This window comes from Caldimonas manganoxidans ATCC BAA-369 (assembly GCF_000381125.1).
Lineage (GTDB): Bacteria > Pseudomonadota > Gammaproteobacteria > Burkholderiales > Burkholderiaceae_C > Caldimonas > Caldimonas manganoxidans.
The window spans coordinates 1-57671 of sequence record NZ_KB905937.1; the positions used below are offsets into that span (position 1 = coordinate 1).

At 67.2% G+C, this 57671-nt stretch carries 47 protein-coding genes, 1 pseudogene and 1 CRISPR repeat array (1 of these 49 running past the window's edge); of the genes and pseudogenes, 22 read left to right on the forward strand and 26 right to left on the reverse strand.

The features are described from left to right. A partial coding sequence (locus tag F615_RS0106815) for a T6SS immunity protein Tli4 family protein (RefSeq protein ID WP_019560426.1) occupies positions 1-400 on the forward strand: 400 nt, incomplete at its 5' end. A gap of 108 nt (positions 401-508) precedes the next feature. After that, positions 509-6096: a CRISPR direct-repeat array (repeat unit 28 nt; unit sequence GGTCGATCCCCGCTCGCGCGGGGCAGCC). A 50-nt stretch (positions 6097-6146) separates the two neighbouring features. Here F615_RS0106815 and cas2e read toward each other — a convergent pair. From cas2e to F615_RS0106855, 8 genes are read right to left on the reverse strand one after another with little or no spacing between them, the layout of a single operon-like run. After that, on the reverse strand, positions 6147-6449 hold the full coding sequence (gene cas2e / locus F615_RS0106820; RefSeq protein WP_019560427.1) for a type I-E CRISPR-associated endoribonuclease Cas2e: 303 nt from the start codon (positions 6447-6449) through the stop codon (positions 6147-6149). Continuing rightward, complete coding sequence (gene cas1e, locus F615_RS0106825) at positions 6421-7320, reverse strand: type I-E CRISPR-associated endonuclease Cas1e (RefSeq protein WP_019560428.1); 900 nt, start codon at positions 7318-7320, stop codon at positions 6421-6423. The genes cas2e and cas1e overlap by 29 nt, the downstream gene beginning before the upstream one ends. After that, positions 7317-8015 (reverse strand): type I-E CRISPR-associated protein Cas6/Cse3/CasE, encoded by a 699-nt coding sequence (locus F615_RS0106830; RefSeq protein ID WP_019560429.1) that lies wholly within the window; start codon positions 8013-8015, stop codon positions 7317-7319. The genes cas1e and F615_RS0106830 overlap by 4 nt, the downstream gene beginning before the upstream one ends. Then, on the reverse strand, positions 8012-8725 hold the full coding sequence (gene cas5e, locus F615_RS0106835) for a type I-E CRISPR-associated protein Cas5/CasD (protein WP_019560430.1): 714 nt from the start codon (positions 8723-8725) through the stop codon (positions 8012-8014). Before cas5e ends, F615_RS0106830 begins: the two co-directional genes overlap by 4 nt. An 11-nt stretch (positions 8726-8736) precedes the next feature. Then, positions 8737-9879 (reverse strand): type I-E CRISPR-associated protein Cas7/Cse4/CasC, encoded by a 1143-nt coding sequence (gene cas7e, locus F615_RS0106840; RefSeq protein WP_019560431.1) that lies wholly within the window; start codon positions 9877-9879, stop codon positions 8737-8739. Between the two features lie 5 nt (positions 9880-9884). Then, positions 9885-10415, reverse strand: a complete 531-nt coding sequence (gene casB / locus F615_RS0106845; protein WP_019560432.1) for a type I-E CRISPR-associated protein Cse2/CasB — start codon at positions 10413-10415, stop codon at positions 9885-9887. After that, positions 10412-12019, reverse strand: coding sequence for a type I-E CRISPR-associated protein Cse1/CasA (gene casA, locus F615_RS0106850; protein WP_019560433.1), 1608 nt, complete (start codon positions 12017-12019; stop codon positions 10412-10414). Before casA ends, casB begins: the two co-directional genes overlap by 4 nt. Continuing rightward, on the reverse strand, positions 12012-14552 hold the full coding sequence (locus F615_RS0106855; protein WP_083932415.1) for a CRISPR-associated helicase/endonuclease Cas3: 2541 nt from the start codon (positions 14550-14552) through the stop codon (positions 12012-12014). Before F615_RS0106855 ends, casA begins: the two co-directional genes overlap by 8 nt. 189 nt (positions 14553-14741) lie before the next feature. On the opposite strand from F615_RS0106855, the gene F615_RS0106860 reads away from it, so the two are divergent. After that, positions 14742-15566, forward strand: coding sequence for a phosphodiesterase (locus F615_RS0106860; protein ID WP_019560435.1), 825 nt, complete (start codon positions 14742-14744; stop codon positions 15564-15566). An 89-nt stretch (positions 15567-15655) separates the two neighbouring features. Here F615_RS0106860 and F615_RS0106865 read toward each other — a convergent pair whose 3' ends face one another. Next, on the reverse strand, positions 15656-16876 hold the full coding sequence (locus tag F615_RS0106865; protein ID WP_019560436.1) for a class I SAM-dependent methyltransferase: 1221 nt from the start codon (positions 16874-16876) through the stop codon (positions 15656-15658). Between the two features lie 67 nt (positions 16877-16943). Beyond that, positions 16944-17366, reverse strand: a complete 423-nt coding sequence (locus tag F615_RS0106870; RefSeq protein ID WP_019560437.1) for an SWIB/MDM2 domain-containing protein — start codon at positions 17364-17366, stop codon at positions 16944-16946. Between the two features lie 312 nt (positions 17367-17678). Between F615_RS0106870 and F615_RS0106875 the strand changes: the two genes are divergently transcribed. Next, the gene (locus tag F615_RS0106875; RefSeq protein ID WP_019560438.1) at positions 17679-18257 is read left to right on the forward strand and encodes a DJ-1/PfpI family protein; all 579 of its coding nucleotides are present in this window, start codon (positions 17679-17681) and stop codon (positions 18255-18257) included. Between the two features lie 70 nt (positions 18258-18327). Then, positions 18328-18693: a ribbon-helix-helix domain-containing protein gene (locus F615_RS0106880; protein WP_019560439.1), complete on the forward strand. Its 366-nt coding sequence runs from the start codon at positions 18328-18330 to the stop codon at positions 18691-18693. A 16-nt stretch (positions 18694-18709) separates the two neighbouring features. Here the strand turns inward: F615_RS0106880 and F615_RS0106885 are convergent, their stop codons facing one another. The 4 genes from F615_RS0106885 to F615_RS0106900 all read right to left on the reverse strand — a co-directional run bounded on the left by F615_RS0106885 (position 18710) and on the right by F615_RS0106900 (position 24026). Then, the gene (locus tag F615_RS0106885; protein ID WP_019560440.1) at positions 18710-19810 is read right to left on the reverse strand and encodes an alpha-hydroxy acid oxidase; all 1101 of its coding nucleotides are present in this window, start codon (positions 19808-19810) and stop codon (positions 18710-18712) included. Then, on the reverse strand, positions 19807-20490 hold the full coding sequence (locus F615_RS0106890) for a Fe2+-dependent dioxygenase (RefSeq protein ID WP_019560441.1): 684 nt from the start codon (positions 20488-20490) through the stop codon (positions 19807-19809). Before F615_RS0106890 ends, F615_RS0106885 begins: the two co-directional genes overlap by 4 nt. A 92-nt stretch (positions 20491-20582) precedes the next feature. After that, a complete protein-coding gene (locus tag F615_RS0106895) occupies positions 20583-22835 on the reverse strand; it encodes a TonB-dependent receptor (RefSeq protein ID WP_019560442.1) in 2253 nt (750 codons plus the stop codon). 225 nt (positions 22836-23060) lie between these two features. After that, complete coding sequence (locus tag F615_RS0106900; protein ID WP_019560443.1) at positions 23061-24026, reverse strand: TerC family protein; 966 nt, start codon at positions 24024-24026, stop codon at positions 23061-23063. A gap of 253 nt (positions 24027-24279) precedes the next feature. Between F615_RS0106900 and F615_RS0106905 the strand changes: the two genes are divergently transcribed. Both F615_RS0106905 and F615_RS0106910 read left to right on the forward strand, forming a co-directional pair. After that, positions 24280-24741, forward strand: a complete 462-nt coding sequence (locus F615_RS0106905; protein ID WP_232301051.1) for a hypothetical protein — start codon at positions 24280-24282, stop codon at positions 24739-24741. 63 nt (positions 24742-24804) lie between these two features. Next, the gene (locus tag F615_RS0106910) at positions 24805-25161 is read left to right on the forward strand and encodes a phage holin family protein (RefSeq protein WP_026330101.1); all 357 of its coding nucleotides are present in this window, start codon (positions 24805-24807) and stop codon (positions 25159-25161) included. A 22-nt stretch (positions 25162-25183) separates the two neighbouring features. Here F615_RS0106910 and F615_RS19375 read toward each other — a convergent pair whose 3' ends face one another. Beyond that, on the reverse strand, positions 25184-27547 hold the full coding sequence (locus tag F615_RS19375) for a PAS domain S-box protein (RefSeq protein ID WP_019560446.1): 2364 nt from the start codon (positions 27545-27547) through the stop codon (positions 25184-25186). 397 nt (positions 27548-27944) lie between these two features. Between F615_RS19375 and F615_RS0106920 the strand changes: the two genes are divergently transcribed. Further along, positions 27945-28937: a tripartite tricarboxylate transporter substrate binding protein gene (locus tag F615_RS0106920; RefSeq protein WP_019560447.1), complete on the forward strand. Its 993-nt coding sequence runs from the start codon at positions 27945-27947 to the stop codon at positions 28935-28937. Between the two features lie 7 nt (positions 28938-28944). On the opposite strand, the gene F615_RS0106925 is transcribed toward F615_RS0106920, so the two are convergent. Both F615_RS0106925 and F615_RS0106930 read right to left on the reverse strand, forming a co-directional pair. Next, entirely contained in the window at positions 28945-29550 is a 606-nt protein-coding gene (locus F615_RS0106925) for a 2-hydroxychromene-2-carboxylate isomerase (RefSeq protein WP_019560448.1), read from the reverse strand. A gap of 89 nt (positions 29551-29639) precedes the next feature. Continuing rightward, positions 29640-30362: a lipase secretion chaperone gene (locus F615_RS0106930; protein ID WP_026330102.1), complete on the reverse strand. Its 723-nt coding sequence runs from the start codon at positions 30360-30362 to the stop codon at positions 29640-29642. A 240-nt stretch (positions 30363-30602) separates the two neighbouring features. Here F615_RS0106930 and F615_RS0106935 point away from each other — a divergent pair, with 240 nt between their 5' ends. Next, entirely contained in the window at positions 30603-31481 is an 879-nt protein-coding gene (locus F615_RS0106935) for an alpha/beta hydrolase family protein (protein ID WP_019560450.1), read from the forward strand. Positions 31482-31488: 7 nt separating this feature from the next. Here the strand turns inward: F615_RS0106935 and uvrA are convergent, their stop codons facing one another. Continuing rightward, entirely contained in the window at positions 31489-34401 is a 2913-nt protein-coding gene (uvrA, locus tag F615_RS0106940; RefSeq protein ID WP_019560451.1) for an excinuclease ABC subunit UvrA, read from the reverse strand. Between the two features lie 103 nt (positions 34402-34504). Here uvrA and F615_RS0106945 point away from each other — a divergent pair, with 103 nt between their 5' ends. Next, positions 34505-34939, forward strand: coding sequence for an Ig-like domain-containing protein (locus F615_RS0106945; protein WP_019560452.1), 435 nt, complete (start codon positions 34505-34507; stop codon positions 34937-34939). On the opposite strand, the gene F615_RS0106950 is transcribed toward F615_RS0106945, so the two are convergent. The 4 genes from F615_RS0106950 to recQ all read right to left on the reverse strand — a co-directional run bounded on the left by F615_RS0106950 (position 34923) and on the right by recQ (position 39701). Beyond that, positions 34923-35828, reverse strand: coding sequence for a 2-dehydropantoate 2-reductase (locus tag F615_RS0106950; RefSeq protein ID WP_019560453.1), 906 nt, complete (start codon positions 35826-35828; stop codon positions 34923-34925). The two genes, F615_RS0106945 and F615_RS0106950, sit on opposite strands and share 17 nt — an antisense overlap. Before the next feature lie 163 nt (positions 35829-35991). Beyond that, positions 35992-36351 (reverse strand): SorU family sulfite dehydrogenase c-type cytochrome subunit, encoded by a 360-nt coding sequence (sorU, locus tag F615_RS0106955; RefSeq protein ID WP_051090202.1) that lies wholly within the window; start codon positions 36349-36351, stop codon positions 35992-35994. A 97-nt stretch (positions 36352-36448) separates the two neighbouring features. Beyond that, positions 36449-37660, reverse strand: a complete 1212-nt coding sequence (gene sorT, locus F615_RS0106960) for a SorT family sulfite dehydrogenase catalytic subunit (protein ID WP_019560455.1) — start codon at positions 37658-37660, stop codon at positions 36449-36451. A gap of 196 nt (positions 37661-37856) precedes the next feature. Continuing rightward, the gene (recQ, locus tag F615_RS0106965) at positions 37857-39701 is read right to left on the reverse strand and encodes a DNA helicase RecQ (protein WP_245558340.1); all 1845 of its coding nucleotides are present in this window, start codon (positions 39699-39701) and stop codon (positions 37857-37859) included. 107 nt (positions 39702-39808) lie between these two features. On the opposite strand from recQ, the gene F615_RS0106970 reads away from it, so the two are divergent. Next, positions 39809-41038 (forward strand): MFS transporter, encoded by a 1230-nt coding sequence (locus F615_RS0106970; protein ID WP_019560457.1) that lies wholly within the window; start codon positions 39809-39811, stop codon positions 41036-41038. A 21-nt stretch (positions 41039-41059) separates the two neighbouring features. Here F615_RS0106970 and F615_RS0106975 read toward each other — a convergent pair whose 3' ends face one another. Continuing rightward, complete coding sequence (locus F615_RS0106975) at positions 41060-42388, reverse strand: chloride channel protein (RefSeq protein WP_019560458.1); 1329 nt, start codon at positions 42386-42388, stop codon at positions 41060-41062. Between the two features lie 102 nt (positions 42389-42490). Between F615_RS0106975 and ssb the strand changes: the two genes are divergently transcribed. The 8 genes from ssb to F615_RS0107015 all read left to right on the forward strand — a co-directional run bounded on the left by ssb (position 42491) and on the right by F615_RS0107015 (position 49027). Then, positions 42491-42958: a single-stranded DNA-binding protein gene (ssb, locus tag F615_RS0106980; RefSeq protein ID WP_019560459.1), complete on the forward strand. Its 468-nt coding sequence runs from the start codon at positions 42491-42493 to the stop codon at positions 42956-42958. A gap of 166 nt (positions 42959-43124) precedes the next feature. Next, complete coding sequence (locus F615_RS0106985) at positions 43125-43469, forward strand: ArsR/SmtB family transcription factor (RefSeq protein WP_019560460.1); 345 nt, start codon at positions 43125-43127, stop codon at positions 43467-43469. After that, on the forward strand, positions 43469-44872 hold the full coding sequence (gene soxC, locus F615_RS0106990; RefSeq protein ID WP_019560461.1) for a sulfite dehydrogenase: 1404 nt from the start codon (positions 43469-43471) through the stop codon (positions 44870-44872). The genes F615_RS0106985 and soxC overlap by 1 nt, the downstream gene beginning before the upstream one ends. Continuing rightward, positions 44856-45935: a c-type cytochrome gene (locus tag F615_RS0106995; protein WP_019560462.1), complete on the forward strand. Its 1080-nt coding sequence runs from the start codon at positions 44856-44858 to the stop codon at positions 45933-45935. The genes soxC and F615_RS0106995 overlap by 17 nt, the downstream gene beginning before the upstream one ends. 32 nt (positions 45936-45967) lie before the next feature. After that, on the forward strand, positions 45968-46432 hold the full coding sequence (soxY, locus tag F615_RS0107000) for a thiosulfate oxidation carrier protein SoxY (protein ID WP_026330105.1): 465 nt from the start codon (positions 45968-45970) through the stop codon (positions 46430-46432). Between the two features lie 40 nt (positions 46433-46472). Beyond that, positions 46473-46784: a thiosulfate oxidation carrier complex protein SoxZ gene (gene soxZ / locus F615_RS0107005; protein ID WP_019560464.1), complete on the forward strand. Its 312-nt coding sequence runs from the start codon at positions 46473-46475 to the stop codon at positions 46782-46784. Positions 46785-46806: 22 nt separating this feature from the next. Continuing rightward, positions 46807-48546, forward strand: a complete 1740-nt coding sequence (soxB, locus tag F615_RS0107010) for a thiosulfohydrolase SoxB (RefSeq protein ID WP_019560465.1) — start codon at positions 46807-46809, stop codon at positions 48544-48546. 121 nt (positions 48547-48667) lie between these two features. Continuing rightward, on the forward strand, positions 48668-49027 hold the full coding sequence (locus F615_RS0107015) for an ArsR/SmtB family transcription factor (protein WP_019560466.1): 360 nt from the start codon (positions 48668-48670) through the stop codon (positions 49025-49027). A 24-nt stretch (positions 49028-49051) separates the two neighbouring features. Here F615_RS0107015 and F615_RS0107020 read toward each other — a convergent pair whose 3' ends face one another. From F615_RS0107020 to F615_RS0107030, 3 genes are read right to left on the reverse strand one after another with little or no spacing between them, the layout of a single operon-like run. Then, positions 49052-51514, reverse strand: coding sequence for a putative bifunctional diguanylate cyclase/phosphodiesterase (locus F615_RS0107020; protein WP_019560467.1), 2463 nt, complete (start codon positions 51512-51514; stop codon positions 49052-49054). Further along, the gene (locus tag F615_RS0107025; protein ID WP_019560468.1) at positions 51511-52113 is read right to left on the reverse strand and encodes a methylamine utilization protein; all 603 of its coding nucleotides are present in this window, start codon (positions 52111-52113) and stop codon (positions 51511-51513) included. Before F615_RS0107025 ends, F615_RS0107020 begins: the two co-directional genes overlap by 4 nt. 14 nt (positions 52114-52127) lie before the next feature. Continuing rightward, positions 52128-53036 (reverse strand): DUF4394 domain-containing protein, encoded by a 909-nt coding sequence (locus F615_RS0107030; protein ID WP_083932417.1) that lies wholly within the window; start codon positions 53034-53036, stop codon positions 52128-52130. Positions 53037-53295: 259 nt separating this feature from the next. Here F615_RS0107030 and F615_RS0107035 point away from each other — a divergent pair, with 259 nt between their 5' ends. The 4 genes and pseudogenes from F615_RS0107035 to F615_RS20270 form a co-directional block, all read left to right on the forward strand. Then, complete coding sequence (locus tag F615_RS0107035) at positions 53296-55068, forward strand: N-acetylglutaminylglutamine amidotransferase (protein ID WP_019560470.1); 1773 nt, start codon at positions 53296-53298, stop codon at positions 55066-55068. Positions 55069-55088: 20 nt separating this feature from the next. Continuing rightward, positions 55089-56849, forward strand: a complete 1761-nt coding sequence (gene ngg / locus F615_RS0107040) for an N-acetylglutaminylglutamine synthetase (RefSeq protein WP_019560471.1) — start codon at positions 55089-55091, stop codon at positions 56847-56849. A gap of 181 nt (positions 56850-57030) precedes the next feature. Next, positions 57031-57192, forward strand: a pseudogene (locus F615_RS20725) (osmoprotectant NAGGN system M42 family peptidase); the annotation flags it as partial. A 55-nt stretch (positions 57193-57247) separates the two neighbouring features. After that, positions 57248-57671 carry the 5' portion of a zinc-binding metallopeptidase family protein gene (locus F615_RS20270; protein WP_245558341.1) on the forward strand. The gene runs 137 nt beyond the window's last position, so the window shows 424 of its 561 coding nt (coding positions 1-424); the start codon lies at positions 57248-57250; its stop codon lies off the right edge, out of view.

Genomic DNA, 57671 nt, shown 5'->3' on the forward strand with positions numbered 1-57671 from the left:
CGTGTACCGTCGGCTGCGGGGTCGGCGTGAGGAGGAGATTCCCAGCGAGCCTGGGGATTGCTTTGCGCACGGCTTTTGGATGGGAGCGCAGGCCGAAGCGGCGGAGTTTTCTGTGAACTACCACCTCATGGGGGCGCCGGATGTGTATATCAACCTGTTTAGTGTCAGTGGCGATGAAGGCGTTGCTCGCCCGGAGACCGGGCTGATGCAACGACGCAAGGAGATTGAGCGCCAAACGCGCATGGCGGGCATCAAGCTCTTGAGGTTCGCTCCGCGCACGATTGGTGGGCATGCTTATGAAGAATCCATCGGGCGTGAACCTGCCGAAGTATCTTCGGCTCGGGTTGCTGGGCATACGGCCATCATCGAGTCTGTCCGGAATTTTGTGTGCGAGGCATAGCATGACCACAAGGAGCATGTATGCCAAGCAGGAAGACGACGAAGGCGGCTGCGGCTGCCGTGGCGGCGATGCCGTCGATCCCCAAGAGGACACGACGTTCGAGGAAGAGGTCGATCCCCGCTCGCGCGGGGCAGCCGACGCCGGTCGTACACTCAGGCGCGCGAGCTGGGGTCGATCCCCGCTCGCGCGGGGCAGCCATGCACGCCATCGCGGCAGCGCTATCGCAGCGCGGTCGATCCCCGCTCGCGCGGGGCAGCCCTGGACATGGGGGATCGAGAAATCGCGCCTCCGGGTCGATCCCCGCTCGCGCGGGGCAGCCAGTCGCTGTCTTCGCCGTACTCGTCGATCCATGGGTCGATCCCCGCTCGCGCGGGGCAGCCTTGTAGAACTGAAAAGCAGTTGCAGGCATGTCAGGTCGATCCCCGCTCGCGCGGGGCAGCCGGCATGACCTGCTGATAGTAGGGACCAGACTGGGGTCGATCCCCGCTCGCGCGGGGCAGCCCCCAAATGCCGTGCGTGTCAGATACACCGCTGGGGTCGATCCCCGCTCGCGCGGGGCAGCCGAGGCGGCGGCGAAGGGGATTCAGCCTCTGCCGGGTCGATCCCCGCTCGCGCGGGGCAGCCGCCGGTAGTCTGCGCGACAGCAGCCACCGGATGGGTCGATCCCCGCTCGCGCGGGGCAGCCGATCAGTAAGCGACCAGCAAGGGGCGATCGACGGGTCGATCCCCGCTCGCGCGGGGCAGCCACCACACCGAGGCTGGACAAACCTCGCACACTGGGTCGATCCCCGCTCGCGCGGGGCAGCCTCTTCAAAGGTGGAGCGCGGCCCGACCACGCCAGGTCGATCCCCGCTCGCGCGGGGCAGCCTACCTCATCCGCGACGTGATGGGCATGACGCTGGGTCGATCCCCGCTCGCGCGGGGCAGCCACGCCGCTTGCTCGCGTGCCGCTTTGTCCGTGAGGTCGATCCCCGCTCGCGCGGGGCAGCCACTCCACCAGCAACTCGCCGATGCGCCACCATGGGTCGATCCCCGCTCGCGCGGGGCAGCCTGGGCGGCCTGGACCATGCCGGCAATCGCGGCGGGTCGATCCCCGCTCGCGCGGGGCAGCCGCCGACGCCGACGACCGGGCTTTCCGCCGCGCAGGTCGATCCCCGCTCGCGCGGGGCAGCCCGCAGGGGGCAGAAGTCAGTCCGTTTCCTGTCGGGTCGATCCCCGCTCGCGCGGGGCAGCCCCATGAGCAAGCCGCCCGCGAGGCGGCTTTTGTGGTCGATCCCCGCTCGCGCGGGGCAGCCCCGGTGATGAGCTCGATGCGCTGCTCGGTCTTGGGTCGATCCCCGCTCGCGCGGGGCAGCCGTTCGCAAGGGGGAGAAGGCCACGCATGTGGAGGGTCGATCCCCGCTCGCGCGGGGCAGCCGCGTGGGCTGCCACGCCCTACGGCTACGGCGTGGGTCGATCCCCGCTCGCGCGGGGCAGCCCAGCCGGCGCAGCGCCTGCCCCTCCTGCTGGAAGGTCGATCCCCGCTCGCGCGGGGCAGCCTAGGGCTCGGGGTACGGCATCGAGGGAGCATCGGGTCGATCCCCGCTCGCGCGGGGCAGCCTGGTCTCTTCACTCAAACTCGGCGCGGCGGCAGGGTCGATCCCCGCTCGCGCGGGGCAGCCATGTGATCGGGGGACGGCGGCGATCCATCGAGCGGTCGATCCCCGCTCGCGCGGGGCAGCCGCCGTTTGGGCAGCGGCTGCTGCCGCTGTGATGGGTCGATCCCCGCTCGCGCGGGGCAGCCGTCCCCCACTGGATGATCAGCCCGCCCGGCAGCGGTCGATCCCCGCTCGCGCGGGGCAGCCGCTGGCGGTGTTCAAGCGCGAGCGCAGCGGCCAGGTCGATCCCCGCTCGCGCGGGGCAGCCCGGCACATCGAGCAGACGAAGGCCACGCGTCCGGGTCGATCCCCGCTCGCGCGGGGCAGCCGCAAGGCGGGCCGCACCGAGGTGCAGTTCATCGGGTCGATCCCCGCTCGCGCGGGGCAGCCGCATCGTAGTCCCGGATGTGGTGCTCGTAGTAGGGTCGATCCCCGCTCGCGCGGGGCAGCCTGGGTGAGGCGCTGTGCTCGGCCGAGGCGGTGGGGTCGATCCCCGCTCGCGCGGGGCAGCCCAGCACGCAAGGAGCCTGAGCCATGGACGAGCGGGTCGATCCCCGCTCGCGCGGGGCAGCCTCGCCACGGGCAAGCAGGCCCGCATAGCGCATGGGTCGATCCCCGCTCGCGCGGGGCAGCCGCCAGATTGCCGACTGCGCAGTCCAAGGCCTCGGGTCGATCCCCGCTCGCGCGGGGCAGCCATGCAGCGCATCCTGACCGCGACGCGCTCGTCGGGTCGATCCCCGCTCGCGCGGGGCAGCCGGCCTACGTCTATGACCGTCACCCCGGCTCGGGGGTCGATCCCCGCTCGCGCGGGGCAGCCATGCCACGCTCTACGGCTACGGCGTGTTCGAGGGGTCGATCCCCGCTCGCGCGGGGCAGCCGCTCGCCGATCCGGGCAGCTACAGCCCGGCGCGGGTCGATCCCCGCTCGCGCGGGGCAGCCTCTTGCCCGCGCTGGAACAGCTCGTGGAAATAGGGTCGATCCCCGCTCGCGCGGGGCAGCCAAGAAATACCAAGTCGAAGAGGTGCGAGCCTGGGGTCGATCCCCGCTCGCGCGGGGCAGCCACGCCGGGCAACAGCCCGAACAAGTTCACCGAGGGTCGATCCCCGCTCGCGCGGGGCAGCCACCATCGCGTCGGTCACTACCGGGTCATGCGGGGGTCGATCCCCGCTCGCGCGGGGCAGCCACCACCGACCCGCTGGCCGACGCCGTGCAGGCGGGTCGATCCCCGCTCGCGCGGGGCAGCCCGCAAGACGTTCGATGCCATCGCGCTCGATAGGGGTCGATCCCCGCTCGCGCGGGGCAGCCCCTGTACCAATCCCTGTCCTGGTATCCCACGAGGGTCGATCCCCGCTCGCGCGGGGCAGCCGCCCAGGAGAAGAAGCGGGGCCGGACATCTGAGGGTCGATCCCCGCTCGCGCGGGGCAGCCGTGGATTTGCCGATCACGCCAAGGTACGGCGAAGGTCGATCCCCGCTCGCGCGGGGCAGCCCACCCCCAGCCGCTCGCGCAGGGCAGGAATGAGGGTCGATCCCCGCTCGCGCGGGGCAGCCATCTCCCCGATCAGCCAAGCATCCGCCAGCATGGGTCGATCCCCGCTCGCGCGGGGCAGCCTGAAGTTCCCTGTGTATCTCGCAACCCCAACGGGGTCGATCCCCGCTCGCGCGGGGCAGCCGAAATCCGAGACGCCATCCGGGCGATGAAGGAGGGTCGATCCCCGCTCGCGCGGGGCAGCCCGCTTGAAACCGACGACTTTGAAACGTGCCATAGGTCGATCCCCGCTCGCGCGGGGCAGCCTGGATCGCACTGGGCGGCGCGTTCGTTGTCCTGGGTCGATCCCCGCTCGCGCGGGGCAGCCTCGGTCGCGTGATGGTTACGGCGCTTCTGCTGCGGTCGATCCCCGCTCGCGCGGGGCAGCCTTCGCACATGGGCTGAAAAAAATTTCGCCACGAGGTCGATCCCCGCTCGCGCGGGGCAGCCGATCGGACGCGCAAGTGCCTGTCACGCCTGACGGGTCGATCCCCGCTCGCGCGGGGCAGCCACCGGTAGGTTCGTGATGACCTTGCGGCCTTGCGGTCGATCCCCGCTCGCGCGGGGCAGCCAAGCAACCGATGGCTCCGTACACGCTCCAGTGCGGTCGATCCCCGCTCGCGCGGGGCAGCCGCGAACAGCGGAGACTCAAGAAAGGCAGCGCGTGGTCGATCCCCGCTCGCGCGGGGCAGCCGCGAAGAATCCTGGGCGGTGCGCCAGACTGTGGGGTCGATCCCCGCTCGCGCGGGGCAGCCGGGGCAGGCTCAAAACCAATTCGGGGGGTGTAGGGTCGATCCCCGCTCGCGCGGGGCAGCCAGGTGCAAGCAGTTCGTCGATGGCGACCCAGGAGGTCGATCCCCGCTCGCGCGGGGCAGCCGCCCCGACTCTCTCCGAGAGTGAGAGGGATGCGGGTCGATCCCCGCTCGCGCGGGGCAGCCATCGTCACACCTGAGCCCGCGACCAAAGTGAGGGGTCGATCCCCGCTCGCGCGGGGCAGCCGTGGCGTCCCCGATGTTGGCCGCGTTCGTGTTGGGTCGATCCCCGCTCGCGCGGGGCAGCCTTGTCCACCGCCAACCCTGCGGTCTGCACCATGGGTCGATCCCCGCTCGCGCGGGGCAGCCTCGATGCTCATGCGGGTGTGTCCTCTGGACGGGGGTCGATCCCCGCTCGCGCGGGGCAGCCTGGCGATGGTCAGGCTGGTGGCGCCCTTGACGGGGTCGATCCCCGCTCGCGCGGGGCAGCCCCGCCAGCGCCACCCAGCGCGCCGGAGAGGAAGGGTCGATCCCCGCTCGCGCGGGGCAGCCAAGTCCTTGAAGGACGTGCGGGCCGGGTCCCAGGGTCGATCCCCGCTCGCGCGGGGCAGCCGACTCGATGTAGCCGGCCGGCAGGTTCTTCCCGTTCTCGTAAGGTCGATCCCCGCTCGCGCGGGGCAGCCAAAGTGCCTGGGCTCCGCTGACGAGCGCTCCGAGGTCGATCCCCGCTCGCGCGGGGCAGCCGCTGGCCCCCTTCCTTTTCCTTCGGGTCCATAGGGTCGATCCCCGCTCGCGCGGGGCAGCCGCTTGCAGTTGATCGAGCGTCCAGGCCATAGGGGGTCGATCCCCGCTCGCGCGGGGCAGCCCATGCATTGGCCTTCAGCAAGCCGTCTGGCACGGGTCGATCCCCGCTCGCGCGGGGCAGCCGGCGGCTCGCCGATAGCGACGACGCATCGAGCAGGTCGATCCCCGCTCGCGCGGGGCAGCCCGTGGCGCTTTCCTTCGCTGACAAGCAGTCGCAGGTCGATCCCCGCTCGCGCGGGGCAGCCCGAAATCTGCGCGTCTATGTCTCGATGTATTGCGGTCGATCCCCGCTCGCGCGGGGCAGCCGTGCCTCGGTATGCGTCGGCGGGCTTTGTCTGGGGTCGATCCCCGCTCGCGCGGGGCAGCCAGGCGTGTCGCCACTCGATCACGCGGCCGTCGAGGTCGATCCCCGCTCGCGCGGGGCAGCCCCGGAGATCGGCTTTCTGAAAGATGACGCGCAGGGTCGATCCCCGCTCGCGCGGGGCAGCCGCAACTCGGCGGCGGCCCGCTGGCGGGCGTTGAGGTCGATCCCCGCTCGCGCGGGGCAGCCCTGAAGGCAAGTCCAGAAATCGAAGCCGAACAGGGTCGATCCCCGCTCGCGCGGGGCAGCCTCGTTTTCTGCTACGTCGCCGAAGGCGCGACGAGGTCGATCCCCGCTCGCGCGGGGCAGCCCGCCCGTCGCCGTCGCATCCGTTGACACGCTCAGGTCGATCCCCGCTCGCGCGGGGCAGCCCCGCGCCCGCCAAGTCGGCCGACCTCAACGACGGGTCGATCCCCGCTCGCGCGGGGCAGCCCCGGCGCGCAGCCGCGCAACCCGCTGCGGTTCAGGTCGATCCCCGCTCGCGCGGGGCAGCCGACACCCGAAGCGCCTGGCGATCTCGGACTGATGGTCGATCCCCGCTCGCGCGGGGCAGCCTTCTCCTCACTCAGACTCTCCACGGCGGCACTGGGTCGATCCCCGCTCGCGCGGGGCAGCCTGTCCAGTGTAACTCATTGATTGTTAAAGAATTTACGCTGACCTGGTGATTCAGCGCTCAGACGGCCGGCGGGCAAGGATCAGGCCGTCGACCTCGGTCAACTCGATCGGAGGGCTGCCCAAACTGCGGACGGTTTGTCCGCCAGGCATGTTTCGCTCCTGCCAAAGCATCACGATCGAAGCCTCCCGCTCGTTGGGAAACCAGGCTTCGAGCACGTCCCAAATGCGACTGCGCACCGCTGGGGACAACCGTGGCGCACTGTAAACGCCAGGGGCGAGTTCCAGCATCGCCGAGGCCAAGAAGCCGCGCACGCGCGAAGACACGTTACGCGTCACCACCACGGTCATCGACATCGAAAAGCTCCTTGATGCGCTCGATCATCTTCGGGATGAGCTTGTCGCGCCGGAAGGCTGCTGCCGCTCGGCGGCGCACTTCCCGTTCCAAGCTGTCGGCTTTGCCGTCGAGCATGGCCCGCACCGCACCAAAGGCAAGCGGCACGGTGAGGTCCACTCGCCAAAGGTCGGCAATGTCGAGCGTGAACGCATTGCTCGAATCCTCGTGGATGAAGCCCAAGGGGGGCAATGCTCCCACGGCGGCCACCGCAATGTCGGCCGCAGCCTCGACGAAGGTGGCCGCGTGGTTGATGGCCTGGTTGGGCAGATCCGCAGCATTCGGGTTGTCTCGGTCATAGCGGCGACCGTGCCAGTCGATGCCAAAACGCTGGGCGAGGAGTTTGTAGCTTTCCTTGATGCGCGCGCCTTCGATGCCCCGCAGGGTTTCGATGTCGCGGTGCGGTAGCACGCGCCCGAAGCGCCAGGCGTAGAGCCTGCGAGCCGTGTCGAGTCGGCGGCGGGGATCGGCCCACCGCTCGGCATGGGCTCGCGCCACCTCGGAGCGGCCCTGGCCCATGGGCGGGGCGGTGTAGCTTTTGACGCCCCCTTCGCCGACGGCGGCAATCAGCGTGCCGTGGCGGGCACACAGGCGCAGCACGTCTTGCGTGAGGCTGGTGCCAGGCCCCAGCAGAATCATCGAGACGGCTTGATAGGGAATGGCGTAGTCGCCGGCATCGAGCGTCTCGCTCTGGGCAGCGACGAAACGCAACGTACCGTCTTCCACCGACAGGCGGCCGTACTCCAGCCACAGCAGCCCGTGCCGGTCGGCATGGGGGATGCGTGAAGCAGCAAGGCCCAGTCGGCCGGGGAATAAGCCAGGTGCGGGACTCATCGCGGCGGAGCCAGCAAGACCATGCCAAAGCCAAACGCACGGTGGCGGCCGATACCGCGTGCTAGCTGCTCGGCAAATCGAGTGGGATCGACGATCACCGCTTCGGCGCCAAAGAGCGCCCACGGCCGTTCGATGGTCTTGAGCCGATGGCCGTTGCGGTGGTCGCGCCGCAACAGTCGCGCTTGCGCCGCCATGCCGAGGAGCTCCACCTGCTCCAACTGCACCACCCCTTGCCATTGCCGGGCAAACCACTCCCGATAGACCTCGCCGCGCGGTGGGGCGGCATCGCCCAGCCGGTCCAATGCGCGCAGGTACACGTCCTTCTCGTCGCCCTCCTTGCGCGAGACCGGGCAGGCAAGCACTTCGAGGTGCAAGCGTTGCCCCGCGCGCCACTCGCTGGGCATCGGTTTGCTCGCCACGCCTGCGGCATCGAGCGCTTCCCAAGCCAAGGGCGAGGCGTAAGTTTGGGCATGCTCGAGCAACTTCGCGGCGTCGACACCCGCATAGGCCAGCACTTCCCGTCGGCGCTCGACATAGCGAAACGGCTTCGGTGCGTGTTCGCCAAAGAGAGCCGCGAACCAGGCGTGCAGGGTGTAGCCCCAGGTTTCGTCTTCCTGGGTGATGCCGTGCGCATGGGCAAAGCGCATGAGGCGCGGTGGGTCGATCGGGAGACGCACCAGGTGCAAGCCACTCATGGGGCCACCTCCAATAGGCCCACGGCGTAGCGCTCGGCGCCGCGGTGGATGTTGTTGGCCCAGTCGCGCCGGTCGAAGCGCTCCTCCTCACCCGCCCCTTCGCCTTCGTCGAGCGGCCACAGGGCGGTGATGCGCGCAGGTCGGCGGCGCGGGCCGATCTCGGCCAGCGGTTCGGCGGCGAGCGCTGCTTTGACGCCTTCGGCCACGCGCCGGCCCAGGAGAATGGGCGCGGCCGGAAGGCACGGCTTGCGCCCGATGAAGAGCGGACGCGCCGGGCGGCGCAGCGCGGCTTCCAGTTCGTCGAGGGTCGGCGTGCCGTCGCCGTCGAGGGCAAGAGCGACGGTGGCCACGCCATTGGCCCAGTGGTCCCGCCAGCGTTGATGGGTGCCGGTGGCGGCAGATCCCCCCTTGCGGTCTTCACGCCGTCCGCGGGTGGTCCAACCGGTATCGACGAGGAAGGGCTGACCGAGATCGACCGTCTGGTACTCCGTCAGCGGTTCAGGCTCGGCGTCCCAGCGTGCCGCAAAGCGCAGCCGGTCTTGCAAGGCTTGCAGTTTCGCGGTGTCGCGGTGGTCAAGCCCCAAGGCGTTGCCCAAAAGCCCCGCGAGCATGGAGCGCCCCGGAAAACGCCAGGTGGGATTGTTCTGGTCCACCACCACGCTGCCAAAGCTCATGAGGGGCGCATCGAGGCGCAGAATCAACACGTCCATGGCAAGCCGCCTCAGCGTTGCGGGCCAAAGAGGGCATCGAGCGCCGCTTGCACTGCCGTGGGCACGGGCTGTTTGGGCGGAAGATGGGGCGGCTGGTCGAGGGTGGTGGACAAGAAGCGCCCATCGTCGGAACCGGGGCTGCCGTACATCTCGTCGAGGGCCTTCACATAGGCGGCCAGCCGCTCGAGCGCCACCTGGCGCAGATCGCGTTTGCCGTCGGCTTTGAGCGCATCCAGATAGGCGTTGGCGAGCGTGCGCGGCTGCGCGGTGCCGGTTTCCAAGTACAGAGCATCGGCCCAGGCATAGGGGGCGGTGCTGCCCTTCTTGGCGCCGGGGCTTTGCCGCAGGATGCTCTGGATCAAGGCGTCGAGCACGCGGCGGGTGTTGGCAGGGTCTTGCGCTTTCCAGTCCTTGGGGTCGCAGCTGGTGAGGTTGGACACCAACAGCGGCACGTCTACGGCCACATAGCCGTAATAGAGGCCGGCGCCGAGTTCGGTCTGGTTGGCGTGCGCGGCGCCGGTTTCGTCATCGCGGTTGAGGTCATCGACTACGGTGAAATAGTCCATCTCGGTGTGGGCGGCATGGACGGTGAAAGCGTGGGCGACATGCACGGGCGCGTCCACCCGCGCGAGCGGGTCCGAGGTGACCATGCGGCCGAACAGCACCCCCGTGAGCCCGGCGGCCGCCTTGCCCATGGCTTTGATGTTCTGTTCCTCCTCCTTCGATTTGAGCCGTTCGGTCAGCGCCTTGACCGGATCGCTCTGTTCGCTGGCCCAACGCAAAAGCGCGGCGAAGTAATCGGCTTCGCGCAGGCCAAAGAGCATGGGCTGATTCAGGTCACCGCCCTCTTTGACGCCACCGCCGATCACCGTTCTGGCCAGCGGCTCGATAAGAGCCTGGGCCTGCGTTTCGGGCACGCCAGCGGCTACGGCCTTGGGCAAAACCGTGCGGGTAAAAAACGACCGCGTGCGCTGCGCGTCGGGCACATCGGGAAGCTGCTCGACCAAATCCTCGCGCCAATGGCGCTTGAGGCACTGCGAAGAGACGCGCAGCCGCACGGCATTGCCGAAGGGGATGCGCTTGGCAAGGTTGGCGTCGTCGCGGTTCAAGAGGCTCGCTGGATAGGCGGTGAGGGTGTGGATTTGCAGGAACATGGGCTTTACTCCTTGGCGTTAGTGTCTTTGGGAAGGTGACGGTAGTAGGCGGCGGCGATACGGCGGTAGAACGGCTCGAGCTTGTGCGGGTCGTGCGTGAGCAGAAACTGCGCAGCGTCGCACCAATCGAAGCGCTCGCCTTTGGCGGCGAGGAAGCGCACCGCGCTCATGAAGAGATCGAGGCGCAGATCGTCGGGGGCCGAGAGCAGCCGTTCCAGCCGCCCCTCGGCGAATTGGCTTTCGGCCAGCGCTTGTCCGAGCGAGCGTTTGGGATCGTGGGAATCGGCGCCACCGGTGGCCAGGCCCCAAGCAATCGCCATCCAGGCTTCGGTTTGGGATGCGCTCGGTAGCTCATCCCCGAGATGGCGCAGCCACAGCCGGTAAAAGGCCAGCGGCGGGGGTTGCCCCGGCGCCCAGCGGCGCAGCGCCGCGCGGTCGCCTGTTGGGTAATGGGTTTGGCCGATGACTGCGGCGAGGCGGCCGATGCGGGTGCCGAGCGTGTCTTGCTGGGTGTCGGTGCTTGCGTTCGGGATCATGCCAGGCTCTCCTCTTCGAGAACGTCAGATGGTGCGGGGCTGCGGCGAGGCAGGGGGAAGTCGTGTTTGCGCAGTAGGCCGTGCCAAGCGCGATGAGCCTGGGTGATCGCCCGCCAGCGGCGGTTGGCGGGCAGCGGCAGGCGCTCCTGCGCTTGTTCGAGCAGGTCCTGTGCGGCATCGACCAGTCGTTGCCGCCAATCGCGGCGTACGGCGTCGTGGTCTTCCTCGGCGCCGCGCCACAACGCCGGAAAGAAATCGGCTTCCCATCGCCGCTGAAACGCGCGACGTGCGGCTTCGAGTGCGCTCTTGACGCGCTCGAAATCCGGTTGCTCGGGTCCACCTTCGGCCAGCACGGCGAGCGCGGTGGCCAAAGTGTTTTGCACCGTCTTGGCATCCGTCAGTTGCTTTTCCGCCAGATGGCCGAGGGTGTCGCGGCTTTGTTTGCTGAACAAGGCCATGCGAGCTTTGGGCGGCACGGGGACGTCTGCTTGATGGTAACCCTCCGTGGTGCCTTGCCCGCGCACCAGGCAGGAGGCGAGAAACCAGGCTTGGCCCTGGCCCGCCCGGGGCGTTTGCAAGGGGGTGAGTTCGAATCCCTGTTCAAAGAGCAAATGGCACAGGCGCTGTGGGGTAAAGCCATCGGCGGAGAGGGTGAGCGCCGAGCGCCCCTTTTTCTTGTCCTGCACATTGATCGGCGTCCAAGGGTCGCCAACGTCACCGTTTTCCAGAGTCTTGGGGCCGATTTGCCGTGCCTTGCTGGTCGCACCCAGCGCGATCACACGACCCGATGCATCGCGCACCAGGCGCACTGGGCGGCAGGCTTCGATGAACCAGGGTTCGAGATCCTTGATGTCATACTGATGGGTGCTTCGCGGCCAGGGCTTGAGCCAGGTCAGCACCACGCCACGCGAGGCGTAACCGTAGGGTTGGTTCAGCGTTTCGGCGCGCAGGCCGCAGACGATTTTGGTTTCCTCCCGAAACCGCGCTCCCCACGCAGGCGAACTCACCCAGGAGACGATGGCGCGGCTGGCAAAGCCGCCGTTCATCCGCACGATGCCGTAGTTGCCTTGCCCCAAAAAGCCGCTCGTCGTTTGTAGCAGGAGCAAGGCGTAGAGCCATGCTTCGGCCTCCCCCGGCTCGACGCGGGCCATCTTGACGTCGTGGTTCTTGGCCGTGACGAGCACATCGAGTTCGTCCGGCCGGGTGGCTTTGGCGTCGAACACGGTCTTGCCGCGGCTCGTCTTGACGCCGTAGTCCTCTGCCTCTTCCTCCCAGCTCTTCCAGGGATGCTGCAAAAACGCCGGCTTGGTCACGTCCTCCACCACGAGCTGCCAGGCTTCGGGAATGCCTTCGGCGAGCTCCAGCAGGCCCTCGCGCCAGTAGTCCGGATCGGTGGGGAGGTCGTCGGTGGGTCGGCGCGCCTGGATGCTGGCGGCCAGTTGCACGAGGAAGACATGCCAGGGGTCGGCCTGGTGGGCGCGCAGCCCCGTGTAGCCTTCGATGGCTTCTGCGCAGAGCAGGGCGAGGAGTTCGGGGAGGCTGACGCGGCGCTCGCCCTGCGCCGTGCGTACGCCGATCAAAGGGTCTTGAAGGAGGTCATGCATCGTCTTTCTCCAGGCCAAAGCGGGTGTAGCGGAAGCCTTGATGGCCGATCGCAAACCGAAAACCGTCTGCCGTCGGCTCGGCGCGCACCGATTCCGGCACGGCGGCGCCTTCCAGCCAGCGTGCGGGGATGGAAACACGGCCAAGGTCGGCGCCGAACGGCGAGCGCATCGGTGTCTCGAGGGGAATGTCGAACGTGGGATCCCCCAGCCGGGTGAGCACGCGCTCGCCCTGGTCCGGGTAGTGGAGTTCGCCGAAGGGTTTGCCATCGAGCACCGAGCGCAGGGCTTGGCGCAGCTCCGCTCCTTCCCGCCCTTCGATCGATTGCCCATGCGCCCGCCAGGCGTCCCCCAGCGTTTGGAAGGCTTCCGTGTGGGTGGTGCGCTCGATCCGTTCGCGCGCCTGCTCTGGCAGCACGAGCATCGAATCGCGGCGCAGTTCCGCCCAGGTGCAAGCGAGCACGCGGCCGTCGGCATAGACGCTGCCAAGACCCGCGGGGGCGCGCAGCGCATCGTTCTTGTCGAGGTAACCAATGAGCTCCTTGTCGGGCACGCGCACGAGCGCCCGCGGCGCTTCGAACCCCGGCGGGCGCAGCCGCCCCGCATGGCGGTGGAGTCTGCCCAGCCGCTGGATCAGCACGTCCATGGGTGCGAGGTCGGTGATGAGCCAATCGGCGTCGATGTCCAGGCTCTGCTCCAGCGTCTGCGTGCCGATGATGAGCTTGGCTCCTTGGGGCGAGCCTTTGCCGAGTTGCGCCGTGACGGCGGCGTCGAGCACTTCACGATCCTCACGGACAAAGCGGCCATGGTGGGGACAGCGCACGCCCGATACGGCGAACAAGGCGGGCAGCAGCTCTGGTTGGGCTTCGAGCGCGCTTTCCACGCGGCGAAAGAGCGCATTGGCGCGCGTCACCGTGTTGCAGACCACGAGCACCCGCGCGCCGGCTTGCAAGGCGGCGATGAGGCGTGGCAAGAGTGCGTCGTCATCGGTGAGCGTGGGGGACAGTTCCACCGAAATCTGCCGCTCGCGCGCCGCCGGCATGGGCCAGGCACCGGTGCGGGAGGACAGGAGCGGATAGGGGCGTGCGATGGCCTCATTCAAAGGCGCCGCCGCCCGCTCGAAATAGGGCGCCGCTGCCGACTCCCCCAAGGTGGCCGACAGCAGCAGCGCCCAGCCACCGCGCCCCACATGGCCTTTGAGAAGCGCGCGCAGCACTTCGCGCATGTAGGGGTCCGAGGCGTGGACTTCATCGACCACCAAGAGATGCCGGTCCAGGCACACCGAACGCAGCAGGCTGTGCTTGACCTGCAGCACCGACAGCAGCGCCTGGTCGATCGTGCCCACGGCAATGGGTGCGGCGAGGAAGCGCTTGGGCCGCTCGGCCGACCACAGCCGCTCGCGCTTTTGGTCTGGCTCGCTGTCGTCCCAAAGGACACCTTGGGGGTTGGGCAGCACAGGCTCTCCATCGACCTTCACGTAGCCCGGGGCGGCAAGGAGCACCGGGCTGGGCCGAGCATCGGGTTCGAACGCCGCATCCACCGCGCGGCGCACTCGCTCGTAGAGCTCGCGCGCAGCCACCCGCGTGGGCAGGGCGAAGTAGAGCCCATCGACATGGCCCTCGGCATAGAGGCGGAAGAACCAGGCAAGCGCCGCTTCGGTCTTGCCCGATCCGGTGTCCGATTCCGCCAGGAGCAGGCGGGTGTCGTCGCTGGGCTCGAGGGTTTCGGCAAGCGCCCGCTGCAGCTCGGTGGGCTGGAAGGGAAAGACTTCCGCAAAGGGTTTGGGTGCGCGCGGCTCGAGGGGGCTGAGCCCGATGGCGCGCAGGGCACGCTGGGCGGCCTGGGTGGCAAATGCACGACGGTCCTGGTCGTCGCTGGCGCGATAGGGAAAAAACTGGGTGTCCGAGCCGATCCAGTCGGCCAGCATCACCAGGCCCGCAAAGCGTTGCTGAAACTCCGGCGTGGCGTCGATGGGCGGCACGTTTTCGGTGAAGGCTTCGGGAAAGGCCTGCCGTGCGGCCACCGCCAGCGCATCAAGTGCGGCAAGGGGGTCGTAATCCGAGGCGGCGCGCCACCATCGCTTGGCAGCGTCGCCCCCGCATGCCTTGTAGTCGCTCAACGAGACCGGCCGGCCGTGGTGGGAGAGGCTGGCCACAAGCATTTGGCATGCCTGCTCCTCATCCCGAAACCAGCCTGCGATGTCCGTGATGAGCCGCGTCCACTGCGGTGGCCAGGCGTTTTGCAACTCCATGAGCAAGGCCAGTGCCTCGAAGACATGCCCGGCTTTCTCGCTTTCACGCGCCTTCGGATCCGCCTTGGCCTGAAAGCCCCGGTTGCATTTGCCGAAATCGTGCAGGTAGGCCAACACGGCCAAACGTTCTGCCTGCCCGGGCTGCAAGCGCCCCCATCGCGCCACTGGCGGCAATTGGAGCAAGGCGCGACAAACCAGGGCCACATCGAGGCAGTGGTCGACCAGGGGATGACGTGTTCCGCAGTCCGACACTTTTCCCCAGGGAACGGGAGCCGTTTGAGTCATGGTCTTGGGCACCTGTCATTGGAGGTCTCTGCCCCCACCGCTCAGCGGACGGTCGGGCGCAGGACATTCTCGCCAACAGGCCGCACCTTCCCTGATCCCCCCAAAGAGGGATCGGCCCATGGGGGTCGGCCCCTGCGATCTGGGAAGATGGCGGCCTCTGCATCCATCCCCCGCTCTGTGGAGGCCATCATGTCTGCCTTGGGTCCTCAGGTGCTCGTCCAGCTGTCAGACACCCACATCACCACCCCTGGCCAGTGTGTGGACGGGCGTGTGGACACCGCCGCCGCGCTGGCGCGCGCGGTGCAAACGATCCAGCGCTGGCGCCCCTCGCCGGCGGCGGTGTTGATCAGCGGCGATCTGGTCGAATCCGGCACGGCCGAGGAATATGCTCATCTGCGCGCCCTGCTGGCCCCGTTGTCGGCGCCGTTGTATGTCATTGCGGGCAATCACGACGAGCGGCAAGCCTTGCGAGCGGCTTTTCCCGAACATGCCCATCTCGGGCCGGCCCAGCGCGAGGCGTTCATCCAGTACGCAGTCGATCTGCCGGGCGCCTGGCGCTTGGTCGCGCTGGACACCGTGGTGCCGGGTGCCAGCCACGGCGCCCTGTGTGAGCAGCGGCTGGCCTGGCTGCAGGCCACTTTGGAACAGGCACCCACACGACCGACGATCGTGGCCATGCACCACCCACCGTTTCGCACCCACATCGCCGCCATGGATGCCTTGGGCCTGCGGCACGGGCGCGATGCCTTCGAGGCGATCGTCCGGCGCCATCCGCAGGTGCAACGCATCGTCTGCGGTCACCTGCACCGCAGCATCCAAGCCCGCGTGGCGCACACGGTGGCGCTGACCGCGCCATCGCCAGCCCATCAGGTGGCCTTGAACCTGCTGGACGATGAGCCGCTGAGCTACACCTTCGAGCCGCCTGGCCTGGCCTTGCATGTCTGGACGAGCAGCACCGATCTGGTCAGCCATGTGCTGCCTTTGGGTGAGTTCCCGGGCCCGTTCCCTTACTAGCCCAATGCGCAGGGCCACCCGGGCTGTCCGCATCGTCGCCGCGCCGGCCCCAGACGATTTGCCTCCAGCGACGGCAGGCCGAGGATGGCTCAGAACGCGGGAATCGTGCCGTCGGCGATCAGCAAGGTCTCCAGCGCCTGATCACGGATGCCGTAGAAGCGCTTGATCTCGCGAATCTGGTCCAGCACGTCGCCGACCGGCTTGGGATGGGCTCGCCGGACGGCCAGAATCATCTTGTTCTTGTTGGTGTGTTCGAGCGAGATGAACTCGAAGACCCGGGCGTCGTAGCCACAAGCCTCCAGCAGCAACGCGCGCAGCCCGTCGGTGAGCATTTCGGCCTGCTGCCCCAGGTGGACCCCATGCTGCAGGATCGGTCGCAAGGGTTGCGGGCTGAGCAGCTGCGGACGGATTTGCTTGTGGCAGCACGGCGCACACAGGATGATCGCCGCACCACCACGCACGGCCTGGTGGATGGCCAGATCGGTGGCCGTGTCGCAGGCATGCAGGGCGATCATCACGTCGATGGGCTCGGGCGCACGCCGGGCGATGTCGCCTTCGTCGAAGCGCAAGCCTTGCAGGCGCAGCCGCTGCACGACACCATTGCACAACGCCACCAAGTCGCCGCGAAGCTCCACGCCCACCACATCGGCCTGGCGCTGCAGGCCGTGCAGCAGATGGTCGTGTACGGCAAAGGTGAGATAGCCCTTGCCGGCGCCGAAGTCCAGCACCCGCACGGGTTGACTGGCTGCGCGCGCCGCCAGCGGGGACTCGGCAAAGGCATGCGCAAAGATTTCGACGAATTTGTTGATCTGCTTCCACTTGCGGGCCATGGTCGGCACCAGGCGGTGCGCGGCATCCATCACGCCCAATTCGACCAGGAAGGGCCGCTGCGGATCGACCCAGCGATGCTTCTGGCGGTTGTGCTCGGCCGGGGCGGGCGCTTCGACGCCCGCCCCATGGAGACGGCCGCTGCGCAGGCTTGCCTTGCCCTTGCGGCTGTAGGCCAGCTGCACTTCCTGCGTGGGCGTGAACAAATGGGCATTGCGAAAGCCCTGGGCGATCCATGCGCGCAACGCACGGGCCACCTCGGTCGCCGGCAGGTTCTTGGTGATGTCGCGGGTGCGGTAGCGCCACACGAAGGACCAGTGCGGCTGGCCGCGCAGCAGCACCGGGCGGCCCGTGAGGCGTTCGAGTTCGGGCTCGGCCCCTTCGTAGCGCGCCAGCACCAGCTTGTGGGCCGTGCCCTGGGCCACTTCGGCCGCCACGCGGGCAAGGAAGCGTTCGAGGGCGTCAGTGGCAGCAGCGGTCATGGACGGACAGGGCAAGGCATGAAAAAGCCCGGCAGCAGCCGGGCTTGCAGGCGGCCGCAGCGGCGGCTCACTGAAGGTGGCTGTTGATCAGCTTGGTCATCTCGAACATCGAGACTTGGGCCTTCTTGAAGATTTCTTTGAGCTTGGCGTCGGCATTGATCATGCGCTTGTTCACCGCGTCCTGGAGCTTGTTCTTCTTGATGTAGTCCCAGACTTTCTTGGTAACTTCGGTGCGGGGCAGGGCCTTGTCGCCCACGATCGCGGCCAAAGCGCTGCTGGGGGTCATCGCCTTCATGAAGGCGGCATTGGGGGTGCGCTTGACCTTGGGCTTGGCCTCTTTTTTGGCCGCGGCCGTCTTGGCCGGGGCCGCCTTCTTCGCCGCTAGCGCCTTCTTCGCCGGCGCCGCCTTCTTCGCGGCCGGGGCCTTCTTGGCCGGCACGGCCTTCTTCGCTGCCGCCTTTTTGGCGGGAGCCTTTTTCGCAGTTGCCATTTCGAATCTCTCCATCATGAGTGGTTGATGTGCGGGGTCGGGGCGAGAACCGCATGAGCCCTCGTTCCTGCCGAACGCCTGCGTCGCGAATGGTACTGCGTGCGCATGCCCCTGAGAAGCCGTTTTCAGAGGGACAACCGGCGCACCACCCAGTATTGATGCGGTTTTGTCGCGGCTTGGCATCACAAGGCAGGGCCAGCCCCCCTGCCCACGCTCCTGGACGGTGCAACAACGGGCTGTTACCCATCGTCGGCAGAGGCTGCCCACAATGGTTGGCCCCCTTCGTTCAACCCGTTCAGACAGGAGACAGCCATGGCCAAGAAGATCCTCATGCTCGTGGGCGATTTCGCCGAAGACTACGAAACGATGGTGCCATTCCAGGCGCTGTCGATGGTGGGCCACACGGTGCACGCCGTGTGCCCGGACAAGCGCGCCGGCGATTGGGTCATGACGGCCGTCCACGATTTCGACGGCTACCAGACGTACTCGGAAAAACCGGGGCATCGCTTCACCCTCAATGCCAGCTTTTCCGAGATCCGGGCCGAGGACTACGATGCCTTGGTGGTGCCTGGCGGTCGCGCGCCGGAGTACTTGCGCATGAACCGTGAGGTGATCGCCCTCGTGCAGCATTTCGCCAAGGCCGACAAGTCCATCGCCGCCATTTGCCACGGCGCCCAGTTGCTGGCAGCCGCCGGCGTGATCCGCGGCAAGCAGGTCTCGGCCTACCCGGCATGCGCCGCCGAAGTGGAGCTGGCCGGCGCCAGTTATGCCGCCGTCGCGGTGGACCAGGCCATCACCGACGGCCGCTTGGTGACCGCGCCAGCCTGGCCGGCGCACCCGGCTTGGCTGGCGCAGTTTTTGAAGGTGCTGGGCACACGCATCGAAGCCTGAGCTTGGCAAGCCCGCGGCACAGCGGCTATGGTTGAAGCGGACCGCGCGCCGGCGCGGCGAGGAGACACCGATGTGCGAGATCTTCATCCGCGCCAACCCCCAATCCTATGAATCGCGCACCCGCTCGGTGCGTCTGCACGGCGTGGTCACCAGCATCCGGCTGGAAAACCTGTTTTGGGACGTGCTGACCGAGATTGGCCAGCGCGACGGATTGGGCGTGACGCAGCTCATCGAAAAGCTGTATGACGAGCTGGTGGCCGCGCGCGGACGGGTGGGCAACTTCGCCTCGTTCCTGCGCGTCAGCGCGCTGCGCTACCTGGCGCTGCAGGTGCACGAACGCATCCCCAGCGATCTGTCGGTGCCCATCGCGTCGCTGGACGCGCGCCAGGTGCTCGACCGCCTGCCCGAGCGCTGGGCCGCGCCGCGGCCGCACTGACGCACCGAGTCGGCGCTCAAGGGCGCGACGGATCGAACAAGCACTCCGCGGTGATGTCCTGCAGCGTGGCGCAGCCGCACAAGGCCATCGCGATTTCGAGTTCGTCACGCAGCAGCCGCAGCAGATGCGCCACCCCATGCGCGCCGGCGGCGGCCAGCGCCCACACCTGCGGACGGCCGATGAGCACCGCCCGCGCCCCCAAAGCCAGCGCCTTGAAGACATCGGTGCCTCGGCGAATGCCACCATCGACCAGCACCGGCAAGCGGTCTTCGACGGCTTGCACGATCTGCGGCAAGACGAGCGCCGTGGGCGCTGCCGTGTCCAAGGTCCGCCCGCCATGGTTGGAGACGATGAGGCCAGCCACGCCATGGCGCAGCGCCTCGCGCGCGTCGGCCGGGTGCATCACCCCTTTGAGCAGCACCGGCAATTCGGTGGCGGCGCACAGCCAGTCCACGTCGTCCCAGGTGGGCGCGGCGTGCAGCAGGCCGTCGAACAAGGCGCTGCGGCCAGGCCCCACCGGCGCGGCCACCGCAGGCGGCCGCCCGGCCAGATGCACGGCCGACACGCCTGGCGGCAGCCGAAATTGCGCCCGCCGCTCGCGGTCGCGCGCGCCGCTGACCGGCGCATCCACCGTGAGCACCAGGGCCTCGCAGCCGGCGGCCTGCGCGCGCTGCACGAGTTCGCGCCAAAAGCCGCGGTCGGGCTGAGGGTAGAGCTGCATCCACAAAGGCCCGGCCTGCGGCTCGGCATGGACGACCTGCGCCACGACCTCCACCGCCGTGTTCGACTGCAGGCTCAGCACCATGCCCGCCTGCAAGGCCGAGGCGGCCAAGGCCGTGGCCAGCTCGCCATCCGGATGCGCCAGGCGCTGATGGGCCACCGGCGCCAACAAGATGGGATGCGCCAAGCGGCGCCCCAGCAGGCTCAGCTCGGTATGCCCGCCGGCCGTGGGGCGCAGCACCCGCGCTTGCAACTGCACGGCGCGCCATGCCTCGACATTGGCACGCACGGTGAGTTCGTCGCCGGCCCCGCCGGCCAAATAGGCCCAGGCATTGTCATCCAGCCGCTGTCGCGCCAGCGCCTCGTAGTCGGCTGGGCTGATGGCCGTGGCGCTCATGTGTCAGCCCACATGCGCAGCAGGTTGTGATACGTGCCGGACAGGCCCACCACCGCCGCCTCGGTGCCCGCCAGCTCGCGCAAGGCCACCAAATGGCGGTCCAGATCGAACAACAGGCGACGCTGCTCGTCACTGCGCACCATGCTTTCGATCCAGAAGAAGCTGGCCAGACGCTCGCCACGCGTGACCGGGCTGACCGCATGCACACTGGTGCCCGGATAGATCACCGCATCGCCGGCGGGCAGCTTGACGCTGCGCGGACCAAAGGTGTCGTCGATGATGAGCTCGCCGCCGTCATACTCCTGCGGCTCGGACAAGAACACGGTGCAGCTCACGTCGGAGCGCACCCGCTGCCCCGTGGCTTGCGAATGCATCACCGCCCCATCGACATGCGCGCCATAGGCATTGGCCGCCCCCCCGTAGCGGTTGAACAAGGGGTTGAAGATCTTCTTCGGCAAGGTTGCCGAGAAGAACACCGCATGCCGCTGCACCGCTTGCAACACCAGCGCCTGCAGCTGGCGCGATGCCGGGCTGTCTTGTTTGAGCTGCAGGTTGTTCTTGGCGTGCACCGCTTGGCTGCCGGCCGTGGCGCGCCCATCGATCCAAGGGCCTTCGGCCAGCCACTGGCGAGCTTGGCGGACTTCTTCGGCGCTGAGCACCTGGCGCAAATGCAAGAGCATGTGGAACGATCTCCGCAATGAAAAATGCCGCTGTGCACGGCACAGCGGCTGCGATTGTCGCGCCAAGGCCGAGATGTCGGCCCCGGGGCAGATCAAAACACGGCTTTGAGCGTGGCCTGCACCGTGCGAGGTGCGCCCGGCGCATAAAAGCCGCGGTACAGCGAGTCGGCGTACAGCTTGTCGGTCGCATTGTTGACGTTGACTTTCAGCGACAGCGACTCGTTGAACGCATACTCGGCCATCAAATCCAGCGTGGTGAAGCTGGGCGCCTCGATGGTCCGGTTGCCTTCCGGATTTTGCTTGCCACGGTGGTTCAACCCCGCCCCAAGGCGCAGCTGCGGCAGCACCCGGTAAGTGGTCCACACGCTGGCCATGTGCTTGGGCGTCAGGCCCGGGCGGTCGCCCTTTTGCTGTGCAATGGCACTGGTGACATTGCTCTCGTCGATGCGAGCATCCGGAATCCAGGTGTAGGACAGGAACGCATCCCACTGGGGTGTGATGCGACCGGCCACATCCAGATCCAGGCCCGCGGCATGCCGCTTGCCCGACAGCAGCTCCTGCGTGGCCGCCGTGTCCGGGTCGGTGTTGCGCTCGTTGTATTTCTCCGAGTAGAACAAGGCCGTGCTGATCCACAACCGGTTGTCCAGCAGGTCGAACTTGCCACCGATCTCGAAGTTGCGGCTCTTTTCCGGCGGCGTGTTGATCAGACGCTGGTTGTTGGTCGAACCCAGGTTGGCATTGATCGCATGCTGGTACGTGTCGGCCGAGGTGTTGTACGACGTGCCGTACGACACGTGGTAGGACGACCAGTCGTTGGGCTGGAACAGCAGGCCCACGCGCGGGCTCCACAGCGACTCGTCCATCTCCGCGCGGTTGCCCGCCGTGTCACGGAATTCGGCTTTGAACCGGTCATAGCGCAGCCCGGCCACCAGCTTGATCGCATCGGTCAGCTCGGCCGTGTTTTGCGCGTAGGCGCTGTAGTTGCGCGCGTCGAAGCGGTTCATCGGAATCACGCGCGTATCGGCGATGCTGGCGCCGTCGTCGGGCGTTCCCACGGTGGTGTTCGGTCGCGCCCCGCCGGCAGCGTTGTTGTTGCGCTGGGCATCGTCACGGGTGAACTCCACACCGGCGATCAATTGATGGCGCATGCCCAGTGCTTCGAAGCGATTGGAGAAATCGCTTTGCAGCGTGGTGATGTCGCTGACCCCGCGGCGGCCCTTGCCGGTGCGCGTCAGCACGGTGTCGGGGCCGAGGTTCTCGGGCGTGACCGTCTGTCCATTCGGTTGGGCCGAGGCATTGGCAAACCGGATCACCGAGGCCCACAGATCCCGCTCATAGCGGCCATGCGTGAGCGTGGTTTTCAGCTCCGCATCGGCACTGAAGCGGTGGATGTGCTGCAAGGTGCCGTAGGTCGAGCCGCCTTTGTTGTAGTCGCTGTCCAGCCCGTAGTAGTTCTTCGCCGGCAGCGAAGGCTTGATCTTGCCGTTGATGTTGAACCACGGATGGTTGTACAGCGGCTTGTTGTCGTACTCCAGGTGATAGAAGCCCACCAGGAATTCGTCGGCCGTGCCGATGCCCCAGTTGTAGGTCGGGGCAATGCCCTTTTTGTCGATGCTGGCGCCCCAGTTGTCGGCCTCGTGGATCAAGGTGTTGATCCGCAAGGCGGCATCCTGGCTGGTCTTGACGTTGAAGTCGGCGCTCAGGCGATGGTTGTTGCCCGAGCCCACCGAGACATTGAGCTCGTGCCGGTTCATCAGGAAAGGTCGCTTGCTGACCTGATTGACCACCCCGCCGGTCGAGCCATGACCGAACAGCATCGAGGCCGAGCCCTTGAGCACCTCCACCCGCTCCAAATTGAAGGTGTCGCGCTCTTGCAGGCCCGGGTCGCGGCGGCCGTCGATGTAAATGTCGCCGGCTTGCAGCAAGGAAAAGCCACGCAGCCGCACGTCTTCCTCACCGGTTTCGCCGGCTTGGAAGGTCACGCCGGCGGTGGTGCGCAGCACTTCGCGGAAATCATCGAGATTGCGATCGTCCATCAAGCGCTCGGTGATCACCGTCACCGACTGCGGGATGTCACGCAGGGCCTGGTCGCCCTTGCCAATGCCCGTGCGATTGACACGCAGGCTTTGCTTGGGATCTTGTTCGACCGTGGCTTGCACCTTGACTTCGGGCAACGCCGACGATTGCGTGGTGGCGGGCGTCGTCGTCGATTGCGCCCAAGCGCCGCCGACGGCCAGGCTGGCCATCAGTGCGGCCGCCGGGCCGACCCGCGGCACCCCGTTCGGCGCATCGGTGCAACGGTGGATCGGGCGCAAACGCGCCTTGGCGCGAGCTTTACGTGCCATGCAGTTTCTCTCCAGCGAGGGTGATGAAAGAAGACACCTCCGAACGGCGGGTCTTGGCTGGCGAGAAACGAGGCCCGATCAGGGCCTCTCGAAGCTGGCGGGGACGGCGAGTTCGGAACGAAAATTTACATAATGATAATGATTCTTATTGAGATTGGCCAGCCTCGCCGAACGAGCCGCGCGCTTGGCGCACGGACGGCACCAGCCCATCCGGCCCTCAAGAGGTCAAGAGGACTTGCGCTGCGGCAGCTTGGGTGCGGTGCGCACGCTCAGGATCATCGTGATGGCCAAGATCGCCGCCACCACCCCCAAGGAGACGAACACCGGGATCTTCACCACATCGATCAGCAGCATCTTGGTGCCGATGAAGGCCAGGATCACCGCCAAGCCATAGCTGAGCAGGTGGAACTTGGTGGCCATGGCGGCCAGCAGGAAGTACATCGCACGCAGGCCCAGGATGGCAAAGATGTTGGACGTCAGCACGATGAAGGGGTCGGTCGTGATCGCGAAGATCGCCGGGATGGAGTCCACCGCGAAGATCACGTCGATCACGCCCACCAGGGCCACGACGAGCAGCAAGGGCGTGGCGATGCGTTTGCCGTTTTCGATCGTGAAGAACTTTTCGCCGTCGAAGTTCTTCGACACGGGCATCAGGCGGCGCAGCCATTTCAGCGCGGGGTTGTCGTCCAGATTCGACTCCTGTCCCGCAGCCCACCACATCTTGATGCCGGTGATGACCAAGAAGGCACCGAAGACATACAGCAGCCAGTGGAACTGCGCCACCAGCCAGCTGCCCAGGAGGATCATCACCGTGCGCAGCACGATGGCGCCGATGATGCCGATCATCAGCACCCGCTTCTGGTAAGCCGGCGGCACCGCGAAGTAGGTGAAGATCATCAAGAACACGAAGATGTTGTCGACCGCCAGCGACTTCTCGATGAGATAGCCGGTCAAGAACTCCGTGGCCTTTTCATTGGCCACGGCCGTGCCATGGTCCTGCGCCACGGCCCACCAGAACAGGCCGTTGAAGGCGAAGCTCAACGCGACCCAGACGATGGACCAGTTCAGCGCTTCTTTCACCGACACCTCGTGCGCCCCCTGCTTGCGCAGGACCACGAAGTCGATGAACAGCGCGACGAGCACGGAAACGACAAAAAAGACCCACAGCCAAGTCGGCGCAATGGTGTTCATGAACACTCCACGAAAGGTTGGATTGCGCCGAAAGGTCTTGCGGGGCGAAGCGCCGACCTGGCGGGCGGGCTTCCTGCGGGGCCCGGGCGCATCCGGGCGAATGCGTCCGTACTGACGGGCCGTCGCCTCGGCGGGGGGCCGAGTGCTACTCCCCTTTCGACAGGCCACATTGTCGAGCCGCCCGCCCAAGCTCGGCAAGTAAACCCGTCAAGTTTTGGGGCTTTAGACCTTGGGACGGTCCGACGGACCAGACTTGGATCCTTCCCATCCCCTGCCGATGAGCCCGATGCGCACGATGGTCATTCTCGTGGACGACGCGGCCCACACGCGCGAGCACATGCCGCCTCTGCTGCAACACCCCTCGATGCAGGCGCAGCCCGTCGAGATCGTCTTGGTGGGCTGCGCGCCACGCCTGACGCACCGGGTGTCCAAGTGGGTCTCGCATGGTGCGCGCGAGCATTGGCGCCACAAGTGGGCCCACCGGCTGTTCGGGGAACTCCAACCCTGGTTGGCCGCACGCGGCCTGCGAGTGCGCTGTGTGCTGGCACGCGGGCCGCTCGATGCGTTGCTGGACAGCCTGCAGCCGGATCGGGTCGTGGACCTGCGACGGCCCAAGGCCGCCGCCCCTGCCGTGGCGCCGCCTTCGCGGTCGCGGTGGCAGCTCAGCCTGATGGCCTTGGGGCTGGGGGCCTTGATCGCATGGTCCGAAGTCTGAGCACCCGCCTCGCTTTGGGGGGGGCCTCGGGCCGCGGCAGGCTTGCGCTATGCTGGGCGCATGATGCTCATGCTGGTGCGCTGGGGCCTGTTGGCCGCCGCGCTGATCTTCGTCGCCTATGTCTACCCCACGGTGCAAGTGGCCAGCTTTGGGGCTGCGCTGGTCGCCGCCTTGGTGCTGGGCCTGCTCAATGCCGTGGTGCGTCCGGTCCTGGTGCTACTGACCCTGCCGGTGACCCTGGTGACGCTGGGGCTGTTCCTGTTCGTGATCAATGCGCTGCTGTTCTACTTCGCGGGCTACCTGTTGGATGGCCTGACCGTGCCCCACTTCACCGCGGCCTTGGTGGGCTCGCTGATCTACAGCGTGCTCGGCCTGGTGATCGATGCGGCCTTGCAGCGGCTTTTCGGGCCCAGCCGCTGAGGCTCGCGGCCTGGCCAGAGGGTCAGGCCACGCGCGTGCCGACCCAGCGCAGGAGCGTGGCATGAAGATCGTGCATGTCGATGGGCTTGGACAGGAAGTCATTCATGCCGATGTCGCGCGCTCGCTGCTGCTCCGTCACGATGGCCGCTGCCGTGAGCGCGATGATCGGGAGGGCCTCAGGCCCATGACGGCGGCGGATTCGGGCCGTGACTTCGTAGCCGCTCATGTCGGGCATGTGCAAGTCCATCAGCACGGCGTCGAAGCGGCCGGCATCGCGTTCCAAGACCTCCAAGGCCTGGCGCCCATGCTCCGCCTGCACGACCTCGACGCCCCAGCGCTCGAGCATGCTGGCCGTGATCAGCATGTTGACCGGGTTGTCTTCCACCACCAAGACCCTGGCCCCGTGCAGCACCGATCCCTCCGGGGCCCCCAACATCTGCGGCAGGGTGTGAGGCTGCACCTCGCGCAGCGGCAGTTCCGCCCAAAACACGCTGCCGTGGCCGGGCTGGCTGTGCACCCCCACCTCGCCGCCCATCAGGCGCGCCAATTGGCGGCAGATCGACAGACCCAGCCCGGTGCCGCCGTAGCGACGGGTGACGGAGTCATCCGCCTGGGAGAAGGGCTCGAACAAGCGCCCGTGCAAGGCCGGCTCGATCCCTGGGCCACTGTCCTCCACCTCGAAGCGCCAGCATCCCCGGGCCCCACGACGCACCCGCAGCGTGATGCGGCCACGCTCGGTGAACTTCAGCGCATTGCTGAGGAAATTGTTCAGGATCTGCCGCAACCGCACCGGGTCGGCGCACACCCGTGCTGGCAAGTCCACGGGCCGCTGCAGCGTGAAGTCCAGCGATTTGGCTCGCGCCAGCTCGACATGGGTGTCATGCAAGGTCTGTAGCAGTTCGTGCAGATCGAACTCGACGGACTCCAGCGTCAGACGGCCGGCCTCGATTTTGGACAGATCCAGCACATCGGAAATCACCGCCGACAGACCGCGGGCACTCTCCATCAGGCGCTGCAAGTAATCCTCGCGCCGTGCAGGCTCGACATCGGGCTGGGCCGCCAGCTGGGCCAGCCCCAGCACGCCATGCAAGGGCGTGCGGATCTCGTGGCTCATGTTGGCCAGAAAAGCGCTCTTGGCCCGGCTGGCCGCCTCGGCTTGCTCTTTGGCCGCGGCAAGCTCGGCAATGGCCTCGCGCTCGGTGGTGACATCTTCGACGATCCAGATCGTGTCGCGTGCGTCCTGCGTGGGCGCCGGCGAGGACATGTCCCTCAGCATGGTGGCCCGCGAGCGCGCCCAGAACGGACGGCCATCACGCCGCCACATCTGCCACTCGAAGTCCAGCGGCTGCCCCGAGACGAGGGCTTGCCGCACGGTGGCGCGCACCTGGGAGAACACCTCTTGACTGGGCCAGATGTCGCGCACCGAGCGGCCGGTCAAAGCGCCGACCGGCCAGCCCAGCATGCGCTCGAAACGCTCGTTGACCTGGTGCATCCGCCCCTGGCGCACCAACACGATGCCCACCGAGGCGTTGTCGAAAATGGCGCGGTACTCGGCCAGCACACGCTGATGCTCGCTCATGTCGCGCGACATCACCAGCAAATGGCGTTGGCCCTCGACCTCGAAGACGCGCCCGGCGATCCGCATTGGAATCTGACGACCGTCTCTGGCGCGGTAGCACATCGGGAAATCGACCACGCACCCTTCGCGCTCGATCACAGCCAGGAAGCGCTGCCGCTCGGCCTGGTTGGGCAACAGGCCCAATTCGAGCACGGTGCGCCCCACGGCCTCTTCCGAGGTGTAGCCGATGATGTCCGTGAAGCGGCGGTTGACGCGCACATAGCGCCCGGTCTCGGGCTCGGTGACCGTGATGATGTCCGGACAGGCTTCGAACAAGCCCGTCAGCAACGCCTCGGACCGACGCAAGGCCGATTGGGCCTGACGCAGCGCAGTCACGTCGACGAACATCGATTCGATGGCCGGCCCGTCGGGCAGGGCCACCCGCGTGCACGTGGCTTGGACGATCACCTGCCCCCCACCGGGCTGGACGATCACCAAATCTTCCAAGGGCAGGCTCTGGCCCGGCGCCAGGTCGGCCAGCGCCTGCAGCCGCTCCAGTGCGCACGCGCGCGAAGCCTCGTCGAAGAAGGACAGCAGGTCGCAGCCCGTCAGCGCCTTGGGCTCGGGCAGGCCCATGAGGCGGGCCGCGGCCTCATTGCTGGCGACGATCTGCCGCTCCCGATGGAGGATCAGCGCCGCCGGCGAGTGCAAGAACATGGTGCGATGAGCGCGCAGCTGCGCGTGCGCTTCGCGCAGCATGCTGCGCAGGTGCCACCCCAAGGCCACGGCCAAGGCCGCCTCGCCGGCCCCCAGCGTCCAGCCCCCCAAGCCAGCGTATCGGCCTCCAAGGGCGAGAACGGCTAGCGCCAAGGCCAGAACGCTCAGAGCCGAGACACGCCGGCGCTGGTCGGCACGAGGTAAAAGCGCGCTCCATCGGCGCTTCGAGGCAGGCATGGCGCGTGGGTCGATCCACAGGTGAGACAACGTCGTGCCGGATTCTAGGCGGCCGGTCGCGCCAGCGCCCTAGGCGATCACCCCAGGACAAGCCTGGCCAGCCCCAGGGGCCGGGCCCTGGCGTGAATTCCTACCGATATCTCCTACCGATGGCCGCAAGGCCCAGCCGGCGGCATGCAAGGGGCATGCCGACCCAGGGGATCGCCCCGATGCCCGGCGCTGGCGGCTTCGCCCACACTGCACGGCATCCCCGATCGATGATGGAGACTGCATGAAACGCCTCACCCGCCGCGGCCTGTGTCTGGCCGCTCTTGCGCTGGCTTGTGCGCCCGGCCTGCAGGCCCAGTCGGCCTGGCCCACCAAGCCGGTGCGCATCGTCGTGCCCTTTGCCCCGGGCGGCACCACCGACATCTTGGCGCGTGCGCTGGCCCCCGAGCTCAGCCGGGCCTTCGGACACACCTTCGTGATCGACAACAAGCCTGGCGCCGGCGGCAATCTCGGCGCCGCCGAAGTGGCCCGCGCCGCGCCCGATGGCTACACCTTCCTGATGGGCACGGTGGGCACGCACGGCATCAATGTCTCGCTGTATGACAAGCTGCCCTATGACCCGGTGCGCGACTTCGCCCCCGTGACCTTGGTGGCCGCCGTGCCCAATGTGTTGGTGATGAATCCGGCCAAGGCGGCGCAGTACAAGATCGACTCGGTGCCCGATCTGATTCGCTATGCGCGCGCCCATCCGGGCCAGCTCAACATGGCCTCCAGTGGCAACGGCACGTCCATCCATCTGTCGGGCGAGTTGTTCAAGACCATGACCGGCACCTTCATGGTGCACTTTCCCTACCGGGGCTCCGCGCCAGCCTTGACCGATTTGATCGGCGGCCAGATGGACTTGATGTTCGACAACCTGCCGTCCTCGATGCCGCACATCAAGGCCGGCAAGCTCAAGGCCCTGGCCGTGACCAGCGCGCAGCGATCCCAGGCGCTGCCCGAGGTGCCCACGATTGCCGAGGCCGGTCCGCTCAAGGGGTACGAGGCCACCTCCTGGTTCGGGCTGTTGGCCCCTGCGGGCACACCGGCCGATATCATCCACCGCCTACAGCAGGAAACCGCCCGAGCCCTGGCCAACCCGGCGATCAAAGAGCGGCTGCAGTCGCAGGGCGCCATTCCCAGTGGCAACACCCCGGCGGAATTCGCCCGTCTGATCGATAGCGAGATCAAGAAATGGGCGGCCGTGGTCAAGGCCTCCGGAGCGAAGGTCGACTGACGAGCCCTCACCCCCGGGCCAGGCGGCGCTCGACGAAATCGAGCCGGTCCTGGCCCCAGAACAATTCGCCCTCGATGACATAGCTGGGCGCACCGAAGACGCCTGCGGCGATGGCCTGTTGGGTGTTGGCTTCGTAGCGCTCGTGCGCCGCCTGGCTGTGGGCATCTTCGATGCGCGAGGTCGGCAAATCGCTTTCGCGCAGCAGTGCCACGAGGACCGACTCATCGGCAATGTTGCGCTGCTCGGCCCACACGGCCCGCGTGATGGCCGCCACCAGCCGCATCGCGGCCTCGGTCCCGTCTTTCTGGTCCACGGCCACGATGAGCTTGGCCGCATCATCCCCGGCCACTGGAAAGTAGGCAGGCTCGGGATGGATGGGAATGTTCAGATACTCGCCAAATCGCTTGAGCTCCAGCAATCGATAGGCTTGGCGCTGGGGGGCCCGCTGCTTGAGCGGCACACCGCCCGAGACCGGGAAGACCTTGCCGCCGAGATCCATCGGCAGCACGCGGATCGTCGCGCCATGGCGCTTGGCCATGTCCCAGAAGCGCAGATGCCCCAAATAGACATAGGGTGACTGCGGAGCGAGATAGTAATCAACGATCAAGGGCATGGGGACACCCTCCACAGAGGCCGTGCCCGCCACTGTAAGCCAGACGCCCGGCCCGCGCCGCCGTGCCTTCGCCAGCCCCCCAGGGCCGCTCAAGATCCCGGATCTGGCGCAAGCGCCTCCTGCGCAATGGCCTCACGCAAGGCCTCGGGCAGCTGCGCGCGCAACGCCGCCAGGCGCGCCTGACGCGCCTGCGGGTCCAGCGAGGGGTCGCGTGCGACGAACGCAGCCTCCATGAGCAGACGCCCGTGGCGCAAGTCCTGACCGAACAGGGCCTCAGCGACCTCGTCCCCAAAGTGCCGGCGCTGCACGGCCTCCATCTGCGCGAAAAAGGTCTGTGCGTCCTGCCAGCTGGCAGGAATGCCCAGGCGCTGGTACTCGGCTCGCATGTCCTTCAGATAGGCCCGGTAGCCCTGCACCAAGGCCAGGGCCTGTTGCGCATCGGCCGCCGGCAAACCGTCGCGCAGGGTCCATTCCAGCCGCTCGAGGTCTTCGGCGCTGGGTTCGTCGGACCACTGGGCCAGCAAGATCTCCAGCGCATCGCGAGTGTGTGCATCGATCAACAACCCGCCGGCATAGCCGATTTCGAACAAGCGTGCCGCATCCACGGTCAGACCCATGAGATCGATGGGCTCACGCATGCCCGGCAGGTCCGCGGCGCTGCGTTCCGCCGCCGGCCCGCCCGCTGCCGCAGCATGGGGCGATGGCCCTGCCGGCTGCGAGGGGGCAGCCTGCCAAGGGGCCAGAACGATGGCCGCCGTCGCCCACAGTGCGGCCGCCAGCAGCCAACCGAGAGTGCGTCGAGAAATCCGCATGGGTGCATCCTGCGCCACCACCGGCTCGCCAAGCTTCAGGGATTGCCCTGAACCGGGGTGAGCCCCGGGAGACAGGACCTTCCCGCATCCTTGGGAAAACCCGCGGCAGCAAAAAAGACGGGTGTGCAATTATGGAAATGCACGGCCGTGCACTTCAAGGGGATGACCCCGAGTCGAGCCCACGCTGCGCGTGGACTCCCGCCGTGTGCAGCACTCGTACCACAACCTTCGGAGACACCCATGAGCCCATCGACCCTCTCAACAATCCTGCTGGCCGCCTGCGCCGCGCTGGCCGCACCGGGCCTGGCCCAGGCGCAGTATCAACAAGGCCCCGATCCCACGGCTTCGGCCTTGGAACGCAACGGGCCGTTTGCCATCCGCAGCACCTCGGTGTCGCGCACCTCGGTCAGCGGCTTCGGCGGCGGACGCCTGTACTATCCGACCGCCAGCGGCACCTACGGCGCCATCGCGGTGTCGCCCGGGTTCACCGGCACGTCCTCGACCATGACCTTCTGGGGCGAGCGCCTGGCTTCGCACGGCTTCGTCGTGCTGGTGATCGACACCATCACCTTGTACGACCAGCCCGACAGCCGCGCCCGTCAGCTCAAGGCAGCACTGGACTACCTGGCCACGCAGAACGGCCGCAGCAGCAGCCCGATCTACCGCAAGGTCGACACCAGCCGCCGCGCCGTGGCCGGCCATTCGATGGGCGGCGGCGGCTCGCTGCTGGCCGCGCGCGACAATCCCAGTTACAAAGCCGCCATCCCGATGGCACCCTGGAACACCTCGTCCACGGCCTTCCGCACGGTCAGCGTGCCCACGATGATCTTCGGCTGTCAGGACGACAGCATCGCCCCGGTGTCCAGCCATGCGATCCCGTTCTACAACGCCATTCCCAACAGCACGCGCAAGAACTATGTCGAGATCCGCAATGACGACCACTTCTGCGTGATGAACGGCGGTGGGCATGATGCCACGCTGGGCAAGCTGGGCATCTCGTGGATGAAGCGCTTCGTCGACAACGACACGCGCTACAGCCCCTTCGTCTGCGGCGCGGAATACAACCGCGTGGTCAGCAGCTACGAGGTCTCGCGTTCGTACAACAACTGTCCGTACTGAGCTTGGCTCAGTCCAGCAAAGGCCGCAAATAGCGGCCAGTGTGGCTCGCCGGGTGGCGGGCAATGTCCTCGGGCGTGCCTTGGGCCACCACGGTGCCACCACCGGCCCCGCCTTCGGGGCCCATGTCGATGATCCAGTCGGCGGTCTTGATGACATCCAGGTTGTGCTCGATCACGACGATGGTGTTGCCGTGATCGCGCAGTTGATGCAGCACGCGCAGCAGCAACCCAATGTCGTGGAAATGCAGGCCCGTGGTCGGCTCATCGAGGATGTACAGGGTGCGCCCGGTGTCGCGCTTGGACAGCTCCAACGCCAGCTTGACACGCTGGGCCTCGCCGCCAGACAGCGTGGTGGCGCTCTGGCCCAGTTTCACATACCCCAGGCCCACGTCCAGCAGGGTCTTGAGCTTGCGCGCGATCGCCGGCACGGCGCTGAAGAAGTCATAGGCGTCTTCGACCGTGAGGTCCAGCACCTCGGTGATGTTCTTGCCCTTGTAGAGCACTTCCAGCGTCTCGCGGTTGTAGCGCCGACCGTGGCACACATCGCAGGGCACGTACACATCGGGCAGGAAGTGCATTTCCACCTTGATCACCCCATCGCCCTGGCAGGCCTCGCACCGCCCGCCAGGCACGTTGAAGGAAAACCGCCCCGGCCCATAACCACGCTCGCGGGCCGTGGGCACCTCGGCGAAGAGTTCGCGAATCGGCGTGAACAAGCCGGTGTAGGTAGCAGGGTTGGATCGGGGGGTGCGTCCGATGGGGGACTGGTCGACGTTGATGACCTTGTCGAAGACCTCCAGACCTTCGATCTCGTCGTGCGGTGCGGGCTCGAGATGGCTCTGGTAGAGCTTGCGCGCCACGGCGGCATAGAGGGTGTCATTGACCAGCGTGGACTTGCCCGAGCCGGACACCCCGGTGACGCAGGTGAACAAGCCCACCGGAATCTCGACCGTGACGCCGCGCAAATTGTTGCCGCGGGCATTGACGATCTTCAGCACCTGGGGGACGGTGCTGTCGGCCAGCTTTCGGCGGCGCGCCGGCACGGCGATTTTGAGCTTGCGTGCCAAGTATTGGCCGGTGAGCGATGCCTCGCAGGCCGCCACCTCCTCGGGCGTGCCTTGCGCGACGACGCGCCCGCCGTGCACACCGGCGCCTGGCCCCATGTCCACCACGTGATCGGCGGCGCGAATCATGTCTTCGTCGTGTTCGACCACCAGCACCGAATTGCCCAGATCGCGCAGGTGCTTGAGCGTGGCAATGAGACGGTCGTTGTCGCGCTGGTGCAAGCCGATGCTGGGCTCATCGAGCACGTACATCACGCCGGTGAGGCCCGAGCCAATCTGGCTGGCCAAGCGGATGCGCTGCGCCTCGCCACCGCTGAGGGTCTCGGCGCTGCGGTCCAGGCTCAGGTAGTCCAGCCCCACGTCGTTGAGGAAACGCAAGCGCGAGCGGATCTCGCGGATCACTTTGTCGGCGATCTCGGCCTTGGCGCCTTGGAGCTGCAAGCCGTCGAAATAGCCCAGCGCCTCGGCCAGCGTGGCGCGCGAGATTTCGTAGATGGCCATCCCCTGACCGCTGCGCGCATCGACCAGCCGCACGTGCCGGGCCTCGCGACGCAAGCGCGTGCCTTGGCAAGCCGGACAGGGCTTGTTGCTTTGGTAGCTGGCCAGCTCCTCGCGCACGGCCACCGAATCGGTCTGGCGCCAGCGGCGCTCGAAATTGGGAATGATGCCCTCGAAGGGATGCGATCGCTTGACGCTGCGCTTGCGCCCGCCGCGGCCTTCGGCCTCGTAGACGAACTCGATGGATTCCTCCCCGGAGCCATACAGGATCACGCGACGGACCGCTTCGGGCAATTCCTCGAACGGCGTCTCCAGATCGAAACCGTAATGCCGCGCCAGGCTTTCGAGCATGGAGAAGGTGTAGGGATTGCGACGGTCCCAGCCCTTGATGGCGCCGCTGGCCAGACTCAGCGAGGGGAAGGCCACCACGCGCTGCGGGTCGAAGACCGTGACTTCGCCCAGCCCGTCGCAGCTGGGGCAGGCGCCCACCGGTGAATTGAAGGAGAACAGGCGCGGTTCCAGTTCGGGCAGCGAGTAGCTGCACACCGGGCAGGCGAACTTGCTGGAAAACAGATGCTCGACGCCCGTGTCCATCTCCAGCGCGATCGCGCGGCCATCGGCAATGCGCAAGGCCGCCTCGAAGCTCTCGGCCAAGCGCTGCTGCAGCCCGGGCTTGATTTTCAAGCGATCGACGACCACGTCGATGTCGTGCTTTTCGGTTTTCTTCAGCTTGGGCAGTTCGGCCGCCTCGTAGATCACGCCGGGCTGAGCGCCCGAGCCGATGCGAAAGCGCACGAAGCCTTGGGCCTGCATGTCTTGCAAGAGCTCGACGAACTCGCCTTTGCGCTCGCGCACCACGGGCGCGAGGATCATCAGCCGCGTCTGCTCCGGCAGCGACAGGACGGCATCGACCATCTGACTGACGCTTTGGGCTTGCAGCGGCAGCTCATGATCCGGACAGAAGGGCGTGCCGGCTCGGGCATAGAGCAAGCGCAGGTAATCGTGGATCTCGGTGACGGTGCCTACCGTGGAACGCGGATTGTGGCTGGTGGCCTTCTGCTCGATGCTGATGGCCGGGCTCAGGCCCTCGATCACATCGACGTCGGGCTTGTCCATGAGCTGCAGGAATTGCCGCGCATAGGCCGAGAGGCTCTCCACGTAGCGGCGCTGTCCCTCGGCGTACAAGGTGTCGAACGCCAGCGAAGACTTGCCCGAGCCCGACAGCCCCGTGATCACCACGAGCTGCTGCCGCGGCAAGTCCAGGTCGATGTTTTTGAGGTTGTGGGTGCGCGCGCCGCGCACGCGGATCATGGGGGCATCGGCCGACGGGGCAGAAGCAACGGGCGCTCGCTCGGACATGGATCGCTGCAGGCAGGAAAAACCGTTCATCATAGTGCGACAAGCCCTCGAGGGTGAGCAGGCCCCATGGCCACGCAGCGGCTCATGGCGCTAGGATGCGCTCATGGCCCATCCCGAACGAATGTCACCCCGCCGCTGGCCGGCCACGCTGGCCGGCCTGGCGCTGGCCGTGCTGGGCGGCTGCGGCGGGGGCATTTACTTGGGATGGGAGCACGGCTGGATCGGTTGGCAGGAGGACTGGGATCGTCACCCCCCGGCTGTCTCGCTGGTGGTCTCGCCCACCAGCGCCCCGGCCGGCGCCACCATCACCCTGTCGGCAGCCGCCAGCGACGACCAGGGCATCGAGGAAGTGATCTTCTATCGCCGCAGCAGCAGCGGCGGCAGCGTGCTCTTGGGCAGCGTGGGGCGCAGCCCCTACACCTGGAGCACCGTGCTGCCTTCGGATGCCAGTGGCTCGGTGGGCTATTTCGCGCAGGCCGTCGATGTGGTCGGGCGCCGCACCGACAGCGCCACCGTCAGCGTCACCCTCCTGCCCTGAGCGGGCCGGCTTCGATCAGCTTGACCAGGGTCCACAACGCCCGGTTGACCGGCGTGGGCACGCCGTGCCGCTGGCCATGGCGCACCACCAGGCCATTGAGGTGATCGATTTCGGTGGGTTTGCCGCGCGCGAGGTCTTGCGCGGTGGAGGAATACTGGGCCGGCATGGTGTCGGCCAAGGCACGCACCGCTTCATGCATGTCGCCGGGCACCCTCACGCCTTCGGCACGAGCCACGGCCAGGCATTCGTCCACCACGTCACGCATCACCTCGGCCACGCCCGGGCCCTGCACCAAACGACCGTAGGGCTGCCGAGCCAGGGCCGACAGGGCGTTGTAGGCGCAATTGAGGATGAGCTTGGCCCACAGTGCGCCGATCACGTCATCTGACACCTGCACCGGCACCCCGGCCCGGCCAAAAGCCTCGACCAGGCGGTCGCTGCGCGGGCTGGGGCCGATCACCAGCTCGCCGCGCCCATGATGGCGCACATGACCGGGGCCGGCCATTTCGGCGGCGACATAGACCACCGCCGGCAGCACCTCCTGCGCGAGCACGGCACGCAGCCGCTGGGCATTGTCCACCCCGTTTTGCAGGCTGAGCACCAGGGCATCGGCGCGCAGATGGGGTTGCATCGCGCGCGCGGCCGCCTCGGTGTCCGAAGATTTCACGCAGCACAGCACCACGTCGGCCCGGCCGACGGATGCGGCCTCGGTGTCCGCATGCACCTGCACCGTCTCATCGAAGTACGTGGTGTGCAACCGCAGCCCAGCGGCCCGGATGGCCTGCACATGCGCTGCTCGGCCGATGAGTACCACCTCGTGGCCTGCGCGCGCCAGCATGCCCCCGTAGTAACAGCCCACGGCGCCAGCGCCCATCACCGCCCATTTCATGCCGTCTTCCTCATGGCGTCCTCCTCATGGCGTCCTGCGCATCGTTTCGTCAAAGCCCTCGCATCGGGGCCGGAGGCGTCGGCCTCCAAGACCCGCGCAGGCCGCCGAGCGCGCCCGCCCGCGGCCACCGGCACGCCCCGATGATCGCATCGAACGAGCGGGCTCAGCGCTTGGCGCCCGTGGCATGCGCCACGTACAGCGCCAACGCCTCGATTTGCGTGGGACTGAGCGTTTGCTCGTATGACGGCATCACGCCGATGCCGTTGCGCACGGCCTTGGCCACGCGCTGGGCATCCGGACGCAGTTCGTCCAACGAGGGGCCCACGGCGCCTTGTGCGCCGGCATCGGCCAAGGTGTGGCAGACGGCGCAGGCTGGGGTGGCGCCCCGCAAGAACAGCTGCTTGCCCAGGGCCAGCCGCTCGGCCTCATTGGCCTGGGCGGCCGCCAGGCCGAGCGTCGAGGCCAAGGCCACCGCAGCGGCCCGGCACCCGCGCCAGACTCGAGAAGAAGCGAATTCGCGCATCGTGGGAACGGGGCAGGTCTTCGTAACGCACACCGTGCGCCGCACGGTGTGCCTGGATGCACCGCGGCGAGGCCGAAGCCTCGCGCGCAGCATGGCTTCAGGCCACGGTGATGGTCACCGCATGGTCGGCCCAGCTGTTGTTGTTGTAGCCGCTCTGGTTCTCCACGCGCTGCTCAGGCTGGACATTGCCTTTGGCATCGGTGGCCCGGCTGGCCAGGGTGTAGGTGCCGGGCTTGAGGTCGGCAGCGAACACGAATTGGCGCCAGGCGTATTTGCCCAGATCGGGGCCCACCAAGCGCGCGGCCTGCCAAGTCTTGCCCCCATCGATGGACACCTCCACGCCCTTGAGCGCTTCGATGCCACCAAAAGCCACACCGTGAATCTGCACCCGGCCGGCCTTGAGCGGACCTTGCTCGGGCAGCGGGCCGTTGATCCAGGATTTCACACTCATGGTCAGTACCGATTCATGCTCGGGGCTGCCTTTGGTGCCCACGGGGCTGAGGCGGTAGCGGTTGGCCATGATGCCGGCCGTGGTCTCGCGCGGCGTGAAGGCCACGTTCTTCACATACTTGATGTTGTTGACACCGGTGTAGCCCGGCACGATCAGGCGCAGCGGGCCGCCATGCGCCAGCGAGATCGGCGCGCCGTTGAGCTCCCAGGCCAGCAGCGCGTCGTCCAAGGCAGCGATCGGCACCGAGCGCTCGACCTTCACCGTATTCGGATCCACGCCCTCGGGGATCTTCTCGCCGCCGGTGCCGGTGATGTAGCGGGCCCCATCGACCAGGCCGCCCAGGGCCTGCACCACGTTCTTCAGCGGCACGCCACTCCAGACCACGCAGCCGGCCGCCCCCACCGTCCAGGGCGTGCCGCTGGGCTTGTGCGGGAAGAAACCACGGCCGTTGCCCGAGCATTGCAGCACCATCGCCACGGTCTCGATGCCCAGGGTCTTCAATTCGGCCAGGGTGAGCTCGCGCGGATTCTTCACCCCTTGGAAGGCCACCGTCCAAGCGTCTCGATCGTCCAGGATCGAGGGGTCCGGCGCCGGCAGGTTGTTGCGAACGAAAAGCTGCTCGCTGGGCGTGATCACGCTGGTGCCAAACGCACTGCGCTTGGTCTCCAACGTGTTGCTGCTGTGCACGATCAGCGCCGAAGCGCTCTTCCAGTTCGCATACGTCGGCAGCGGCTTGGCCGCTGCCGCGGTTTCAGCCACGGCCCCGCGGGTCCAGGTGGCCAAACCCACGCCGGCCAACGCACTGGCACTGCCCACGAGCAAGTGGCGGCGCGGCAGCGAGGTCGGAGTCTCTTGCATGGTCTGTCTCTCCTGATGCATCGAAAGATCAGCCCCTTGCCAGCCCACGCCGGCAAGCGGCCACCGCGAAGTGTGACAAGAGCTTATGACGCTGACGGTAAATGTTGCGCCTTGTTACACACTCGGCGCGCCAAAACTGCGCCCGGCTCATGGGTTTGCGCCACCGCAGCACGAGCGCGCCACCGCCCGTGCCGCGTCAGACGCTGTCGAGCACCCGCAGCAATTCGTGCCCATAGGCCTGTAGCTTCTTGGCCCCCACGCCGCTGATGCCGGCCAAGGCTTCGAGGCTTTGGGGACACTCGCGCGCCATCTGCGCGAGCGTGGCATCGTTGAAGACCAGGTAGGCCGGCAAGTTGTGCTCGCGCGCCACTTCGGCGCGCCAGGCCTTGAGCGCCTGCCAGCGGGCCTGCGCCGGCGCATCCAAGTCGGCCGCCGCCAGGCGGGCTCCCTTGGCCCGTGCGCCCACGGCCGTGCGGCCCCACCGCGCGTCGTGGGGCACGCGCAGGCGCAGCGACACCTCGCCACGCAGCACGGCGCGCGCACCGTCGGCCAACGACAGGGTGTTGAATTCGCCCTCGGCCACCACGTAGCCCCGGGCAATGAGCTGTCGCAGCACGGCACGCCATTGGGCTTCGGACAAGTCCGCGCCGATGCCGAAGGTGCTGAGCGCCTCATGCCCGTATTGCTGCACCTTGGCGGTGCGCTGGCCCCGCAGCACGTCGATCAGGTGGCCGGCGCCGAAACTCTTGGGGCGGAAGCGGTAAATGCAGGACAGCGCCTTGCGCGCGGCCTCGGTGGCGTCCCAGGTGGCCGGCGGGTTGAGGCAGTTGTCGCAATTGCCGCAGGGCTGGCTGGTTTCCCCGAAATAGCCCAGCAGCCGCACGCGGCGACAATCGTGCGCTTCGGCCAGGGCCAGCAAGGCATCGAGCTTGGCGCGCTGCACACGTTTGAAGTCTTCGCTGGCCACGCTGTCGTCGATCAGGCGACGCTGCTGGACCACGTCGGCCAGGCCATAGGCCATCCAGGCCTGGGCGGGCTCGCCATCACGGCCGGCACGGCCGGTTTCCTGGTAGTAGCTTTCGATGTTCTTGGGCAGGTCCAGATGGGCGACGAAACGCACATCGGGCTTGTCGATGCCCATGCCGAACGCGATGGTGGCCACCATCACCAAGCCGTCTTCCCGCAAAAAACGGTCCTGATGCTGCTGGCGCACGGCTGCCTCCAGCCCGGCGTGGTAAGGCAAGGCCGGGATGCCCTCGGATGTCAGCCAGGCGGCCGTCTCTTCCACCTTCTTGCGGCTTTGGCAGTAGACGATGCCGGCATCGCCGGCGTGTTCGGCGCGCAAAAAGCGCAGCAGCTGCACGCGCGGGTTGTCTTTTTCGACGATGTGGTAGCGGATGTTGGGCCGGTCGAAGCTGCTGATGAACACCCGCGCCTCATGCAGCGCCAAGCGCTGCAGGATGTCGGCGCGGGTGTGCTCGTCGGCGGTGGCCGTCAGCGCGATGCGCGGCACCTCGGGGTAGCGCTCATGCAGCACCGACAGCCCGAGGTATTCGGCGCGGAAGTCATGGCCCCATTGACTGACGCAATGGGCCTCGTCGATGGCAAACAGGCTGAGCAGGCCGCGCTCGCGCAGCGAATCGAGCTGGGCGAGAAAGCGCGGCGTGGTCACGCGCTCGGGCGCGGCGTATAGCAGCACCAGGCGCCCATGCCGCATCTCGCGCTCGACCTGCTGCGCTTGCTCCAGGCTGAGCGTGGAATTGAGAAAGGCCGCATGCACGCCGAGTTCCTCCAGCGCACCGACTTGGTCGTGCATCAGCGCAATCAGCGGGCTGACCACCACGGTCACACCGCAGCCGCGGCGGTGGCGGGCGATGGCCGGCACCTGGTAGCACAGACTCTTGCCCCCGCCGGTGGGCATCAGCACCAAGGCATCACCGCCTGCGGTCACGTGCTCGACGATCTCGGCTTGGCGACCGCGAAAGGCGGGGTAGCCAAAGACTTCCTGAAGGATGGACAGCGGATCGCTGGGAGCAGTCACGGAATGGACAATCACACGAGGACGGGCCGGCAGGCAAGCCGCGATGCTACGTCAAGCCCGCCTCGGGCGGCGAGCCTGCACGATCTGGGACAATACGCCGTTGACCCATGCCGAACTCCGCCCATCGCTTCACCCCCGACGAGCGCCGCGCCAGCGCGTGGCTGGCGGCCATCTTCGCCCTGCGCATGCTGGGGCTGTTCCTCATCCTGCCGGTGTTCGCCGTGCATGCCCGCAGCCTCCCCGGGGCGCAGCAGGTCACGTTGGTGGGGCTGGCCATCGGCATCTACGGGCTCACACAAGCCCTGCTCCAACTGCCTTTGGGCTGGGCCTCGGACCGCTTCGGCCGCAAGCCGGTGATCGTGGTCGGGCTGCTGGTGTTCGCGCTGGGCTCGTTCACGGCCGCAGCGGCGCAGGATTTGATCGGGGTGATCATCGGACGGGCCCTGCAAGGCGCCGGCGCGGTGTCGGCCGCCGTCACCGCCTTGATCGCCGACAGCACGCGTGAGACGGTGCGCACCAAGGCCATGGCAATGGTCGGCGGCTCCATCGGGCTGGTGTTTGCGCTGTCACTGGTGGCCGGCCCCTGGCTGTATGCGCTGATCGGGATGTCCGGCCTGTTTGCGCTGACCGGCACCCTGGCCCTGGGCGGCATCGCCGTGGTGCTGTGGCTGGTGCCGCAGCCGCCCCGCCACGGCCCCGCAGCCCCGTCCTCGCGATGGACGCAGGCACTCGTCCACCCCGAGCTGTTGCGCCTGCACGGCGGCATCTTCGTGCTGCACATGGTGCAGATGGCCATGTTCGTGGCCGTGCCGGTGGCGCTGGTCCAGCACTTGGGCCTGCCGGTGCAGCGCCATGGCTGGGTCTACCTGCCGGTGGTGCTGGCCTCCTTTGCGCTGATGTTGCCGCCACTGCTGTGGGGCGAGCGCAGCGGCCATGTGCGCGCCGTCTTCCTGGGCAGCGTGGCCTTGTTGGCCCTGACCATGGCCGCGCTGGGCTGGTGGTGGCAGCAGCCGGTGGCGCTGGTGGCACTGCTGCTGGCCTTCTTCGTGGGCTTCAACATCCTGGAGGCTTCGCTGCCCTCGCTGGTCTCGCGGGTGGCCCCGCCGTCGGCCAAGGGCCTGGCCTTGGGGATCTACAACACGGCGCAGTCGCTGGGCCTGTTCGCCGGCGGCGCCTTGGGCGGCTGGCTGGCCACGCATTGGGGCTACGCGGCCGTTTTTCATGTCTGCGCGGGCGCGCTGTGGGTCTGGCTGGTGCTGGCCTGGCCGATGCGCCCGCCTTCGCGTCAGCGTACCGCGCCCGCCTCGCCCGATGGGCCGGCGTCTGCCGCCGTTTAGGCGTCAGGGGGCCCCGAGCCCTCAACCACGCGGCATCACACGCAGCAACTGCAGTTCGGCCAGTGCCCCATAGAGCGGCCGGCTGAGCAAGCGCGACACCAGGCTGGACGACATGGCCACGGCCATCAGGCTGAGCACCATCGCGTGACCATCGACCATCTCCATCACGATGATGAACGCCGTCAGCGGCGCCTGCGTGGCCGCAGCCAGAAAGCCGGTCATGCCCATGGCGATCAAGGCCGGCGTGGCAGGGTGGCCCAGCAACACCGCCACATCGTGCCCCAAGCCCGCGCCGATGGACAACGAGGGCGCAAAGATGCCCCCCGGCACCCCCGACCAGGTCGACAGCCAGGTCGTCACGAATTTGAGCAGCACGAACAGGCCGGCTTGGTGTTCCCCGCTGCCGGACAGCAGCTCGCGCGTGTGGGCCTCTCCACCGCCGGAAGTGGCCCCGCCACTGACCCAGCCGATCACGGCCACCCCCACACCACAAGCCGCGGCAAAGCGTAGCGGATGTTGGGCGCGCCAGCGGCTGATGCGATCGGGCAGGCCAGCGGCCGACAGCACCAGCAGTCGAGCCATCAGGCCGCCCAGCAAGCCGCAGGCCAGCACCACCCCCACGGCCGGCAGCAACAGATCGGCCGACAAAGCCTGCACCTGGATGCGACCGAAATAGGTGACGTTGCCGAACACCGAGACGGCCATCAAGCCCGCCAGCACGATGGCGCCGATCACCACCGTGCTGGCCCGGCTGTCCAGCCCACGCCAAAACTCCTCGATGCAGAACACCACCCCCGCCAGCGGCGCGTGGAAAACCGCTGCAATGCCCGCGGCACCGCCAGCGGCCAACAGGGCATGGTCGTCGATGCCCGAGCGCGGCGACAGCCAGCGCCGGGCATGCAGCATGACGCCGGCGCCCACCTGCACCGCCGGCCCCTCACGGCCCACCGACAGGCCCGCCAACATCGAACCCGAAGTGAGCAGGAGTTTTGCGCAACTCAAGCGCAACGAGACGAACCGCTTGCGCGTATCGGGCGTGACTGCCGCATCCATGGCTGCCGTGACTTGCGGAATGCCCGACCCCGCCGCACCGGGGGCCACGCGTTGCGTGATCCACACCAGGGCCACCACCCAGGCCGGCGTCCACAGCAAGGCCAGCCAGGGCCGCGGACCGGTGAGCGCTTCGAATTGGTGTATGGCGGCATTGCTCAGCAGCGTGAATCCCACGATGAACAGGCCGGCCGCCGCAGCATGGGCCAACACGATGAGGCGATCCACCCAAACTCGGGCATCGCTGAGCTCCCGGCGCACATTGGCCAGGAAATCGGGTTCATGGGAAGGAGGGGTCATGGTCTTGCCAACTGTAAGCGCAGCCCGCTGATGAGGGAGCCCCTGCAAGAGCCGGGCCCGGCATAATGCCTGATCGAACCCATAGTTTCTCAGGAGCCGGCCATGGCCTCGATCAACAAAGTCATCCTCATCGGCAACCTCGGCCGCGACCCCGAGGTGCGTTACACCCCCAACGGGGCCGCGATTTGCAATGTGACCATTGCCACTTCGCGCAGCTGGAAGGACAAAAACTCCGGCGAGCGCATGGAAGAAACCGAGTGGCATCGCGTGGTCTTTTACGATCGGCTGGCCGAAATCGCCGGCGAATACCTCAAGAAAGGCCGCTCGGTCTATGTGGAAGGCCGTCTGAAGACGCGCAAATGGCAGGACAAGGACGGCGTGGACAAGTACACCACCGAGATCATTGCCGAGCAGATGCAAATGCTCGGCGGCCGCGACGGCAGCGCCGAGGACGGCGCCAGCGGCACCAGCTCGCCCCGAGCGGCCGGCCGCCCCCCTGCGGCATCCATGCCTGCGCCTCAGAAGTCCAGCACGGGCTTCGACGACATGGACGACGACATCCCGTTCTAAGCGCCCTCGCATCGGTCGCGCCCCCCCCCGACCTGCACCCCAGGCCCCAAGCCCCCAAGGCTTGGGGCCTTTTTGCATCCCCACCGGCCGGCATCGTCCGCGCTGCTGGTTTCCCCTAGGTTCACATGATCGTCCAGCACTTATATTTGTATGTGCTTATATCGTTATGTCTGAAACCCGCACGGATCTCGCCCAGCACGACGCCCAGCTCGTCTTCGAGCAGGCCGCGGAGTTGTTTGGCCTGTTGGCCGCCCCCATGCGGCTGCGCATCATCAGTGAGCTCTGCGAGGGGGAACGCAATGTGTTGCAGCTGCTGGAGCGCACGGGGGCCACGCAGGCGAACATGTCGCAGCATTTGGCGATGCTGTATCGCGCCGGTGTGCTGACACGCCGACGCGATGGCTCGCAGGTGTATTACCGCCTGGGCGACCGGCGGCTGGCCGGACTGTGCCGCACGCTGTGCACCGATGTGGCCGCCGGGCTGCATGCGTCGGTGCCGCGGGATCCGTGATGCGGGATTGCCCCAAGGAGCAGGCCGTGGATGATCGCCCCTTTTCCCCCGCAAGAATCAAGAAAGCGCCAGAGAATTTTCTCGACGCTCGAGGTCTGCGGATCGTGCGTGAGCAAGCCCGTCAGGGGCGGCGCGATTTCATCCGCACGGCCTTTGCCGCGGCTGCGGCCACGGCCGCAGCCGCGGGCGTTCGGGCTCAAGGACAGACCGGGCCCGAGCAAGCGGGCGATCCGGAAATTTTGAACCTGCCGGCGCACACCACGGGCTTGGGGCAGCCGGTGGTCACCGACGGCTACGGCAAGCCCTCGAAATATGAGGCCAATGTGCAGCGCCGCCAAAGCCCGGGCTTGACGCAAACCCGGCAGGCTTCGGTGTCGTTCACGCCGCTGCAGTCCTTGTTCGGCATCATCACCCCCAGCGGCTTGCACTTCGAGCGGCACCATCAGGGATGGTGGGACATCGACCCCAGCCGGCACCGCTTGATGATCAACGGCTCGGATGAGCGCATGCTGCGCCGTCCGATGGTGTTCACGATGGATGAGCTGATGCGCCTGCCCAGCGTATCGCGCTTCCACTTCATCGAATGCGGCGCCAACACCGGCATGGAATGGGGCAATGTGGCCGTGCCCACCGTGCAGTACACGCACGGCATGATCAGTTGCAGCGAGTTCACCGGCGTGCCGCTGCGTCTGCTGTTGGAGATGTGCGGCGCCGACTTCAAGCGCGGCCGCTTCGTGCTGGCCGAAGGGGCCGACGGCTCCTCGATGACGCGCACCATCCCGATGAGCCTGGTCGAAAGCGGCGAGGTGCTGGTGGCTTACGGACAAAACGGCGAAATGCTGCGCCCGGAAAACGGCTACCCCTTGCGCTTGGTGGTGCCAGGGGTGCAAGGGGTCAGTTGGGTGAAGTATTTGCGCCGCATCGAACTGGGCGACAAGCCTTATGCCACCAAGGACGAGGTGCTGCACTATGTCGATCTGATGCCCGATGGCTTGCACCGGCAGTACACCAGCATCCAAGAGGTCAAGAGCGTGGTGACCACGCCTTCGGGCGGCCAAGTGCTGCTGGACAAGGGCTTTCACACGATCTCCGGTTTGGCCTGGTCGGGGCGCGGCAAGATCACGCGTGTGGATGTCTCGGTCGATGGGGGCCGATCTTGGCGCCAGGCGCGTCTGCAAGCCCCGGTGCTGAGCAAGTGCCTGACGCGCTTCACCCTGGACTGGGTGTGGAATGGTCAACCCGCCTTGGTGCAAAGCCGCGCCACGGACGAGACCGGCCATGTGCAACCCACGTATTCGCAGTTGCGCGCCGTGCGGGGCACGCGCTCGATCTATCACAACAACGCCATCCAAACCTGGCTGGTGGGCGAAGACGGCGAGGTGAAAAATGTTCAACTCTCTTGAACACCGCCGTCTGTGCGGCCGCCGGCTGCTGACGGCGCTGAGCTTGGCATGCGCAGCGTCGGTCGCGCTGGCCACCAGTGCCGAGCGGTTTCCTGGCATCGGACGCACGGCCACGCCGGCGGAAATCCGCGCATGGGACATCGATGTGCGCCCCGACTTCGCCGGACTGCCCCCGGGCGCCGGCTCGGTCGCACGCGGACAGCAGGTGTGGGAAGCGCAATGCGCTTCATGCCACGGGGTGTTTGGCGAATCGAACGAGGTGTTCTCGCCTTTGGTGGGCGGCACGACCCGGCAAGACATGCTCACCGGGCGGGTGGCGCGCCTGACCGACCCCAGCTTTCCCGGCCGCACGACGATGATGAAGCTGTCGCAGGTCTCCACCCTGTGGGACTACATCCGGCGTGCCATGCCTTGGACCCAGCCGAAGTCGCTCAGCGTGGACGATGTGTATGCGGTCACCGCTTACCTGCTGAATCTGTCCGGGGTGGTGGAGGAGGACTTCGTGCTGAGCCAGCACAACATCGCCCAGGTGCAGCAGCGTCTGCCCAACCGCCATGGCATGACCACCGCGCATGCGATGTGGCCGGGCCCGGAATTCTCCGGCACCGCAAAGCCCGATGTGCAGGGCTCCAGCTGCATGCGCAACTGCCCGGTGGAGCCCAAAGTCACGTCCTATCTCCCCGAACATGCGCGCGATGCGCACGGCAATCTGGCCGAACAAAATCGTTTGGTCGGCCCGCAGCGCGGTGCGGTGACCACGCGCACGGCCGCCGCGGCGCCGGCGGCCGCCGCCGCCGACAGGGGCGCCGTGCCGACGGAGCTCTTACAGCAGCACGCCTGCACGGCCTGCCACGGCATGGACCGCACACAGGTCGGTCCCTCGTTCCAAGAGATTGCGCAGCGCTATGCCCACCGACGCGATGCGGCCGACTATCTGCGCAGCAAGATCATCGCCGGCGGCGTGGGTGTTTGGGGGCAGATCCCCATGCCAGCGCAGTCGCTGCCAGAATCGGATGCACAGGCCATTGCCGAATGGCTGGCCCGTGGCGCGACTCGTCCTTGATCCTCTTGCGCCACGTTTTTGAGGAGTTCGACATGCTCAACCGCCGACTCATGCTGCAACGCAGTGCCACTGTGGCTTCGCTGATGGCCGCCGCCGGTGTGTGGCCGACGTGGGCTGCCGCCCAGTCCGGGTATCCCAAGGCCGCCTTCGAGGCGCGCTCGATGGCCGATCTGACCAAAACCTTGGGGCTGTCGACGCCGACCGAAAGCAAGGCCGTCACCGTCACGGGGCCGGACATCGCCGAAAACGGCGGTGCCGTGCCCTTGGGCGCGGCCGTGGCGCTGCCCGGGGTCAAACGCCTCATGTTGTTGATCGAAAAGAACCCCAACTTGCTGGCCGCCATGTTCGATTTGACCGAATCGATGGAGCCGTCTTTGTCCACCGGCGTCAAGATGGGCCAATCGTCCGACGTTTACGCCGTGGCGGTGATGAACGACGGTCGTGTGCTGTTCGCACGCAAGGAAATCAAAGTGACCTTGGGCGGCTGTGGCGGCTGAGCCGCCCCCCACGGCAACTAGAACCCTCTGGAGCAAGACCATGGCAGAACCGATGCGCATCCGCGCCCAATTGGCCGGCGACAAAGCCACCGTGCGCGTGCTGATGTCCCATGAAATGGAAACCGGTCAACGCAAAGACGCCAGCGGCAAGATCGTGCCGGCTTGGCACATCCAGGAAGTGGTTGCCAAGCACAATGACAAGGTGGTGATGACGGCCCATTGGGGCCCGGCCATTTCCAAGAATCCGTACTTGCAGTTCGTCGTCAAGGACGCCAAAGCTGGCGACCGCATCACCTTGACCTGGGTAGACAACCGCGGCGACACGCGCACCGACTCGGTGGCCGTGACCTGAGCCGCCCCACCAGCGCAGACCCATGTCGCTGTCCAAGCGCGAGTTTCTCGGTGTGCTGGCCGCGGCAGCCGCCGCAGGCCTGCCGCTGGCGCGTCATGCGCAGGCCGACACCGCCTCGGCCCAAGCCGGGCTGTACGATGTGCCGCCTTTCGGCAACGTGAGCTTCCTGCACCTGACGGACTGCCACGCGCAGCTATTGCCCTTGTATTTTCGTGAGCCCAGCGTCAACCTGGGCGTGGGGCCGATGGCCGCGCGCCCCCCGCACCTGGTGGGCGAGCATTTGCTGCGGTATGCGGGCCTGCGCCCGGGCAGCGCGGCCGCGCATGCGTTCACGTTTTTGGACTTCGACACGGCGGCGCGCCGCTATGGCAAGGTGGGCGGGTTTGCGCATCTGGCCACGCTGGTGCGACAGCTCAAAGCCAGCCGCCCTGGCGCCTTGTTGCTCGATGGGGGCGACACCTGGCAAGGCTCGGCCTTGGCGTTGTGGACGCGCGGACAGGACATGGTGCAAGCCTGCTTGCAGCTGGGCGTGGACGTGATGACCGGTCATTGGGAATTCACGTATGGCCAAGCCCGGGTGCAAGAGCTGGTGGACAAGACGCTGGCCGGGCGCATCGAGTTCCTGGCGCACAACGTGAAGACGGCCGACTTCGGCGACCCGGTGTTCAAGGGCTGGACCTTGCGTGAGATCAACGGCGTGCCCTGCGCCATCATCGGTCAGGCGTTCCCTTACACGCCGATCGCCAACCCGCGCTACTTCGTGCCGGAGTGGACCTTCGGCATCCAGGAAGAAGCTTTGCAACAGCTGGTGGACCAGGTCCGTGCGGCCGGTGCGCAGGTGGTGGTGCTGCTGTCGCACAACGGCATGGACGTGGACTTGAAGCTGGCCTCGCGGGTGCGCGGCATCGACGCCATCTTGGGCGGGCACACGCACGATGGCCTGCCGGTACCGGTGCTGGTGGACAACGCTGGCGGCAAAACGATCGTGACCAACGCCGGCAGTCACGGCAAGTTCCTCGGTGTGCTGGATTTGCAGGTGCGCAGCGGCCGGGTGGCCGATTTCCGCTACCGTCTGCTGCCGGTGTTTGCCAACCAACTCCAGCCCGATGCGGCCATGGCCGCACTGATCGAAGACTTGCGCGCCCCCCACGAGGCTCGCCTGAACGAGCCCTTGGCCGTCACCGAAGGCTTGCTGTATCGACGGGGCAATTTCAACGGCACATGGGACCAGCTCATCTGCGATGCCTTGATGGAAGTGTGTGACGCCCCCATCGCTTTTTCGCCTGGGTTTCGATGGGGATCGACCCTGCTGCCCGGCCAGACCATCACCCGTGAACGCATGATGGACCAAGTGGCCACCACGTATTCCTATGTCACGGTCACCGAGATGAGCGGCCAGACGATCAAGACCGTGCTGGAAGACGTGTGCGACAACTTGTTCAACCCCGACCCGTACTATCAGCAAGGCGGCGACATGGTCCGCGTGGGCGGGCTGAGCTATGCCTGTGAGCCCAGTGCGCCGATGGGCCGGCGCATCCAGGATCTGCGCCTGGACGGTCAGCCCTTGCAGGCGGACAAAATCTACCGAGTGGCCGGCTGGGCCCCGGTGTCGGAGGCGGCCGCCGCAGCCGGGGGGCCCATGGTGTGGGAGGTGCTGGAGACTTGGTTCAAGACCCATCGGCAAGTGCGCTTGCGCCGCCCCAACCAGCCTCGACTCATTGGCATGCAAGGCAACCCGGGATGGGCCGCCTTGGGCACTTGAAACCTCTGTCGGCCTGGAGCAGCCGACGATGGCGCTGCGGCTCAATATCGTTTGATCTGCATAAACCACTACTTGCAAGCGCGGCGTTATCATTGATTGCGTGTGTTGACCGGGTGTTGCCGTGACTGCCATTGCCGAAGCCGACGAAGTGTTCGATTCCGCCGCCGAGCTGTTTGCACTGCTGTCCACGCCGGTGCGGCTGCGCTTGATCAGCGCGCTGTGTCACCAGGAGAAGAACGTCTCGGAACTGCTGCGCGAAATCGACACGACGCAACCCAATTTGTCTCAGCATTTGGCGGTGCTGTACCGTGCCGGCATTCTGGGGCGTCGGCGCGAGGGCACGCAGGTGTTCTATCGCGTGGTGAGCGAACGCGCCGCGGCCTTGTGCCGCGCGGTGTGCAACCAAGTGGCCTTGGAAATGGATGCTCAGGCCGCGCTGCCCGAACACGAGCGCTTGATGCCGGCGCTGCGGCGCCGCTGATGGATCGCGCCGCGCGGCCGTGGCTCACACCACGGTGGGTGGCGCATCGAGCAACACGCGGGCGTCGTGCCCGCGCCACTGGCTCGCCCAAGTCGCGAATTGCGCGACGCTCAAGGGCCTCGCAATGAGATAGCCCTGCGCGTAGTCGCAACCCAGACCCCGCAGCACGCGCCAGTGCGAGGGCGTCTCCACGCCTTCGGCCACGACCGACAAGCCCAGGTTGTGCGCCAAATCGACGGTGGAGCGGACGATTTTGGCGTCGTCGCTGTCGCGATCCATCTGCATCACGAAGGATTTGTCGATCTTCAGCTCATCCACCGGCAAGCGTTTGAGGTAGGCCAGCGAGGAATAGCCGGTGCCGAAGTCATCGATGGCCAGACGCACACCCATCTCGTGCAAATGCTGCAAGGTCAGCTGGGCACGCGCCGGGTCGTCCATGATGGCGCTTTCCGTGATTTCCAGGCACAGTGCTTCGGCCGGCACGCCGTGGCGCTGCAAGGCGCTGGCAAATTTTTGCGGCAGATCCAGGTCCATGAGGTCGCGCGTGGACAGGTTGACCGACAACGGCACGGCCAGGCCCTGGGCCTGCAGCACGCTCCAAGTGCGCAGGCATTCGTCGAGTATCCACGCCGTCAGGGATCGGATGAAGCCGGTTTGCTCGGCAAAGGGGATGAACTCCATCGGCGGCACCCAGCCTCGCTGTGGATGCTGCCAGCGCACCAGCGCTTCGGCCCCTTCGATGGCCGCCGTGCGCAGCGACACCTTCGGTTGCAGCGCCAGACGCAGCTCGCCTTGGTCGATGGCGCGGCGCAGCGCGCCCAGCAGCGACAGCGTGCGGGCACTGCCGCTGTCCAATGCGGGGTCGTAGCTCAGGGCGCCCGCGCCGCGACGCTTGGCAGCGTACATGGCCACTTCCGCGCGGTTGAGCAAAGTGTCGGCGTCTTGCCCGTGATCCGGACTGGTGGCCACGCCGATGCTGGCGCGCAAGTCGATGGTTTGGTCTTGCAGCACCAACGGCGCCTCCAAAGCCGCGGCCACGCGCTCGGCCACCCGCAGGGCCCCCAGGGTGTCGGCCCCCGGCAGCAGCACCGCAAACTCGTCGCCCCCCAAGCGCGCCACGAGATCGCCTTGACGCATGCACACCTGGGCCAGGCGCCGTGCCACTTGCTTGAGCATGTCGTCTCCGATGTCATAGCCCAATACATCGTTGACATGCTTGAAGCGGTCCATGTCGAGCATCAGCACCGAGACATGGGTAGAGGCACCGTCGCGACGATCGCCCGGCCGCAGCACCACCGGACGCTGCGCCTCGGCCAAGGCCGCCGAAGCCGAGACCCGAAACTGCGCTCGGTTGGGCAAGCCGGTGAGTCCATCCCAATAGGCCAGACGGGTGATCTCGCGCTGCTGGGCATCCACGCTCTGGCGCATGTGCTCCAAGGCTTGAGCCAGGTCGCCGATTTCGTCGGCCGCCTCGATGGCGATCGGGGACCCATAGTCTCCGCGACCGAGCCGCTCGGCGGCTTGCGCCAACGCGCGCACCGGGGTGGTGATGCGCCGCGCCGTCAACACGCTGCCGGCGGCGAAGACGACCACCCCCAAGCCGGTGATCATCGCCAGCACGAGCTGAAGCTGGCGGTAAGGCGCCACCGCCTCGTCCACCGAACGCATCAACACCGCGCGCAGGCGATGGTCGGCGTGCGCATCGAGGACCAAGCTGCGGGCGCTGAAGTCTTCGCCGGCGATCAGCAGGCGCTCGCGCCACGCCCGTGATCCCCCCGTCCAGTCCAGCCCACCCAAGGCGTCGGCCTGGTCCGAGCGCAGCGTCGAGGCCGCGATGCGCCACCGGGCCCCGTCGTCGCCGCGCACCAGCAAGCTGGCATGCAAGGCGGTGATCTCGCGCAGCTCCTGCACGAGCGTTTGCGCCATGTCGAAGCCCATCACGACCCAGCCGATCAGCAAGGGCGCCCGCACCGGCACCATCACCAACTGATAGACCTGCCCGTCGAAGGCCGCGATCTCACCGACCGGCCCTGCCGCGGCAGCGCCGCTTTGCTCGGCCAGCCGACGCACCACCGGCATCAAGGCCTCGGCTCGAGGATGGGCGGTCGCGCGCAGCGCAAAGTCGGCATCCAACAGCAAGGCGATCGATGCCCCGATGCGCTGGCCATGATTGAGCAGCACCGAAGCGATGGTGGCCGCATCCTTGGTGGCCACGGCCGAGCGAAAACCATAGTCCGAGGCCAGCAGCATCGCCCCGTCGCCGAGTTGGTGAGCCCGTTGCTCGAGCAAGCGGTGAAAAACGCGCTCGCCCAACTGCAGCTCTCGTCCGATCTGCGCGCGGGCATTGCGGGCCACGCTCTCGCGCGTGGCCACGAAGCTGAGGGCCTGCACGGCCAGCAGCAACGCAAGGAACAACGCCACGATGCGCCGACCCAATCGGCGCGACAACCATCGCGCCGCCTCACGCCACGCGCGCGGCAGGTTCATGGCGCAAGCTCCAACTGCACACGCAGCTGCGTCCCGCGCTCATCGATGCGCACTGGCTGACGATAGGGCGCGCGCCCAGACGGCCATCGCGGATGCCACACCTGGAGTTGGTACGCTCCAGGAGGCACCGGCCCCACGCGGGCCTGCCCTCGGTGGGTCACGGCAAACCACGGGGTGTCGACCACGTGCACCCAGGCCACCATCTGATCGTGAATGTTGCAGCCCAAGACCGCCGTGCCGGGTTGGTCGAACACCACCGGATGCGCCGGAGTGCCCACGTAGAGCTTGATCTCGAATGTCTTGATCGGTGAAAACGAGTACACGTGGTGGCGCACGGTGTCATGGTTCGGAAATTGCACCGGCGTGCCGGTTTGCACCACGGTCACGCGCGGCACGAACTGCCGATCGCGCTGCACGATCACCGCCTCGGCGCCCGCGGGCCGAGGTGGCGCCGGCCCTTGCGGCAGCAGCGCCACGGCCGCCTCGTCGAGGTCCTGGCCCTGTGGATCGACCACATGGATCCGCAGCTCGCCGCTGACGGCGGCGCTGCTGGCACTGCCCAGCATGACCACGGCCAGTACGGCGCGCAAGGCTCGCATGGTGCCACCACCCTTTACGGCTCGATGGCCAGCGCACGCACCGGCTCACCCGTGCCGATCACGCCCACGATGCGGGCCTCGCCACGGTCCAAATCGATACGCACGAGCTTGGCCGCGGGCTGGCCGGACCATCTCATCGCCGCCCAGGCCGTGTTGTCGAGATCCGCGATGTCGAATGACACGTCGCGCAAAGGCGTGGGCAAGCCCAACGAGCCCACGGTGAACAGCCAGCCCGTGTTGGGCGACACCACCGGCTGCGCGCCCTCCAACGAGCCCTGGCGCACCAGCAGGCCCAGGCCGGCATCGATCGCATAGTTGGTGGTGAGCTTGTCGTCGCGCTTGTTGTAGGTATAGGCAGCGGCCTCGATGCGCGGCGGGCGGCCAGCGTTGGGGTCGCCCTCGGCATAGCGCAGCACACCGTCGGGCTGGATCCCTTCGACCGCGGCATCGGCATCCACCAGCGCGCCGGTGTCTGGATGCATCCGCAGGTTCTGACCACGATCGGTGACGATGCGGATGCGGTCGGCCACTGGATTGAAATCGAAGCCGACGGCTCGTCCGTCCAGGCGTGGGCGCCCGTCGGCCGTGCCCACAGGCTGCAACCGGCCTTGGGTGGGGTCCAGCGTGTACAAGCGTCCCTGGTCGCTCAAGGCATAGAGCTGGCCACGGGCCACCCGGTAGTCCATGCCCACGATCGACTCTCCCTCGGCCACACCGTGCAGCCGCACCCGCTGCAGCACCTGTTGCGGGCGGTCCGCATCGATCTGCAAGAGCTCATGGGCTTCGGTCAACACCCAAATCCGCAGCGCAACGGCCGCCGGACGGCTGGGCGGTGCCTCTGCGACCGCCGGGGCCACGATCCCGCCACCCAACGCCACCCCCAGAATGCATGCCAGCACTCGACACCCACCACGACGACTCATCGACATCCTCTGGCCCCATGCACTGTAGCCCCCTGCTGTCTGGCTTATCGGCCGGCACGCCTCCGACTTGACCCCTGGCACCCCCCCGGGCGGCGCCCGCATCGCCCCGCGCCCTGCGGGAGAGCCGCAAATCGAGATGGCGCAAGTGCCACGCAAGATGTCGCACCTCGCCGTGCAGTTATCCTCCCTTGATTTGATCTGAGGCCGGTCTTGGGGCACAGTCGGTTGGCTCTTCCACTTCCATGGAGGCAGCACACCGATGTGTGGTTTTGCAGGCGAGGTGCACTTCAGCCCCTCCACCGCCGACCCCGGCACGGTCGCCCGCATGGGCGAGGTTCTTCGGCCCCGAGGCCCCGACGGCGCCGGCCTCTTTCAACAAGGCCCGGTGGCTTTGGCCCATCGCCGACTGCGCGTCATCGACCTGTCGGAGCACGCTCAACAGCCCATGACCGATGCCGCGCTGGGACTCAGTTTGGTCTTCAACGGCTGCATCTACAACTACCGCGCTCTGCGCCGCGAGCTGGAGGCGCTCGACTACCGCTTCTTCTCCGATGGAGACACGGAAGTGGTGCTCAAGAGCTTCCATGCGTGGGGATGGGAGTGCGTCAAGCGCTTTCACGGGATGTTCGCTTTTGCGGTGTGGGAGCGTGACCGCGGCCGACTCACGCTGGCGCGCGACCGCTTCGGCATCAAGCCGCTGTACTTCGCCTCCACGCCGAAGCGGCTTCGCTTTGCCTCGACCTTGCCCGCCTTGCTGGCCGCTGGTGACATCGACACCGCGATCGACCCCATCGCACTGCACCATTACCTGAGTTGGCATGCCGTGGTGCCAGCCCCGCACACCATCGTGCAGGGCATCAAGAAACTGCCGGCGGCCACGGTGGCCACCTTCGAGCGCGACGGCACCGGCCGCGAGCATCGCTACTGGTCGCTGTCCGTGCGCGAGGACCCAGCGTTGGCCTCACTGAAGGACGTGGAGCGCGAAGCCATGGTCGAAGAAGCGCTGCGCACCGCGGTGCGCCGGCGCATGGTGGCCGACGTGCCTGTAGGCGTGCTGCTGTCCGGCGGCGTCGATTCCAGCCTCATCGTGGCGCTGCTGGCGCAGATGGGGCAACGCGAGCTGCAGACCTTCTCGATCGGGTTTGCCGACGCCGGTGGTGAGGCAGGCGACGAGTTCCGCTACTCCGACCTCGTGGCTCGGCGATTCGAGACGAATCACTACCAAATCCGCATCCCCACGCCGGACCTGCTGCAGGTGCTACCCGACACCATCGCCGCGATGAGCGAACCCATGGTCAGTTACGACAACGTGGCCTTCTACCTGCTCTCGCGCGAGGTCTCGCGACATCTGAAAGTGGTGCAAAGCGGCCAAGGCGCCGACGAGGTGTTCGCCGGTTACCACTGGTATCCCAAGCTGGCGCACAGCACTCAAGCTGTCGCCGACTATGCGGCTGTCTTTTTCGACCGTGACCACGAAGCTCTGTTGGCCACCGTGCAGCCCAGATGGCATACCGATGACGTCAGCCGCGCCTTCGTCGAGCGGCATTTCGCCACGGCTGATGCGGCCACCGCCTTGGACAAAGCCTTGCATGTGGACAGCACCGTGATGTTGGCGGACGACCCGCTCAAGCGCGTGGACAACATGACCATGGCCTGGAGCCTGGAGGCCCGCGTGCCTTTCCTGGACCACGAACTGGTGGAACTGGCTGGGCGCCTGCCCGCCCAGGACAAGCTCAAGGATGGCGGCAAGGGCGTGCTCAAAGCCATCGCACGGCGCCTGCTGCCGCGCGAAGTGGTGGACCGACCCAAGGGCTACTTCCCGGTGCCGGCGCTCAAATACCTGGATGGCCCGGTGCTGGACCTGGTCCGCGATGCCTTGAACAGCCGCAGCGCCCGCGAGCGCGGCCTCTTTCGTCCGCAGGCGCTGGCCCCTTGGTTGGCCCAGCCGGGCGAACACCTCACGCCACTGCGCGGCTCCAAGCTGTGGCAGGTGGCCTTGCTAGAGCTGTGGCTGCAAGCGCGCGGCCTATGAAACTCTCAGGAGATCTTGCCATGATCGCTGCCCTCGATCCGCTGGACCCGGCTCGGATGGCCAGCCTCAAGCATTGGGGCGATCCTCCGCCGCATGTGGACCTCGGCGCCATGAAACCCCACGCCTGGGTGGACTGCGGCTGGGGCCGCTTGCTACTGGGCCAGACGTTCGACAGCCCCCAAGCCTTGGCCGATGAGCTGCGCTGCGAAGCGCCCGGTCAGCGAGATGTGGCGCTGTATATCCGCGACCCGCATGTGGCCGTCGCGGTGGCGCCGCAGCACCTCTTTCTCGACCCCTCGCACACCTACCGACTCGACCTCAAACGCCACCGCTTGGAGCCGCCGATCGAGGCAGGCTATGCGCTGCGCGCCGCCCGTGCCGAGGACGAGGCGGCTCTGAATCGCATCTACCGTGCCTGCCGCATGGTGCCGCTGCGGCCGGGCTACCTGGCCGACGGCGCTGCGCGCGATCCGGCAGTCATCGTGCTGGTGGTGCACGACCAGGCCAGCGACCAGGTGGTCGGCAGCGTCACCGGTGTGGACCACGTGCGCGCTTGCGGGTGCCCGGAGCAGGGCGCGAGCCTGTGGTCGCTGACCGTGGACCCACAGGCCATTCGCCCGGGCGTGGGCGAGGCGCTGGTGCGCGCCTTGGCCCACCACTACCGATGCCAGGGCCGGCGCTACATGGATCTGTCAGTGATGCACGACAACCACCACGCCATCGCGCTGTACGAGAAGCTGGGCTTCGAGCGTGTGCCGGTGTATTGCATCAAGCACAAAAACCCGATCAACGAGAAGCTCTTCACCGGACCCGACGACTGCGCCAAGGTCAACATCTACGCGCGCATCCTCATCGACGAAGCGCGGCGCCGCGGCATCGGCGTGGAACTGCAAGACGCCGAGCATGGATTCTTTCGCCTCACGCATGGAGGCCGCACGGTGAACTGCCGCGAATCGCTGTCAGACCTCACCTCGGCCGTGGCCATGAGCCGCTGCGACGACAAGCGCGTCACACACAAAGTGCTCAGCGCTGCCGGGCTGCGCCTGCCTGCACAAACCACGGTGCGCGACGAGGCCCAGGTGGCCGACTTCGTCAGGCGGCATGGCCGTGTGGTCGTCAAACCCGCCCGCGGCGAGCAAGGCCGTGGGGTGAGCGTGTACTTGCGCACGCTGCAGGAGGTGCAGCGTGCAATCGACAGCGCACGCGCTCACTGCGATGAGGTGATCCTGGAGGAGCTGGTGCAAGGCCTGGACTTGCGCATCGTGGTGATCGACGACCACGTGGTGGCCGCTGCCACACGACGCCCCGCCGAAATCACCGGCGATGGACAGACGACGGTGCGGGATCTCATCGTCAAGCAAAGCCGTCGGCGCGAAGCCGCCACTGCCGGAGAAAGCCGCATTCCGCTGGATGCCGAGACAGAACGCTGCGTGCGCGCCGCTGGCTACACCCTGGAGACGGTGTTGCCGCTCGGTCTGGTGCTGCCCGTGCGCAAGACCGCCAATCTGCACACCGGCGGCACCCTTCAGGACGTGACCGAACGACTCCACCCGACCTTGCGCGAGGTGGCCCAACGCGCTGCGCGCGCCTTGGACATCCCGGTGGTGGGACTGGACCTCATCGTGCCGCGACTCGACGGCCCGCAGTACGCCATCATCGAAGCCAATGAACGCCCGGGCCTGGCCAACCACGAACCCCAGCCCACGGCCGAACGCTTCATCGACCTGCTGTTTCCGCAAACCCGTGCCACGCCGTTGCCGCAGACGAAGGACAGCTCTTGACGCACAGAACGATCGCACACATCGATCGCACACATCGATCGCGACCATCTGCAGCACACACTGGAGCGCTTGCTGCGGACCCCCAGCCCGACGAGCATGACCGATGACATCGTGGTCAAAGTGTGCCGGGAACTCGAACACTTGGACATTCCCTATGGCCTGACACGCCGACATCGAAGGCGTGCAACACAGCCCCGATCGGGCCATCGTCGCGCACCTCGATACCCAGGGGGCGATGGTCAAGCAACTCAAGCCCAATGGCCGACTCGAACTGGTGCCCATGGGGGATGGGTCCTCCCGCTTTGCCGAGGGTGCGCGCGTCACGCTCTACGGAGACGATGGCCTCATGTGTCGGGGCACCATCCTGCCGTGCAAGGCCTCGAGCCACACCTTCAACCATGAGATCGACGGGGCAGCCGCTGTCCTGGACGAACGTGGATGTGTTGCTCGGAGACGTGGCCGAGCTGATCTCCGTGGACAACGGCACCGTTGCCCAAGGCCAGAACACTTGCGAATACGGCGAGACCATTTGCATGCAAGACTCGGCCGGCCCGTTCGACTGGCACCTCACGCGCCACTTGCTGGCGCTGTGCGGCCAACACCGCATCGAGCACGGCCGCGATGTGTTCCGCGACTCCCGTAGCGATGCCGCCGCGGCACGGCAAGCCGGCAACGACCTCCGCACGGCGCGGGTGTGTTTCGGGCTCGATGCTTCACACGGCCACGAGCGTGTGCACATCGATTCGTCGATGGCCTTGGCCGAGTCGCTGCGGGCTCAGGTGCAAAGCCGGCCGCGGTTCAAGCGCGATGCGGCCCTGCTGG

Excerpts from the sequence above, each read along its gene's own strand:
- soxB (WP_019560465.1), top strand. The coding sequence starts at position 46,807 with ATGTCGCTGTCCAAGCGCGAGTTTCTCGGTGTGCTGGCCGCGGCAGCC.
- F615_RS0106870 (WP_019560437.1), bottom strand. The coding sequence starts at position 17,366 with ATGGCAACTGCGAAAAAGGCTCCCGCCAAAAAGGCGGCAGCGAAGAAG.
- F615_RS0106985 (WP_019560460.1), top strand. The coding sequence starts at position 43,125 with ATGTCTGAAACCCGCACGGATCTCGCCCAGCACGACGCCCAGCTCGTC.
- F615_RS0106895 (WP_019560442.1), bottom strand. The coding sequence starts at position 22,835 with ATGGCACGTAAAGCTCGCGCCAAGGCGCGTTTGCGCCCGATCCACCGT.
- F615_RS0106975 (WP_019560458.1), bottom strand. The coding sequence starts at position 42,388 with ATGACCCCTCCTTCCCATGAACCCGATTTCCTGGCCAATGTGCGCCGG.
- F615_RS0106935 (WP_019560450.1), top strand. The coding sequence starts at position 30,603 with ATGAGCCCATCGACCCTCTCAACAATCCTGCTGGCCGCCTGCGCCGCG.
- F615_RS0106925 (WP_019560448.1), bottom strand. The coding sequence starts at position 29,550 with ATGCCCTTGATCGTTGATTACTATCTCGCTCCGCAGTCACCCTATGTC.
- sorU (WP_051090202.1), bottom strand. The coding sequence starts at position 36,351 with ATGCGCGAATTCGCTTCTTCTCGAGTCTGGCGCGGGTGCCGGGCCGCT.
- uvrA (WP_019560451.1), bottom strand. The coding sequence starts at position 34,401 with ATGTCCGAGCGAGCGCCCGTTGCTTCTGCCCCGTCGGCCGATGCCCCC.
- F615_RS0106875 (WP_019560438.1), top strand. The coding sequence starts at position 17,679 with ATGGCCAAGAAGATCCTCATGCTCGTGGGCGATTTCGCCGAAGACTAC.
- cas7e (WP_019560431.1), bottom strand. The coding sequence starts at position 9,879 with ATGTTCCTGCAAATCCACACCCTCACCGCCTATCCAGCGAGCCTCTTG.
- F615_RS0106860 (WP_019560435.1), top strand. The coding sequence starts at position 14,742 with ATGTCTGCCTTGGGTCCTCAGGTGCTCGTCCAGCTGTCAGACACCCAC.
- F615_RS0106920 (WP_019560447.1), top strand. The coding sequence starts at position 27,945 with ATGAAACGCCTCACCCGCCGCGGCCTGTGTCTGGCCGCTCTTGCGCTG.
- F615_RS0106930 (WP_026330102.1), bottom strand. The coding sequence starts at position 30,362 with ATGCGGATTTCTCGACGCACTCTCGGTTGGCTGCTGGCGGCCGCACTG.
- cas2e (WP_019560427.1), bottom strand. The coding sequence starts at position 6,449 with ATGTCGATGACCGTGGTGGTGACGCGTAACGTGTCTTCGCGCGTGCGC.
- F615_RS0106830 (WP_019560429.1), bottom strand. The coding sequence starts at position 8,015 with ATGAGTGGCTTGCACCTGGTGCGTCTCCCGATCGACCCACCGCGCCTC.
- soxY (WP_026330105.1), top strand. The coding sequence starts at position 45,968 with ATGCTCAACCGCCGACTCATGCTGCAACGCAGTGCCACTGTGGCTTCG.
- F615_RS0106995 (WP_019560462.1), top strand. The coding sequence starts at position 44,856 with ATGTTCAACTCTCTTGAACACCGCCGTCTGTGCGGCCGCCGGCTGCTG.
- F615_RS0106880 (WP_019560439.1), top strand. The coding sequence starts at position 18,328 with ATGTGCGAGATCTTCATCCGCGCCAACCCCCAATCCTATGAATCGCGC.
- cas1e (WP_019560428.1), bottom strand. The coding sequence starts at position 7,320 with ATGAGTCCCGCACCTGGCTTATTCCCCGGCCGACTGGGCCTTGCTGCT.
- F615_RS0107035 (WP_019560470.1), top strand. The coding sequence starts at position 53,296 with ATGTGTGGTTTTGCAGGCGAGGTGCACTTCAGCCCCTCCACCGCCGAC.
- F615_RS0107025 (WP_019560468.1), bottom strand. The coding sequence starts at position 52,113 with ATGCGAGCCTTGCGCGCCGTACTGGCCGTGGTCATGCTGGGCAGTGCC.
- sorT (WP_019560455.1), bottom strand. The coding sequence starts at position 37,660 with ATGCAAGAGACTCCGACCTCGCTGCCGCGCCGCCACTTGCTCGTGGGC.
- F615_RS0106950 (WP_019560453.1), bottom strand. The coding sequence starts at position 35,828 with ATGAAATGGGCGGTGATGGGCGCTGGCGCCGTGGGCTGTTACTACGGG.
- F615_RS0106885 (WP_019560440.1), bottom strand. The coding sequence starts at position 19,810 with ATGAGCGCCACGGCCATCAGCCCAGCCGACTACGAGGCGCTGGCGCGA.
- F615_RS0106890 (WP_019560441.1), bottom strand. The coding sequence starts at position 20,490 with ATGCTCTTGCATTTGCGCCAGGTGCTCAGCGCCGAAGAAGTCCGCCAA.
- cas5e (WP_019560430.1), bottom strand. The coding sequence starts at position 8,725 with ATGGACGTGTTGATTCTGCGCCTCGATGCGCCCCTCATGAGCTTTGGC.
- soxZ (WP_019560464.1), top strand. The coding sequence starts at position 46,473 with ATGGCAGAACCGATGCGCATCCGCGCCCAATTGGCCGGCGACAAAGCC.
- casA (WP_019560433.1), bottom strand. The coding sequence starts at position 12,019 with ATGCATGACCTCCTTCAAGACCCTTTGATCGGCGTACGCACGGCGCAG.
- F615_RS0107020 (WP_019560467.1), bottom strand. The coding sequence starts at position 51,514 with ATGAACCTGCCGCGCGCGTGGCGTGAGGCGGCGCGATGGTTGTCGCGC.
- F615_RS0106900 (WP_019560443.1), bottom strand. The coding sequence starts at position 24,026 with ATGAACACCATTGCGCCGACTTGGCTGTGGGTCTTTTTTGTCGTTTCC.
- ngg (WP_019560471.1), top strand. The coding sequence starts at position 55,089 with ATGATCGCTGCCCTCGATCCGCTGGACCCGGCTCGGATGGCCAGCCTC.
- F615_RS0106970 (WP_019560457.1), top strand. The coding sequence starts at position 39,809 with ATGCCGAACTCCGCCCATCGCTTCACCCCCGACGAGCGCCGCGCCAGC.
- F615_RS0106945 (WP_019560452.1), top strand. The coding sequence starts at position 34,505 with ATGGCCCATCCCGAACGAATGTCACCCCGCCGCTGGCCGGCCACGCTG.
- F615_RS0106855 (WP_083932415.1), bottom strand. The coding sequence starts at position 14,552 with ATGACTCAAACGGCTCCCGTTCCCTGGGGAAAAGTGTCGGACTGCGGA.
- F615_RS0106910 (WP_026330101.1), top strand. The coding sequence starts at position 24,805 with ATGCTCATGCTGGTGCGCTGGGGCCTGTTGGCCGCCGCGCTGATCTTC.
- soxC (WP_019560461.1), top strand. The coding sequence starts at position 43,469 with ATGCGGGATTGCCCCAAGGAGCAGGCCGTGGATGATCGCCCCTTTTCC.
- F615_RS0107030 (WP_083932417.1), bottom strand. The coding sequence starts at position 53,036 with ATGAGTCGTCGTGGTGGGTGTCGAGTGCTGGCATGCATTCTGGGGGTG.
- ssb (WP_019560459.1), top strand. The coding sequence starts at position 42,491 with ATGGCCTCGATCAACAAAGTCATCCTCATCGGCAACCTCGGCCGCGAC.
- casB (WP_019560432.1), bottom strand. The coding sequence starts at position 10,415 with ATGATCCCGAACGCAAGCACCGACACCCAGCAAGACACGCTCGGCACC.
- F615_RS0106865 (WP_019560436.1), bottom strand. The coding sequence starts at position 16,876 with ATGACCGCTGCTGCCACTGACGCCCTCGAACGCTTCCTTGCCCGCGTG.